This is a genomic window from Komagataeibacter nataicola (assembly GCF_003207795.1).
GTDB lineage: Bacteria > Pseudomonadota > Alphaproteobacteria > Acetobacterales > Acetobacteraceae > Komagataeibacter > Komagataeibacter nataicola.
This window is the reverse complement of sequence record NZ_NIRT01000012.1, coordinates 1-54695: the sequence shown is the minus strand read 5'-3', so window position 1 is coordinate 54695 and position 54695 is coordinate 1. Positions and strand designations below refer to the sequence as shown.

Sequence of the window (54695 nt, the reverse complement as noted above, 5' to 3'; positions counted from 1 at the left end):
AAAGCCGGTGCCACAGCCAATTTCCAGAATGCGGCGCGGGGCATGGGGCGCCATGCTGACTGCAATGCGCCGGGCCAGTTCAGTGGCGGCAATGCGCTGGATGCGGGCCGCCTGCTCGTAGTCCTGCGCCGTATCGAAACGGGCGGCAATGCTGTCCTTGCGCGTCATGATGACATCATCCGTCTGGCCATGGTAGTAATGGCATTGGCACAGGCCGTGGCATGCGTGAGCGGCAGCAGGTGCCCTCCTTCCACCCATTCAACTGGCCGGGCAGCAAAGCAGGCCTCGGTCAGTGCGGGGGGCGCAATGGCATCCTGCGTACCCGCCATGACGTGAACCGGGCATGTCGTGCGGTTCAGGTCGGCCCGGCAATCCATATCCATCAGGGCTTCGAGCCCGGTTTCCAGCCGGTCGCGCTGAATCGGTTCAGGAACCGGCGCATCAATGCCCGCGCGCAGGCGGAAGCTGTGCAGGAGTCCCTGTGGCGCACGCAGCAGCCCCTGGCGCATGCGTTCGATCACGCGCCGGCCGATCCCGGCTGTAAAGTCCGGCCCGGCCCCGAACCGGCTGAAACCGTTTATCAGGATCATGCCCCGGCACAATGGCCCATGGTGACGCAGAAGCCATAGCGTACCAAGTGAGTGCCCGACTCCGATATAGGGTTCCTGCGGCAGTTCCATATGGGCGTGGGGCGCAAAGAATCCAAAGTCGAGGCAACGCGTCCGTGCCCTGCCAAGGGCCGTGCGGGTCGCGCTCCAGAACGCGGGATCAAAGGCCCAGCCATGCACGAGGGCCAGCGGCAGGGTGGCGCTCATGACGCACTCTGGTGCAGGGCCAGCGGAATGGCTGTGGCAAGCTGGTCGATCATGCCGTCGGTATGAGCGGCACTCAGCGCAAGGCGGATGCGGCTGCCATTGGGCGGCACCGTAGGCGGGCGTATGGCGGCGGCAAGCAGGCCCTGCGCCTCGAGGCTTGCGGCAAAGCGCAGGGCGCGCGCGGCATCACCCAGCATGATCGGCACGATCTGCGTGGTCGATGGCTCGGGCGACAGGCCGCAGCCCCGCACCACGTCGCGGATATGCGCGGCGTTGCGGGCCAGCCGGGTGCGCTCTTCATCCAGATGGGGCACGCATTCAAGGGCCGCGTCCATCGCGCCGAGCATGGCAGGCGGCGGGGCGGTGGTGAACACGAAGCCCGAACAGGCATTGACCAGCCAGTCACACAGGGCGCGCGAGCCGGTTACAAACGCACCAAACCCGCCCAGCGCCTTGCTGAACGTGCCCATGACCAGATCGATTTCATGCCCCGCGCACAGGCCCCGCCCCTGCGGGCCGAGCACGCCGGTGGCATGGGCTTCATCCACGTAGGTGAAGGCGCCATGTTGCCGCGCCAGTGTGCTCAGCCGGGCGATGTCGGTGCGGTCGCCATCCATGCTGAACACGCTTTCCGTCACGATGATCCGCAGGCCCGGATCATCTGCGTGGCGGATCAGCAGGCTTTCCAGATGATTGAGGTCGTTGTGCCGGAAGCGGATCTGCCGCACGCCTGCCGCCATGCAGCCCTGGTGCAGGCTGGCATGGTTCAGGCGATCGGCAAAAACAAGCGGGGGCGCGCCCTGCTCGGTCGCCAGCCGCAATATGGCCGCCAGCACTGATGCATTGGCCTGCCACCCGCTGGCCAGCAACAGCGCCGCCTCGGCCCCCTTGAAGGCGGCGAGACGTGCTTCCACCGCCATATGCTTCGCACTGGTGCCGGTCACCAGCCGCGAGGCGCCAGCCCCTGTCCCGTCCTCATGCAGCCACTGCGCCGCGCGGGCGGCAAGGGCCGGGTGATGTGACAGGCCGAGGTAATCGTTGGATGAGAAATTGACCAGTTCGCGTCCGTCACGGATAACGGTTACCGGCCCGCTGTGGCGCACGGGGCGCAGCACGCGGCGGATATGGCGCTGCGCCATGTGGTCGAGCGCGGTCTGGAAAAGGGTGTCGAAACAGGCCATGAAGCGCATTCTCCTGCCGGAGCCTGCCGCCCCGGTCAATCCCGCCAATGCAATATCACGGAGACAGCGCATGTGTGGACCTGAATGGCTGGAGCGAGGCATGCAGCATGTCTGGCTACCTTACGCGCAGATGCAGACCGCCCTGCCCCCGCTCCCCGCCATGCGCACGCAGGGCTGCACCATCACGCTGGCCGATGGCACGGAACTGCTTGATGGCATCGCCTCGTGGTGGACCGCCTGCCACGGCTACAACCATCCCCATATCCGCGCTGCGGTGGCAGGTCAGCTCGAGCGCATGCCGCATGTCATGTTTGGCGGCCTGGTCAATGAACCCGCCCTGACGCTGGCCAGCCGCCTTGCTAGCCTGCTCCCCGGTGACCTGGAGCGGGTATTTTTTACGGATTCCGGCTCGGTCGCGGTCGAGGTGGCGATGAAGATGGCCATCCAGTACTGGCTCAACCAGGGCCAGACGGGGCGAACCAGGCTGCTGGCCTTCCGCGGTGGCTACCATGGTGACACGATGGCCACCATGGCCGTGTGCGACCCGGAGGAAGGGATGCACGGCCTGTATAACGGCGCGCTGCCCGAGCATTTCATTGCCGATCTGCCGGTCGATGCCGCCAGCACCGCAGCCCTTGATGCCCTGCTGGCACAACACGCAGGCAGCATTGCCGCCATCATTACCGAACCGCTGGTGCAGGGCGCGGGCGGCATGCTGTTTCATACGCCGCAGGTGCTACGCAACCTGCGCACCCTGGCCGACCGCCATGGCGTGCTGCTGATCCTTGATGAGATCTTTACCGGCTTTGGCCGCACCGGCACGATGTTCGCCTGCGAGCAGGCGAACATCGTGCCGGACATCATAACCCTTTCAAAGGCATTGACCGGAGGCACGATGGCGCTGGCGGCCACGGTGGCGCGCAGGCATGTGTTCGAGGCCTTCCTGTCCGATGATCCGCTGCATGCGCTCATGCATGGGCCGACCTTCATGGCCAATGCCATGGCATGCGCCTGCGCCAATGCCTCGCTCGACCTGTTTGCAACCGAACCCCGCCTGCAGCAGGTGGCCCGTATCGAAGCGCAGATGCGGACCGAACTCGAACCCTGCCGCGCCCTGCCCCATGTGGTTGATGTGCGTGTCATGGGGGCCATCGGCGTGGTGGAACTTGACCGCATACGTGACATGAATGCGCTCAAGACCGCCCTGATCGCACAGGGGGTATGGGTACGGCCCTTCCGTAATATCGTTTACCTGACGCCTGCTTTCACCATTACGCCAGTCGAACTCAGCCGCCTTGCCACCGCAATCCGCACGGTTCTGGGCGGTTTGCTCCCGGATCAGCGCTAGGCCATCAGGGACTGATCTGGTAAGGAAGCATATGACTTTTTTTCAGCACAGATCCTGGCGCATGACAAATCATGACAGCAAGCGGCAGATCGTACTGAAGATCCTGTCGGATGGTCAGGCGCGTTCCGTCAAGGAAATTGGTGACCTGTTTCCTGAACTCGGCACCTATCATGCCCGTCTGGCCCTGCAGGCACTGCGCAATCAGGGGCTGGTCACGGTAGAAGACGCGCCGGAAGCAAGCGATGGCCGCAAGCGCAAGGTCTGGCGGCTGGTCAAGCCGGCCACCTGAATGAAAGACCCCCCGCAGCAGGGCTGGCGGGGGTTGGCCCGTTTATCAGGACGGGGTGGATTCCAGTTCTTCCTTCTTGCCTGCGGCGGGCTTGGCGCGGCTGCTGCGGCGTGGCGCGCGGGGAGCACGTGGCGCGGGGGCCGGTGCGGCTTCCGGGGCGGCGTCAATCGTAGGCTGGGGGGCTGTTTCCGCAGGCTCGATCACGGCGGGCTGCTCGGCCGTCGGCTCGGCGGGTTCATCGGCAGTATTATCGCTGGGCTGGCGGTTCTCGACGGGGCGCGGCTGCCGGTTTGACATGCGCTCCTGGCGTTCCTGCTGGCTCTGCTGTGCCGCCTGCGTCATGGCGTTGAGAATGCGGAAATAATGTTCGGCATGCTGGAAATAGGCTTCCGCCATGACGCGGTCACCACTGCTGCTGGCATCACGGCCAAGCTGCAGATATTTTTCAAACAGCTGCTGTGCCGTGCCCCGCACGCGCAGGTCCGGGCCATTACTGTCAAATACATGGTTGCGGTTCAACGGGATCTGGCCATTATTATGGCGTACGGTTCCGCCACTGCTGCCGCCCGAACGATGGTGACGGCTCCGCATGCGTTTCATGTTCATAAGCTGTCGCAGCACTTTCCTGTTGCCGGTCGCTGGCGCTGCCCTGGACCGTGGGGCGGTCTCTGCCCGTCCCGTCTGTTGCCATGTTGGTTGTCCGGTACGACACCGGACACGGATCCCTGCGCGTGGCGGAACCTGTTGAAGGTTCGGGTCGCCTGTATTTGTGTTTTGCAATCGGGATCGCCCGCGGGGAATGGAACAGCAATCAACCCGCTTTTCGTTTTCCCTGCGTTTTGGCAATATAACCTGCGCTTTTCTTTCTGCCAAATTATTTTTTCACCACCAGCGCCCGCCCTATTCCGCCAAGATCGGGGCGTATTTCCACAACGTCCAGCCCCGCCGCGCGCATGAGGGCGGGCACGCTCCCGTCCTGGCCAATGCCCAGTTCCAGCACACCCAGGCCACCGGGGGCCAGAAGGCCCGGCAATGCGCGGGCCAGGGCGCGGTAGGCAATAAGCCCGTCCGGTCCGCCATCAAGCGCGCGCGCGGGTTCATGGGCCACCACGTCGGGCATGAGGGTAGCGAGGTCGGCATGTGGAATATAGGGCGGATTGCTCAGCACGAGATCGAACGGTCCCTCAACCCCATCGGCCCAGTTGCAGCACAGCATATTGCTGCGCGCGGCCAGTCCGTTACGCGTGGCATTGAGGCTGGCCAGTGCTGCCGCCTGCGGGTTGAGGTCTGTGCCAGTGCCATGGGCGTGCGGATATTCCGCCAGAATGGCCAGAAGCAGACAGCCCGTGCCGGTGCCGATATCAAGCACGCGTAACGCGGCGTTACGATCAGGCAGGTGGTCGAGCACGGCCTCGACAAGGGTTTCGGTGTCAGCACGGGGGATGAGGGTGGCAGGCGACACCACAAGGTCCAGCGACCAGAACCCGGTCTGCCCGATAATATAGGCCATGGGCTCATAACGCAGGCGACGGGCCAGCATATGGGCAAAGCGTGCATGGGCCGCGTCGGTCAGCGTATCGATGCGCAGCAGTCCGGCAAGGTCGGTGCGGGCCGCGTGGGCCACGAGCAGGCGGGCCTCGCGCTGGGGGGCCTCGATGCCTGCGGCATGCAACTGCTGCGTCGCGTCATGCAACAGATGACGTAAATTTATGGGCGCTGGTGTCGTGGCATCTTTCATCGCCGGTACTTTCCGTCATACTGGGCCATTATGTATCTGCCCGCCCTTTCATCGCATCTTGCGCGCCTGCTCCTTGCTGCCATGCTATGCACTGGCGCTTCCCCTGCCCTTGCCGGGTCGTTCGACGTGAGAGACAATTATGGCGAGGGAGAGATTTCGGAAGCCGAGCGGTTCTATGTCGATGAGCAGCTTGTCGCCACCTTTCGCCTTGATGCGGACCATACCAGCCAGACGGTCCATGTCGATACCGCGATGGGACGCCTCAACCACAGCTACGCCCTGTGCGGGGAAATTTACATCCGCCGCCCCAGTGGCAAGGTCGAGATCCATCAGGTAAGCGGCGAAGGCGTGCTGTATCATCCTGATGGACATCATTTTGAAGCCATTGCCTCGCGCAATTTCACCGAATTCTACCTTGTCGATAGAGATGAGCCCGAAAGCGTCGAACGCCACCCCGGCCATAGCAGCCTGTGTGCCGCCCCTACCTCCTGAACCGGCGGGTCAGCCCTCATCCGCCGCAAGCAGGGCGGCCTGTTCTTCCTGTGTCAGGGCATCGACGAACTCATCGAGTTCACCCGCCATCACGCGGTCGATCTTGTAAAGCGTAAGACCGATACGATGGTCGGTCACGCGGCCCTGCGGAAAATTGTAGGTACGGATGCGCTCGGAGCGGTCGCCTGTGCCCACCTGGGCGCGGCGGTCGGCGGCGCGGGTTTCGTGGGCCGCGGCACGATTGCGCTCATACAGCCGCGCGCGCAGGATCTTCATGGCCTTGGCGCGGTTTTTGTGCTGGCTTTTTTCTTCCTGCATCGCCACCACGATATTGGTGGGCAGATGGGTGATGCGCACGGCGCTTTCGGTCTTGTTGACGTGCTGCCCCCCCGCCCCTGATGCCCGGTAGACATCAATGCGCAGGTCGCCGTCATTGACCTCCACATCCACTTCTTCCGCCTCGGGCAGCACCGCCACGGTAACGGTGGAGGTATGGATGCGGCCCTGGCTCTCGGTCGCGGGCACGCGCTGCACGCGGTGCACGCCGGATTCATATTTCAGCCGGGCAAACACGCCACGCCCGGTAATGCTGGCAATACCTTCGCGCAGGCCACCGAGTTCGGACTGGTCATATTCCAGGACTTCGAAGCGCCAGCCACGCTGGTCGGCATAGCGCTGGTAGGCGCCAAACAGTTCGGCGGCGAACAGCCCGGCCTCGTCGCCACCCGCGGCAGGGCGGATTTCAAGGATGGCGCTGCGCTCATCCGCCTCGTCACGCGGCAGCATGGCCAGGCGGATGTCGTGGCGCAGGGTCGGGATCTGCGTGCGCAGTTCGTCGAGTTCGGCCTGGGCAAGTTCGCGCATTTCGGGGTCAGCGAGCATCTGGCTGGCGTCGCGCTCAGCCTCTTCCGCCCCGCGCAACGCGTTCACGCGCGCGACAATCGGCTCAAGCTCGGCATACTCGCGCGAGGCCTGCGTGAAGTCGCTGCCCGACAGGCCCTGCGCAAGCAGGGCCTGCAATTCCTCGCACCGGCCAACAATCCGGTCCAGGCGTTCGTCGAATTTTGACACGCTCAGCCCCCTGCGGCGGTTCCGGCCTGCAGGGCGGCGGCCACGCCATCAAGGGGCACCTCGGTCTGGTGCCCGCTATCGAGGTTCTTGAGCTGGACCACGCCGCGTGCAATCTCGTCGCTACCAATCACCACGACATGCGATGCCTTCATGCGGTTGGCACGCTCCATGCGGCGCTTCATGTTGCCGCGATAGGAGGTTTCAGCCCGGATGCCCGCAGCCCGCAGGCGCTGCAGCACGATCAGGGCCGCGGCCTGCGCATCCGCGCCCATCGGCACGACGGCAACCGGACGCGGCTCGGCCGGAACATCCTCAAGCAGCATGGACAGGCGCTCGATCCCGCCAGCCCAGCCAATGGCGGGCGTTGCTGGCCCACCCATCTCGGCAACAAGCCCGTCATACCGGCCACCAGCCAGCACGGTACCCTGCGCGCCAAGGCGCTCGGTCACGAACTCGAAGGCGGTGTGCCCGTAATAATCCAGGCCGCGAACAATGCGCGGATTTTCCCGAAAGCGCACGCCCATCGTGTCCAGCGTGCTGCGCAGCCCATCCCAGAAGGCCTGCGCCTCGGGCGTGAGATACTGGGCAATGGTGGGAGAATCCGCCACCAGCGCACGGTCCTGCGGGGCCTTGCTGTCAAGGATGCGCAGCGGGTTGCGCTCCAGCCGGGCCTGACTGTCGGCGGAGAGTTCGGCACGCCGTTCGCTGAAATAGGCGATCAGCGCCGTACGCCATGCATCGCGGCTGGCGCTGTCGCCCAATGTGTTGAGTTCCAGCACCACTTCATCGCCAATGCCAAGCGCGTGCAGCACGTCGCGGCCCATGGCGATGACCTCTGCATCGGCCAGCGGCTCGGCCGATCCCAGCAGTTCGGCGCCAATCTGGTGAAACTGGCGGTAGCGCCCCTTCTGCGGGCGTTCGTAGCGGAACATGGGCCCGGCGTAGAACACCTTCTGCGGCAGCGACTGGGTCAGCCCATTGGTGACCAGCGCGCGACAGATGGCTGCCGTGCCCTCGGGCCGCAGGGTCAGGGATTCACCGCCACGGTCCTCGAATGTGTACATCTCTTTCGAGACAACATCTGACGTATCGCCCAGCGAGCGCGAAAAGACCCGCGTATCCTCGAACACAGGGGTCGACCACTCATCAAACCCGTACAGGCCAACAATGCGGCGCGCGGTTTCCACTACATGGTTGAACCGCCTGCGTTCCTCACCAATCAGGTCATGGGTGCCACGAACGGGCTGTAAGCTGCTCACTACGCGATATTCCTGTCTTCATACCGGTGGCCCGCACGCAGGCCACCAGCCGGGCCGCGCGCCCTGCCGGGCGCGCGGCGTTTGATTCAGTCCGTGGTGGACATGCTGGCTTCGCGGGCCATTTCCTCGGCTGGGGTGTTGCTGGCATCCGCCTTTTCCAGCACGGCCACCTTCTTCTCCACCAGGTCCACGATGTGTTCGATCATGTCACCAGCAGGCATGGTGTGGTCCTGCTTGCCAGCGGAATAGACCATGTGGCGGCCTGAACCGCCGCCGGTCACGCCGATATCGGTCATCAGCGCCTCACCGGGGCCATTGACCACGCAGCCGATGATGGACAGCGTCATGGGCGTCTTGATATGGGCCAGGCGATCTTCCAGCGTCTGCACGGTTTCGATCACGTTGAAGCCCTGCCGCGCGCAGGACGGGCAGGAAATGATCTTCACACCACGGTGGCGCAGGCCGAGTGACTTCAGGATATCCCAGCCAACCAGCACTTCCTCTTCTGGCTCGGCCGAGAGCGAGACGCGCATCGTGTCACCCACGCCCGCCCACAAAAGGTTGCCCAGCCCGATGGAGGACTTGACCGTGCCTGCGCGCTTGCTGCCTGCCTCGGTAATGCCGATATGCAGCGGATGGTCGCACACATCGGCCAGTTGCTGGTAGGCCGCGACCGCCATGAACACGTCCGATGCCTTCACGCTGATCTTGAACTCATGGAAATCATGATCTTCAAGGATCTTGGCGTGTTCGAGCGCGCTTTCCACCAGGGCTTCGGGGTTGGGCTCGCCGTATTTTTCCAGCAGGTGCTTCTCAAGCGAACCGGCATTGACGCCGATGCGGATGGAGCAGTTGTGGTCCTTGGCTGCCTTCACCACCTCGCGCACGCGCTCGGCGCTGCCAATATTGCCGGGGTTGATGCGCAGGCACGCGGCCCCTGCCTGGGCGGCCTCGATGGCGCGCTTGTAGTGAAAGTGGATGTCAGCCACGATCGGCACGTTCACTTCGCGCACGATCTCGGCTAACGCCTTCGTGCTTTCCTCATCGGGACAGGACACGCGCACGATATCCACGCCCGCAAGCTCGGCGCGGCGGATCTGCGCGATCGTGGCCTCGGCATCGGTGGTCAGCGTGTTGGTCATGGTCTGCACCGAAACCGGGGCATCACCACCGACCGGCACGTTGCCGACATGGATCTGCCGCGACTTGCGGCGTTCGATGTGCTGATAGGGACGATAGCTGCTCATTTCTGTGCCCTCCACATAAGGCGGCGGTGTGTGCTCCGGCCCGCCGTAGCGGCGGCCTGGCACGGCCCGATAGTCTGTTACATGCCGGTTCCCGGCATGGCGATCACAATGTGGACCATGCCGTAGGAGACCCTTTTACTCTGGATTGATGTGCTGCGGGAGGGGCGGAGAGAGATTATTGCCGCTCCCTGTGGCGGTTGTGCCGCCTGGCTGCATGGGTGAAGGCATTGGCGGGTGGATATTTGCCACCGGTGCGGCATGCATCACCGAGCCATCAGCCACTGCAGCCGGGCTGAGCGGGATATTGTGCCGCACTTCTCCATTGCGACCGAGCGGCTGGGTCGTAACCCCGCCTGCGGCAAGCGTCAGGCCGCCTGCATTGCCCACGGTCAGTTCCAGCCCGGACTGCCCCTGCGGTGTCTGCCATGTCTCACCGGGCTGGAGCACATGGTCATACAGGACCGGACCACCATGCTTGCGCACCTGCACCCAGGTCGCGGCCGATGCGCTCAGGGTCACGCTGTCGGTAGCAGCAGCGGGGGCTGCCGTCGCCTGGGCCTGCTGGGCCAGCACGTTGCGATCCTCGCCCATTTTTTCGAGCGGCTGCGAGGGAGCCGCCGGCGCGGGCATGGGCGGGAGCGCTGCCGCTGGCGGCAGCATGGCGGGTGTGCCGGTCAGCGCCTCGCGCTCCTGCGGTGGCAGGGGCTGCGGCGCGGGCCGTTCATCGGCGGGCGGCAGCACCGAGGCCACCTGCGGCGACGCGGTCGTGCCCGATGACAGGCCAGGCAGCGTCAGCTTGGCCGGAAGGTCATGAATGCCCTGCGAGCCGGTCAGCTTGTACCACCCCGCATAGGCGCCCACCAGAATCACGAGGCCACACAGCAGAAGCACGCCGGTTGGCAGCCCCCGATCGGGCAGTGGCACGGGAAAGGACAGTTCGGCCTTGCGGGTAAAGGCGCCCCGGCTTTCTATCTTGAAACGTTCGACAAGCTGTTCGCCTTCCAGCCCCAGCGCATTGGCGTAGCTGCGCAGGAAGCCAATGGCATAGGCCGATCCGGGAAGCTCGCCGGGGCGTCCCTCCTCAAGGGCCTGCAGGTACGGCAGACGGATGCGCAGCCATGCCGCGACATCGGGCAGGTTCCAGCCCAGCTCCTCGCGGCGCGCACGCAGCATGTCGCCCACCGAGGCGATGGAAGAGGCGCCCGGTGCCGGCGCGGGCGTGCCCGGCGTTGCCTTGCCGCGAAAAATGCGCTTGCCGTCGGTCATCCGTAGCGGGCCCTCTCTTCCTGACGGATCAGGGCATCGATGGCCTGATCGACCAGCTGATTGATAATTTCGCTGACCGGCTGCTCGGCGGTGATCATGCCCACGGACTGCCCGGCCATGACCGATCCATTCTCCACATCGCCATCGATCACGGCGCGGCGCAGGGCGCCCGCCCAGAAATGCTCGATGTCGAGCTGGGCAGCTTCCCTGGTCAGTTCACCACCCTGAAAGCGGCGCAGCGTTTCCGCCTGGTGCTGCATGAAGCGCCGGGTGCCCGCATTGTTCAGCCCCCGCACCGGAATGACCGGAAAACGCTCGTCAAGCTGTACCGATGTCACGGCATCACGCGCATTGGCGCGGATGAAGGCCTTCTTGAAGTTTTCATGCGCGATGCTCTCGCGTGAGGCAGCGAAGCGCGTGCCAAGCTGCGCGCCTGACGCGCCCTGTTCGAGATAGGACAGGATCGCATCCCCTCGCCCCAGCCCGCCCGCCACAAACACCGGCACGTCATGGATATGGGGCAGGATTTCCTGCGCCAGCACCGTCAGCGACACGGGGCCGACATGCCCGCCCGCTTCCGATCCCTCGATCACCAGCGCATCGACACCCAGCCGCATCAGCCGCTTGGCCAGCACGAAGGCGGGCGCGAAGGCGATGACCTTTGCCCCCCCGTCCTTGATGGCGCGGATGACCGGGCCGGACGGAATGCCGCCCGCCAGCACCACATGGGTAATGCCCGCCCTGATGCAGACCTGCACCAGCTCATCAAGCCGGGGGTGCATGGTAATCAGGTTCACGCCAAAGGGCTTTTGGGTCAGAGCTTGCGTGCCCGCGATTTCCTCGGCCAGGCGCTCGGGTTCCATCGCGCCGCAGGCCAGAACCCCAAAGCCGCCCGCGTTGGAAATGGCCGAGACAAGATTGCGCTCGCTTACCCACGACATCGCACCTGCCAGCAGCGCGTATTCGCTACCCAGAAAGCGCGTGCCACGGCCCCACAGGTGGTCGAGGCGGGCACGGGCCTCCCTGCGGCGCGCGGGGTCGATCAGGGCGGACGGGGCATCAGCGGTGGCGGGCATGGTCGTGCTCACGCTGCATCCAGCCCGTAGGCGGTGTGGAGCGCGCGCACGGCCAGCTCGGTATATTCGGAGGCGATCAGCACCGAGACCTTGATCTCGCTCGTCGAGATGACCTGCACGTTGATGTTGCGCTCGGCCAGGGTGCGGAACATGGTGCTGGCCACACCGGCATGCGAGCGCATGCCCACGCCCACGACGCTGATCTTGACCACGCTGTCATCGGTCTGCAGTTCGGCATACCGGGTGGTGGCGTGCGTGCTTTCCAGCACCGCAATGGCGCGCGCGAGGTCGGCCTTGCCCACGGTGAAGGTCATGTTGGTCATGCCGTCATCGCCGGTGCTCTGCACGATCATGTCCACGTTCACGTTGGCGTCGGCCAGCGGGCCGAACACGGCGGCGGCAATACCCGGCCGATCGGGAAGCTGGCGGACGGAAACCTTTGCCTCGTCCCGGGAGTAGGCAATGCCGGCGACCTGTTCCTGTTCCACGATTTCGTCCTCATCCACGACTAATGAACCGGGCAGATGCCCTTCCGATGGTGCTGGCCCGTCATTGAAACTGGAGAGCACCTGCACGCGCACGCGCTCCTTCATGGCCAGTTCCACGCTCCGGGTCTGGAGTACCTTGGCGCCGACCGATGCCAGCTCCAGCATTTCCTCGTAGGTGATGCGGTCCAGCTTGCGTGCCTTGGTAACAATACGGGGATCTGTTGTATAGATTCCGTCCACATCCGTGTAGATGTCGCAGCGATCCGCCTTCAGCGCGGCGGCCAGCGCCACGGCCGAGGTATCGGAGCCGCCACGGCCGAGCGTGGTGATGCGCCCGTCTTCCCCAATGCCCTGAAAGCCCGCCACGACCGGCACCTGGCCTGCGCGCATGCTCTCGATCAGGGCGATGCCGTCGATTGATTCGATACGGGCCTTGCCATGGGCGTTATCGGTGCGCAGCGGGATCTGCCAGCCCAGCCAGGAGCGGGCGTTGATGCCCAGCTTCTGCAGCGCAATGGCCAGCAGGCCGCTGGTCACCTGCTCGCCAGTGGAAACGACAGCATCGTATTCACGTTCATCATGCGTGGCGGAAAGATCGCGGCAGTAACCGACAAGGCGGTTGGTCACGCCAGACATGGCGGAGACCACAACGGCCACCTCGCACCCGGCCTCGACCTGTTTCCGGACTTTTTCCGCCACGGCCCGAATCCGGTCAAGATCAGCGACGGAAGTGCCGCCGAATTTCATCACGATCCGCGGTACGGTAGGGGACATCGGAATAATGGCTCCATTATGGCTCGGGCTTCAGCATATCCGGAGTGGGGGCCTGTTGGCCAATCCGGGGCATTGCGTTATGCGCAAGCCGCGTCACATACATCTCCCCAGCTTCCGCGTCCAGCGGGAGAAAGCCAAATGAAAGGCGGTGCACCCATGCAGCATCACGATTCGACCGTTGTGTCGGCGGATTCCGTCGCCCCGGATGAAATCGCCCATTTTAGCGATCTCGCTGCCCGGTGGTGGGACCCCGCAGGCCCCATGCGCCCGCTCCACGCCATGAACGACCTGCGCACCGGCTGGGCCATGCGCCATCTGCCCGCTGCCCTGGCGGACGATGGCGCCCGGCGCACGCTGCTCGATATCGGCTGTGGCGCGGGGCTGGCCAGCGAGGCATTTGCCCGCGCGGGCTATGACGTGACCGGGCTTGATGCCTCGCAGGCGGCGATTACGGCAGGGCGGCTGCACCTGCGCCACCACCCCCTGCCCGCATCAGCCGGCCCTCTGGCCTATCGCTGCGGCAGTGCGGAGGAACTGGTGGCCCACCATGCCCGCTTCGATGCGATTTCCGCCCTTGAGGTGATCGAACATGTAACCGATCCCGCCGCCTTCCTGTGCATGCTGGGTAGCCTGCTCAAGCCGGGCGGGGTGATGGTGGTTTCGACCATGAACCGCACGTGGCGCTCCATGGCCATGGCCAAGATCGGGGCGGAATACGTGCTGCGCCTGCTGCCCGTGGGCACGCATGACTGGAAGAAGTTCATCACCCCTGCCGAGTTGGGCCAGTACGCCGCCCGCGCTGGCCTGCGCGTGACCGACGTGGCGGGCATGGTGCCTGGCCTGGGCGGCTGGCGCGAAAGCCGTGACATGTCGGTGAACTACATCGCGGCCCTCGTGCGCGACTAAGGGCCGCGCGCCCGTGGTCTGGCCACTCAGATCGTGTTCATGAACGCGAACGTGGTCGGGCTGCCCACGGGGGTGAAGTTCCATGTAAAGTCGAGCACGCCGGTCTGGGCATTGGCCTTGAACGACGTGACCGAATCACTGCGCTGGTTGGCGCAGAACAGGAAGGTGCCGCTGGGGTCGAACATCATGGCCCGCCCGTAATCGGCATGCATCCAGATTTCTTCCACCAGGTTGAGGGTGCCGTCATCGTTCACGTGGAAGCTGGCCAGCGAATCGCCCAGCCGGTTCGACACATACAGGTATTTGCCGTTGGGCGAGAGCAGGATGCCAGCAGCCAGCGTGCTGCCACGGAAATGCGGGGTGACGGTGCTGACGGTCTGCTGCGGCACGATCTCGCCGGTCTGCGGGTTGAAGGTGGCGGCGACCACTTTCGAATCCTGCTCGCCGAGGATGTAGATCATCGTCCCCTTTTCGTTGAAGGAGAAGTGACGCGGGGCGGAACCCGGCGTCATGGCGATGAAGGGTGTTTTGGCGGGCACGAGCCGGCCGGTATGCAGGTCGAGCGTCCAGACATACACCCGGTCCAGTCCGGCGTCACAGGCCAGCACATAGCGGCCCGAGGGGTCGGAGGCCACCATGTGCACATGCGCCATGGAATGGTCGCTGATGGCAAAGTTGCCCGGCGGATTGTCCGCCGCACGGTCGGGCATGCGCGGGCCGGTATTGTGCACCACATCGGTCGGATCGCCGAGGCTGCCATCGGGGTGGATGGGCAGCACGCCAACCGTGCCGCCCATGTAGTTGGCCACCAGCACGTATTTGCCTGAAGCATGGATGCTCAGATGCGCGGGCACGGCGCCGCCCGAGCGCATGACGTTGAGCTTGGTCAGTTCCCCGCTCGAGCGGTTGACCGAGAATGCGGTGACGCAGCCTTCCTTGTTGGCATTGAAGTCATCAATTTCGCTCAGGGCATAGAGATGCTTAAAATCGCTGGACATGGCCATGAAGGACGGGCTGGCGATATCCACATAGGTCATGAGCGGCGAAAGGCTGCTGGTATCGGGGTTCATCTCGAACACCGATATGCCCTGCCCGTTGCCCGCCCCGCCTGGCGGAGCATGTTGGGTGTAGCCGCCAATGTAGCAGATGGTGCGGGGCTTGCTCGGCGTGGCCTGGGCCATCGCGCGCCGCGACAGCGCAGGCACGGCGGCCGCCAGGGTGGTGGCGAAGGTACGTCGGGAGATATTGGTGCTCATGACAGAAAGGACGATCCCGGTCAGTTGGAACTGTTTTTCTTGCTTGCTACGGCAGTTTGCACGCAGGGCCGATATCCCCGGTATAGCGGGTCCAGGTTTCGGTTTCACCAAATAAAGGCACGGCCACGAAGCCACGCAGCTTCAGGTCCCCCGATTGCGAGACCCAGAGCTTGGCATGGTACACATGCCCGGTGTCCGGATCGGTAACATGGCCATTCCAGTGTCCCTTCGTTTCGGGGTCCGGGGTAAACCCGTTGAGCATGGGCAGGTTGCATTCGGGCTCGCCGCGCTTGTCGCGCGGCATGTCGGTGGTGTAGCGCAGCCCCGCCAGCTTGCCGCACACCTCCTGCCCGCACTGGCTGATCTCGAACACGCCGTCATGGTCCTTGGTCATCCACCGGCCAATAATGTCCGGCTCCCCGGCATGGGCGGTGGCGGGGGAGGCCAGCCCGACCGCCATGGCACATAACGCGGCCATGGCCGGCAGGGCAAACGCCGCGATGATGCGGCCACCCGCCTGGCGCAGGGTCGTGTTCCGTTTTGTGTCGTGCATCTTAAATCGTTCCCCCGACATGGCGCGCGTCCCGGTGAATGCCCCGGAGCACGCTTGCGTCTACCCTTTAACTGTCAGCGCGCCGAACCCATGGAATGGCGTGAACCTCCACGCCCGCCTCATCAAGTTCGGCATGCTCCTGTTCCGTCATGCTACCATAAATGCCCCGGGCCTCACGCTCGCCACGGTGCATGCCCAGGGCTTCCTCGGCAAAGCGGTCGCCCACGTCGTCACACTGTGCTTCAACCGTGTCGCGTATTTTCTGTAACAGGGCGACCATGGTGTCGGGCATGGCCTGTGGCGCATGGCCGGGTGGCGTGGGCGTGGCAGGCGTTGCGGTTTCCTTTACCTGCCGCGCGGGCATGCCCGTATGGACGGCGGGCGCCATGAGGGCACGCGTCACGTCGGGCGATCCGCAATGCGGGCAGGACAGCAGCCCGCCTGCGGCCTGCCGCTCGAACGCGGCGCTACCGGGGAACCACCCTTCAAACTCGTGCCCCGCGCCACAGCGCAACTGATACCGGATCATGCCGACCTGTCAGGCCTTGCCCAGCAGGCCATCGAGCCTGCCCGCACGCTCGAGCGCCATCATGTCATCACAACCGCCAATGGGCGTGCCGTCGATGAAGATCTGCGGCACCGTGCTGCGCCCGCCCGAGCGGCGGATGGACTCCGCGCGCTCGGGCGTGCCGTAAGGGGCATTGATTTCGTTGAAGGGAACCCCCTTCTGCTCGAGCAGCCGCACGGCGCGGATGCAGTAGGGGCAGCCGGGTTGGGTGTAGATATCGATCGTGGGCATTGAACCTTCACTTGGCTTGCGGGTTGATCCGCCACCCATGGTCTGGGGCGAATGCATGTGTTTTGGGCCATCCTATCCTATTGCTACGCCTGCTGGCCACAGGCACGCGCGGCGGCAAGCACATCAACCCGCCCTGCCCCAGCCGCAAGCAGGGGAACGGTGCAGGCGGCCAGCGTGGCGCCGGTGGTCATCACATCATCCACCACGATGACGTGCCGCCCCGCCAGCATGGGAATCCGCCCGGGGCGCACCGCAACCGCCCCGTGCATGAGGTGCTGGCGCTGGCTGCGGCCCAGCCCTTCAAGCGGGCGGGTGGCACGGATGCGCTCAAGCCCGTCACACAGGGCCACACCACCCGTCAGGCCTGCCAGCGCGCGGGCCAGAAGGGCGGCCTGGTTGTAGCGGCGGCCAAACAGCCGCAGGCGATGCAGGGGAACCGGCATGAAAAGGCTCTCCCCCGTCATGATGTCGCTACCTGCCATGGCCATGTAACGTGCCAGCAGCGATACGTTTTCCGTGCGGTCGGCATATTTCAGCGGCAGGATCAGGCTGCGCGCGGTCTCATCATACACCATGGCGGCACGGGCTTCGCGCCACGGCGGCGGGCTGTGCTGGCATGTGGTGCAGGTCATGTCCGGCCCCGCGGCGGCGCGGGAGGCGAATGGCAGGGCGCAGCAGCGGCAGAAAGGCGGCGTAATCAGGTGCAGACGACCCACGCACGCGCTGCACAGATGCCCCGCCTCCATCACCTCCGCCCCGCAGCCAAGGCAGCGGGGCGGAAACAGCAGGTCAAGCACCGGCGTTGCGGCCCTGCGCCACCATGCGGCGCGGTTCATGGGCTCACACGATCGTGGGCTTGGCACGGCGCGGGCATGAGTTCACACCATGGAGCATGAGCCCGGATGTGCCGCAGATATTCGACCGTCATGCCGTCAGGCTGCACCGTGACCGCGCCGCAAGTGAGGTGACGACGGTGCGCCCCGTTGTGGAGGAAGCCGCCACCCGCCTGCTCGACCGGCTTGATGATGTCACGCGCCCATTCGCCACGGCGCTCGATATTGGTGGCCGCGGTGTGGTGGCTCCACTCCTGCGCGCACGCGGCATCCATACCGTTGCCGCCGATCTCTCGCCACGCATGGCCGCCCTTGATGGCGGGCCATCCATCGCGATGGATGGTGAATGGCTGCCCTTTGCGCCGCACAGTTTCGATCTGGTGGTGGCGTGCCTTTCGCTGCACTGGGTCAATGACCTGCCGGGGCTGCTGGCGCAGGTGCGCAGCGTGCTGGCACCCGACGGGCTGTTCCTGGCCTGCATGCCCGTGCTGCCCACGCTGGGCGGCCTGCGCACGGCCCTGATGGAGGCCGAAATGGCGCGGCGCGGTGGTGTCTCGCCGCGCATCTCGCCCTTTCCCGGCCTGCGCGACTGCGCCGCCCTGCTGCAACGCGCGGGGTTCGCCCTGCCGGTGGCCGATGCGGATGTGATCGAACTGAGTTACGCCACCCCCATGGGCCTGCTCGCCGACCTGCGCCACGCGGGCGAGACCAACGCCCTGCGCCAGCGCGCGCGTGGCCTCACATCTCCTGCCCTGCTGGCCGAGGCGCTTGGCCGCCTGCCGCGTGATGCCGATGGCTCCGTGGCGCAGTCGCTGCACATCGCGGTCATGACCGGCTGGGCCCCTGCCCCCACGCAACCCCGCCCCCTCCGGCCCGGCCAGTTCAGCGTGAGCCTGGAGGAGGCGCTGCGCGGACCACGGTAACATTCAGCCGCCCGTGACGCTCATGTGACGCCGCACGCGGGCGGGATCATCGGCATCGCGCCCGATCAGGAAATCATGCCCCTTCGGCTTGCGCAGAATGGCGGCGCGGACATGGTCCATCATCGCCGCATCATCTTCGCCCGCACGCAGCGGCGCACGCAGGTCGGTCGAGCCTTCATGGCCAAGGCAGGTGTAAAGCCTGCCGGTGCATGACAGGCGCACGCGATTACAGCTTTCACAAAAATTATGGGTCATGGGCGTGATGAAGCCGATGCGCCGGCCTGTCTGGCCAATGCGAGCGTAACGCGCCGGGCCGCCGGTGCGGTAGGCCAGCGGCTCCAGCACCCAGTTCTGCTCAAGCCTGCGGCGCACGGTTGATAGCGGCAGGTAATGATCGGTGCGGTCCTCGCCGGTCTCGCCCATGGGCATGGTCTCGATCAGGCACAGATCGGCGCCAATCTCGCCACACCAGGCAATCAGGGTGTCAAATTCATCCTCATTCACGCCCGCCATGGCCACGGTGTTGATGCGCACCGCAAGCCCCGCCTCCCGTGCCGCGCGGACGCCATCAAGCGTGCGGGCGAGGTTGCCGCGCCGGGTGATACGGGCAAAGCGGACGGGATCAAGCGAATCAAGACTGACATTGACGCGGCGCACGCCCGCTGCCTGAAGACCATCGGCAAATTCGGCCAGCCTGCTGGCATTGGTGGTGAGTGTGAGTTCATCCAGCCCTGGCTGGCCCGTGTCGCGGTGCAGCCATTTGCCCATTTCGTGGAAGAAGGACATGACATCACGCCGCACCAGCGGCTCGCCACCGGTCACCCGCAGCCTGCGCACGCCGTGGCGGATAAACGCTGTGCACAGGCGCTCGAGTTCGGGCAGCGACAGGATTTCCGCCTTGGGCAGGAAGGTCATGTCCTCGGCCATGCAATAGATGCAGCGCATGTCGCACCGGTCGGTGACCGACACGCGCAGGTAGGTCAGCAGGCGGCCGTAGGAGTCGGGTAGCGGGGCATGGTTCATGCAGTCACAAGCCTCAGGACAACACGGTCAGCTGCACGACCATGGCATTGACCATCACCTTGCCTGCATGGGGAAACATGACCGTAACACGCTCGCCAATGGCCGACTGCACCGCGCCATCGCCCCATTCGGGATGGTCGGGGTGGCGGACCAGTTGTCCCGGAACAAGAAAGGACCGGAAAGGTGGAGGGGCCATGATGCTGCGCGGTTCCTGCATGGGGGTCACGACCGGCATATCGGACCGGTGCGGGCCTTATTAAACCCCATTGGCGGGTATTCAACAAAAAAACAGCCCGCTGCTGGCAAGATCGTGGTGGAATGGCCCAAGCCGCCGCGCCGGTCGGCATGCGCGCCATACCGCTAATGCACATTGGGATTCTTTTTGCAGATTTACATCTGTTTTATAACATTTAAATAAAAAATAAGATGTGTTTACTTGTTGTTATTGAAAATACACAACATTCACTACCACAACAAAGAGCTTTCTGATCCACCATCTCAATCAAAGCCCTCAGCACCTGCAAAAGAGAGAAAGCACACGCTGCGTAAGGCGATGAACGGGCGCGCCCGCCGCTCCGTCTTTTCCCCCATCACAAGGCATGTTACCGCAAGGGCATGCGCGCACCCCTTTCCCGATCAGTACAGGCATGAGCCACCGCCCCACCATAAGGGGCCGCCTGTGCGGAGCCATGCTGGGGGCGGGGTGGCATGGTCTGTCTACCCTGCTGGCCCCCATCCTGCGCGTGAACCTGCGTCGCAGGCTGGCACATGGCAAGGAAACCCCGGCCAGCCTGCCCCAGCGGCGCGGCCTCGCCAGCCGACCTCGCCCTCCGGGGTTGCTGGCATGGCTGCATGCCGCCAGCGTGGGCGAAACGGTTGCCCTCATGCCGGTAGTACAACACCTGCTTGATCTTGATCCCACGTTGCACGTGCTGATCACGACCGGCACAGTCACGGGAAACGCCATCCTGCATGACCGCCTGCCAGCCATGACGGGACAGGACCGGGTCATGACGCAATTCGCGCCGCTGGATGTACCATGCTGGGGGGCGCGGTTTCTCGATTACTGGCGGCCTGATGTGGGCGCACTGGTGGAAAGCGAACTCTGGCCCAACCTGATCGCAGCCTGCCACGCGCGGCATGTACCGCTCGCACTGCTCAATGGGCGCATGTCCGATCGCTCGCTGGCAAGCTGGCGCAGGGCAGCCTGCCTTCTGGCCCGCATGCTCTCGACCTTTGCATGGGTCATGGCCCGCAGCGCGGAAGATGCGGCCCGCCTGCAGCACGGCGGCGCAACCCGGATCGACCTGATTGCCGACCTCAAGGATGCAGCGCCCCCCCTGCCGCATGACCCGGCAGCGCTAGCCGAACTGCGGACCTGCCTGGCCGGTCGCCCGGTATGGGTCGCGGCCTCCACCCATCCGGGGGAGGACGCCACCATCATCGCCGCCAGCGCCCTTGTGCGGCAGGTGGTGCCCGATGCCCTGACCATTCTCATACCCCGCCACCCCGAACGCGGCACGGACATCGCCGCGCTCACCAGCCCTGCCCCTCCGCGCCGCGCACTGGGGCAGGCCCCTACGGCACAGGATGGGCTATGGATCTGCGATACGCTGGGCGAGATGGGGCTGTTCCTCGCCTTGGGCGCACCGGTTCTGATGGGCAACAGCCTGCCGGGCTGTGCGGGCGGTGGCCATAACCCGCTGGAACCCGCGCGCGCCGCATGCCCTGTGGCCAGCGGGCCACGGATCGGCAATTTCCGTCAGGCTTATGCCCGGATGGAGGACAGCGTGCGTTTTGTCGAAACCGCGCAGGATATTGCCCAATGGCTCATCCCGCTGCTCCAGAGTCCTGATGCCCGCCACAAGGCAGGCGAATGCGCCCGGCAGCACGCCCTGCCTGATCCTACGCTGGCCCGGAACATAGCCCATGCCCTGCTTGCACTGGGCCTGCGCTGATGCAGCCGCCCGCCTTCTGGTGGCGACCGGCCACCGATGCCGGACTGATGGCAGGCCTGCTCGCCCCCCTCGCCCACATTTATGCTGCCGCCACGGCACGCCGCCTGAACCGTACATCGTGGCATGCGCCGGTGCCCGTGCTGTGCTGCGGCAATATTGGCGTGGGAGGCGCGGGCAAGACGCCACTGGTAATGGATATGGCCCAGCGCGCCCTAAGCCGGGGGCGCAGGCCTGCTTTCCTCTCGCGCGGATATGGCGGCCGGGCACGTATGGGCACACGGGTTGACCCGAACCACCACACCGCCCGCGACGTGGGTGACGAACCCCTGCTGCTGGCACGCATCGCGCCGTGTTATGTCGGAACCGACCGTGCTGTATCGGCACGCCGCGCCCTGGCTGACGGAGCGGACTGCCTGCTGATGGATGACGGGTTCCAGAACCCCACCCTGCATCAGGATCTGGCGCTGGTGGTGGTGGATGGCGCGGTCGGGTTTGGCAATGGCCGGGTGCTGCCTGCAGGCCCGCTGCGTGAGCCGGTCGCCACCGCACTTGCCCGCGCCGGTGGTATGGTGGTCATGGGCCATGACCGGCAGGGCATCAAGGCCAGCCTGCCTGATGGACTGCCCTGTTTTGCGGCAACCCTGCAACCCGACACACAGGCCATCCCTCCTGACCGGCCCATCATCGCCTTTGCGGGAATCGGGCGGCCGGGAAAGTTTTTTGAAGGACTGGCGCAGTGCGGCATCCACCCCGCACGCTGCCTCGCCTTCCCCGATCATCATGCCTATACCGCTGCCGAACAGGCCCGGTTGCACAGGCTTGCAGTACAGGCCGGGGCCTGTCTTGTTACAACGCAAAAGGATGCCGTGCGCCTCGATGCCGCCCTGCGGGCGCAGGTGCGCACGGTCGGCCTGCAACTGGCATGGGCCACCCCCGCCATGCCCGAACGGATACTGGATCTATGGCTGGGCACGATACAGCAATGAAAGCAGGACAGCCCACGCGGCAGATGCGCCTTGAAGCCGCCCTTTTGCGCGGGCTTGTAGCCATCTTCCGCCGTATTGGCCCGGTGCGGGCCTCCAACCTTGGCGGTTGGCTGTGCCGCACGGTGGGGCCGCGCCTGCCCGTATCGAAAATAGCTGATGCCAACCTGCGTCTGGCCATGCCTGAACTTGATGGCGGAATGCGCAGCACCATCATTCGCGCCATGTGGGACAATATCGGCCGCAATGCTGGCGAACTCCCGCACCTTGCCACCCTGCCCCGCAACCCGGCTGACGGCAGCCCCGGCTGGGACGTGGTAGGCGGGGAACACCTCATCGCGCAGGCGGCAAGAGGCGGGCCGACCATTTTCGTATCCGGCCATATCGGCAACTGGGAGATGCTGCCCCCCGCCGTGGCGCGGTACGGGCTGCCATTCTCCTCGTTTTACCGCGCGCCCAACAACCCGCTTGTCGATCGCATCCTGTGCGATCTGCGCGATGACGCGATGGGGGAGCCCGTGCCCCTGTTTGCCAAGGGCGCGCGCGGCGCGCGCGGCGCGCTGGCCCACATACTGAGAGGCGGCCATCTGGGCATGCTTGTGGACCAGAAGATGAATGATGGAGTCGCCGCCCGCTTTTTCGGCCACCCCGCCATGACGGCGGGCGCCATGGCGCTCAAGCTGCGCTGCCCCGTCATACCCGGCTATATCGAGCGCCTGGGCCCGGCGCGGCTACGCATGCATGTTCACCCTCCCATCGACCTGCCCGATAGCGGCGACCGCGCGGCGGACCAGATGACACTGACACAGCAGGTGAATGACTGGATTGAAGGCACAATACGGCAGCAACCGGGCAGTTGGCTCTGGATTCATCGCCGATGGAATAGGCATATGCCCACTAAAGAGACTAAAAAATAGTCATGTATGCTACAAAATATTGCTTTTTTGCCACAGGGTGTCGTTTCTGCCTGTTTGTGCGGCTTTCTGCCTGAAATTCAGTTTGGCAAAGCTGCCATGCAGGAATAGCGTTGTTCCTATCTTGTCACGCCAAGACAGTCAGAGGGCCAACGGAATGCACATGATGAATCAGCAGGCTTCCGCCACCAATGTTGTTTCCCTGCGGCAGGGCTTCCTGCCCCGCCACCGCGAATACCTGATGCGCTGGCTTGAAGCCGGTGCGTGCATGGGCCTGTGTGATGCGGATATCACCGATCACAACGATGAAAACGAGCCCGATATCGAACATGTGCTGGTCTGGGTGCGCGAAAATGCCCGGCCGGCCTACATGGTCCGCCCCGAAGGCATGGGCTGGGTGCTTGTTGACCAGATCCGCGACCGCCAGCTTGCCACCTACAGCAGCTTTGAAGCCGCCCTTCACGCCATCCGCCCGGTGCTGGCGCATGGGGCCACCGTCGCCGCCTGAAAAAGGCCAGCGACGGTTAGAACACCCTACTCCGTTGCCCCCTAGTTGGCGCTGCGCCGCAGCCTGCCCGCAGGGGGAATGACGATCTTGCCGCCACCGGCTGGCAGGATCTGGAACACGGCCAGATCGCGCCGTGTCTTGCCATTATCCAGAAAACCGAATGCGCCATCTACCCCGCCAAACCCATCGGGGCGGGTCAGCGCCTGCACGGAGTAGCCATTGGCACTGCCGGCGGGGCGGTTCTGATCCAGTGCTTTCACCAGGGCCGCCGCATCATAGGTCAGGTCGGCCAGAGGGGTTGGCATATGGTGATAGCTGGCCATGAACTGCTGCACGAAGGTCTGCCGCGTTGCCGGATCGGGTGCGGCATACCACGCGCCCTGCAGCGCACCGAGCTTGTTGGCGAATGCCCCCCACAGCCCCGGCCCCATGATCTGCACATGCGTATTGTCCACATGCGCCTGGGCCAGCGCATTGATAATCATGCCCAGTTGCAGCCCGGTATCGCCCAGAAGCAGGGCATCAAACGGCGGGGCGGGAAAATCTGGCGTTGCGGCAGGCGCCGTGGCGGTTTCTGGCGCTGGCGTGGGGGCCTGCGGCGCGCCATCGGGGTTAGCCGGGTCCATAGCGGCGGAATCGGGTACGGCCCCGGGCGTGGAGGCCACCGGCGGCTGGGCCTCGGGGTCGGGCTGCGGCACGGCGGCGGCGCGACTGTCATAGGCTGACAGGGTTTTGAGGCTGGTGGTAATCGCCTCCTGCGTGCTGTCATGGAACATGATCTGCGGCGATTGCAGGCCATTTTCCTCACATACCTGCTGCAACGCCTGCCCAAGCGCATGACCCAGCCGGTTATCGGGCAGGAAAGCCGCGAAATGCTGCCGCCCCTGCTGGCGGGCGGCCAGCACCATGCGGCGCACCTGCTGCTCGGGCGCAATGCCAAGGGTCCAGACACCGGGCCGGGCTACCGACATATCGCTGGTAAAGGCCAGAACGGGCACCCCGGCCGCAGTGGTAACAGGCGCTGCCTGCACGGTCTCATCCATGGTGAGCGGGCCGAGGATCAGCCCATCGCCCGCCTTGATCGCCGCCTGCGCGGCGGTCGCGGCATTACTGCCGGGGGCGGCTGTATCATGCACATCAAGCGGCGGGGCCGTGGGCGTGTTCATGGCCATGCGCGTGGCGGTCAGCATTTCCTGGCCCAGCCGGGCGTTCGCCCCGCTCAGCGGCAGCAGCACGCCCACGTTACGCCCGGCATGGGGCGCATGATGGCCTCCGCCCCCACCGCTGGCACACGCGGTCAGCACTGACAGCGCCAGCCCCGCGAGCAATAAGCGCTTGCATGCAGGGCGCGCAGAGGCAGTATCAGCATCCTGTCCTTGCAGCTGGGTTCCGAATGTCTGACGCCTCATCTTCCTCGCCTTCAAAATCTCAACATGCCCCGGAACATCCGGCGGATATAAACCGTGACAGTGTTCATAGCGGAGAATCCGCTACCCGTCATGCCGGGAACGCCGATGAAACCGTTCCGGTTGTGCATCAGGGTGGAGAAGTTGTGCTTGTTTCCACCCCGATAGGCAACCTCGGCGACATGAGCCGCCGCGCGGTCGAGACGCTGGAGGCGTGCGACCTGATCCTGTGCGAGGACACGCGCACCAGTGCGCGGCTACTGCGTGAATACGGCATCCGCACCCGAACCCGCCCCCTGCATGACCATAACGAGGACCGGCAGATCCCTGCCCTGCTCGAGGCCCTTGCCACAGGGCAACGCATTGCCGTGATTTCGGATGCGGGCACGCCGCTGATGTCGGACCCCGGCTACCGGCTGGTGCGCGCGGTTGTTGCGGCGGGCGGCCACGTTACGGCAGTGCCGGGGCCGAATGCTGCGGTCATGGCGCTGACGCTGTCGGGCCTGCCACCGCACCCGTTCATGTTCTCGGGTTTTCTGCCTCCGCGCGAGGCGGCACGGCGCGAGGTGCTGGCACAACTGCACGCTGCCGAATGCGCGGGCCTGTCCGCCACCCTGATCTGGCACGAAGCCCCGCACCGCCTGGCGGAAATGCTGGCCACCCTGGCTGATGTCATGGGCGGCGCGCGGCCTGCCGCCGTGGCCCGCGAACTGACCAAGCGGTTTGAGGAAGTGCGCCGTGGCACGGTGGCGGAACTTGCCGCCCATTACAGTGAGCACCCGGCACGAGGCGAAATTACCGTGGTGCTCGGCCCACCCCTGCAGGAAGACAGCACGGCAACCGATCTCGACACCCAGTTGCACGAGGCCCTGCGCACGCTCTCGGTAAAGGATGCGGCAGCGCTTGTGGCCGGCATTACCAGCCTGCCCCGCCGCACGGTCTATGCCCGCGCGCTGGAACTGGCGCGGGACAGGAAATAGACCTTCAGGGCAGCATCTGTAGCGGCAGGCAGGCCGTTACTGCGCCCCGATATCGGTATTGAACAGCGAATCCGCTGGCATGGGGCCGCCGGTGGTGGCATCGAGCAGGTCAACACGGGTGGTTTCCTGCTGGGCATCCTGAATGATCCAGCCACGCAGCAGCAGCGGGCTGTCATGGAACAGCAGGGTCATGCTGCCATCGCCCGGCGTATCGGTGCGCACCACGGTAATGTCGAGCGCATTGCCATCATGCGACAGGCCAGTAACCGTTACATCACCCGAGAGTTGCAGATGCGGGCGCAGCAGCAGGCCGAGCGGGGTCTTTTCCATCGGCATGGTGGTGGTCTGGTCAAGCTGGCTGTCGTTGAACACCACCTGGTCATGATTGGCCACGAGCAGCAGCGGGCTGGGCGGGTCATACTGGAAGCGCATGCGGCGATTCGTGCGGTCAATCCACGCCGTGCCGGTGCTGACCTTGCCATCTGGCGCGGTCTGGCGGAAACGCGCCTTGAGCAGGCTGATCGCATCAAGGTGGTGCTCGACCCGCTCGAGCAGCGCATGGTCCTGGTCCGAAGCGCCCACGGCCATCTGCTCCTGTGCACGGGCAACAGGCGCAAGGGGGGCAGCGCCAAGCAGGCAGGCAACGCCACAGGCGGCAATGACAGGAAGAAATTTCATGATGCGGCGCAATCCGTGCAGATACTCTGTGCACAGTCGTGCCCCATCAGCCCCGCAATATCAAGCCAGCCCTCCGGCGCGTGCCCCTACGAGCTGCCAATCAGCACACCGGCCACGAACACCAGCAGCCCGCCAATGACAATCTGCACAATGGCCGAGCCAAACGGCGTGTCCTGATAGCGCCAGCGTATCCATGAGATGACGAACAGTTCGATCACCACCACGATGATGGCGGCAATCATGGCCGCCGAAAAATCATCGATCAGGAACGGCAGGGTATGCCCGATGCCGCCCGCCGTGGTCATGAGCCCGCACACCAGCCCGCGCAGCAGTGGCGCGCCCCGCCCCGAAAGTTTGCCATCATCGGACAGGGCCTCAGCAAAGCCCATGGAAATCCCCGCCCCCACCGATGCCGCCATGCCGACAAGAAAGGCGTTCCATGGCTGATGCGTGGCAAAGGCTGCGGCAAAGACCGGCGCGAGGGTCGAGACCGAACCATCCATCAGCCCCACAAGGCCGGGCTGGATGATCTGGAGCACGAAACGGCGGCGCGCATCCTCATCCTCGCTTTCGCGCTTGCTGGTGGGCAGGCGGTCGAGGGTAATGGCGTTGGCGGCCTGCTCGTGCTGGTCCTCGGCATGGGCGAGGTCACCAAGCAGCCGGCGGGTCGTGGCATCGGTGGTGCGCAGGGCGGCCTGACGGTAGAATCGCGCCGCATCCATTTCCATCTGCCGGGCATGGGCGCGCACGGCCTCGATGCCCTGCGTCTGCACCTGCCACGCGGGCTTGCGCACCATGAAATCGGCAATATCAGTCCTGCGGATCAGCGGAATATGCGGCCCGAAACGGCTGACATACAGGTCGATCAGGTCGCGGCGGTGCTCATCCTCCTCCATCGACATATCGGTAAAGATCTTGGACGTGTCGGGATATTTCTCGCGCAGGGTGTAGGCAAAATCGGAGTAGATACGCCCGTCTTCCTCCTCGTTGGAGATGGCAAGCGCGAGGATTTCCTGATCGGACAGGGAAGAGAATTTACGCATTACCCAGTCTATGCATAAATTCTCTTAATAGCTCAAGAATATTGTAAAGTTACAAATAATTCTCAATCAAAATACCCAAGTAAAACGATCGAAAATGATTATGCTTCTCGGTTACGTTTCTTGGTAAAATATCCCCGCCTGCGGCTCACACCACGGCCGCTTCGGTAAAGACATGGGTTACATCGCCCTGCCAGCGACCATGATAGGCGGCAAGAAAGGCCTCGGCCTGCGTGGGGCCGCCTGCTGCAATTTCATGCAGGGGCGCCAGATAACGGGTCTCGTCGTGCCCATTGCCATCACGCAGGGCGCGGGCGCGCAGGCCATCGGTGGCCAGGGCGATCATGCGGGCTGCGAGCGGGCGCAGCGTGCCCTGCCCCCACGGCGCATCCAGCCCCTGGCGCGGCACGGCGGCGCGCAGGGCAAGATAATCGTCCCACCCATGTTCGAGCACCAGCTTTTCGGCGGCATGCACGGTGGCGTCATCATAGAGCAGGCCGGTCCAGAGTGCTGACTGGGCCAGCATCATGGCGGGCGAGCCCGCATCGGCGCCGCGCATTTCAAGGAACTGCTTGAGGCGCACATCGGGGAAGGCCGTGGTCAGGTGGTCCTCGAAATCGCCGATGGTGGGGCGCTCGCCTTCCAGCCCCGGTGGGCAGCGCCCGTCAAGCCAGTCGCGGAAGGAATGGCCCGCCACATTAATCATGCGCCCGTGGCGCGTGACGAAATACATCGGCACATCGAGCAGCCACTGCACATAGACTGCGAAGCTGAAGCCATCTTCAAGGAACTGGCGCGGCATGCCCGCGCGCGCATTGTCGGTATCGGTCCAGACACGGGCGCGATTGGACAGGAAACCGTTGGGGCGGCCTTCGTAGAACGGCGAGCTGGCGAACAGCGCGGTCGCCACCGGCTGCAACGCCAGCGAGACACGCATCTTGCGCGCCATGTCGGCCTCCGAGCCGAAATCGAGGTTCACCTGCACGGTGCAGGTGCGCAGCATCATATCCAGCCCCAGCGTGCCCACACGCGGCATGTAGTCGCGCATGATGGCGTAGCGGCTCTTGGGCATCCATGGAATGTCAGAGCGCCTGGCCGTGGGGTGAAAGCCCAGCGGGGCGAAGCCCAGGCCGAGTTCGGCGCAGGCCGGACGGATGGCTTCGAAGTGATGCGCCATCTCGGCTGCCGTATCATGCAGCGAGACGAGCGGCGCGCCGGAAAGCTCGAACTGCCCGCCCGGCTCGAGCGAAATGGAACTGCCTTTCGCCTGTTCCTGCCCCTTGAGGCCGATCAGCGCGCCCTCATCAATAATGTCCTGCCACTGCGTCCCGCCGCCTTCGGCTGAAACGGCGTGCAGCAGGGCCTCGATTCCGCGCGGGGCATAGGGTGGCGCCGACCATCCCGCACGCCCCGGGCCTGCGGCATCGGGTTTTACAAAACCGAATTTCTCATGTTCCGTGCCAATCCGCCACTGCGCCCGCGGGCGTGCGCCCGCTGCGAGCAGGGCGACCATCTGGTCAAGGGATTCGATGACGTTTGCATTATGCGCGCCGGGATTCGACATGGCGGGGGCAATATCCTCATGACAGTCAGGGCAAGGCTGGCGACAGGCCGAAGGGAAAAAGAAGAATTGTCGTTACGAAGTCTTACCACATAAGGCCTTGAGGCCCGACCCGACAAGAGCCAGCGCCGCCGCCGCCGCCGTATCCGCCCGCAGCACCAGCGCGCCGAGCGAGAGCGGCCGCACGAAAGCCTGCCTGCACAGCATCTCATGCTCACGGGGCGAAAACCCGCCCTCCGGACCAATCAGCACGCCATCGCCTACATGGGGCGCGGGCGGGGCAGCCACCTTCGGCCTGCGCTCGAGAGCGGCAAAAAGAGCTGTATCATCAGGCCATTGCGACAGCACCGTTGGCAGTGGCGCCAGCGGGTCAATAGCGGGCACGTCAAGGCGCTCGCACTGCTCGGCGGCCTCGGTGGCGATGCTGTTCAGGCGATCGGCATTGATGCGGTGGGTATTGGTGCGCTCGGTCACCACGGGGCGAAACCGCGTGACCCCGAGTTCCGTGCCCATGCGGATGACCGTTTCGGTCGCATCGCGCTTGAGGGGCGCGAACACGAGGCACAGCCCCGGCGTGGCGACGGGTGCACGGGTCTGTTCCACCACGCGGATGCGGCAGCGGTCGCGGCGCAGGTGCTCGATCACGCCCCGCCAGGCGCCATCACGCGCATTGAATACCTCGACCACTGCCCCGGCCTGCTGGCGCATGACCGTGCCCAGGTAATGGGCCTGCCCCGGATCAAGATCGAACAGGACATCGACCGCCATGGGGGCGACATGGGCGGGTGATATGAACAGGCGCGGACAATCCCTCATGCCAGATGATAACCTTTCAGCGCGGGACAGGATACCGGGGCCGGTCTTGACCCCACGGGGCCTTCCGGCCCATCTGTGTGGCCATTAGCAGCCATGGGGCGCGCCGTCATCGGCAAACCCGCCCCCACCGGCAGCAGGCAAGCGGCAAGGAGTTGTAGCGTGGACCAGCCCATACCCCATACGGACATCAGGGTGGATGGCTGGATCGGCCGCCTGCCGCCCCGCCTGCGCCCCTACGCCCTGCTGATGCGGCTCGACCGGCCCATTGGCACGTGGCTCCTGTTCCTGCCCGGCGTGTGGGGCATCCTGCTGCCAGACCATGTGCCTGCAAAGCAGCGGCTTTTCCTGATCGTGCTCTTTGGCATCGGCAGCGTGGTCATGCGCGGCGCGGGCTGCGTGGTCAATGACATGTGGGACCGTGACATCGACCGCCAGGTGGCGCGCACGGCGGGCAGGCCGTTGGCCTCGGGGGCCCTGTCCATGCGTGAGGCGGCGCTGTTCCTCGCAGCCCTGCTGCTCATCGGCTTCAATATCCTGATGAACCTCAATGGGCTTTCGCAGGTTCTGGGTGCATCCTCGCTCATTCTGGTGGGGCTGTACCCGCTGGCCAAGCGGGTCACGTGGTGGCCGCAGCTTGTCATGGGTTTCACCTTCGGCTTTGGCGCGCCGCTGGGCTACGCGGCGGCGGCCAACCATGTCGATGCCGCACTGGGCACGCTCTATGCCGCCACCATCGTGTGGCAGCTTGGCTTCGATACGATCTACGGCTTTCAGGACATGGAGGACGATGCCCGCATCGGCGTGCGCTCCACCTCCCGCCTCATGGCGGGGCATGCGCGGCTGTTCGTGGGCGCGTGCTACGGGCTGACGCTGGCAGGGCTGGCCGGAGCAGGCTACCTGGCCCATGTGGGTCCGGGCTTCTGGCTGGTGCTGGCGCTGCCCGCAGTGCTGCTGGGCTGGCAGGTGTGGCGGCTGGATGAACGCAGCCCCGCCACCTGCCTGCGGCTGTTCCGCTTCAACCGCGAAACCGGGCTTGCCATTGCCCTGGCCGTGCTGGCGGGAACGCTTACGCGCTGACGTGCAGCGTGCGGCCCAGAAAATCACGCGCCATGCCCATGCACTGAAGGAACAGGGCCGCATCAAAGCGATGCCCCTCATCGCGCAGGAAGGCATGCTGGGCGTTGAACTCATGCCACTCGTAGCATGTGCCCGCCTTTTCCATCGCAGCACGGATCATCTGCCGTCCTTCAAAGGGCACATGCGGGTCCTGCCGTCCCCAGACCATCAGCGCCTCGCCACGCATCTCGCCTACGCGGGCCAGCGTATCATCGCATCTGCCCTGCCCCAGCGTGGCGGAGTGGATATCGGTGGCATAGAAACACACCGCTGCCCGCACCCGTGGGTCGAGGGCCGCGCGAAACGCCAGATGGCCGCCGAGGCATACGCCCATGGTGGCCAGGCTTTCGGTGCAGTGCGGGCAGGCAGCCAGCCAGTCAAGGGCAGCGCGGGCGTCCTGATCGTAGCCTGCGACCGGCTTTTCGAATTTGAGGAAATTGCCGCGATCCGTGCCCGGTTTATCATAGGCCAGCACGGTGCCAGCCGGTTCATATTCATGATAGACCTCGGGCACGGCCACGACGTAACCCTGCCCCGCCATCATGGCGGCCAGCCTGCGGATAGGGGCCGTAACCTGATAGATTTCGGAAAAAAGCACGATTCCGGGAAAGCGTCCTGCAATGGCGGGACGGAAAATATGCATCCGCATCATGCCTGAAGGCGTTGGAATATCTGCCGTCTCGTCGGAATGGATAATCATGATGACGCTCCTGTCGCTTGCACAAGGGGCCACGATAGCAGCATGCGGGCGACCAACCGAGAGGGGGCGGACTGATCATGCCTGTAATATCAGATCGTAAATTGACAGTTTTTTGTTCATATGTTGCGCGAAAATCGCTTAAAACATTGACTTTCCTTCCCCGCCCCGGCCTGTATGGGGCATGAATCCGTTACAGAAATCATGATGTCATCCCTGTTTGCCCTCTCGCTTGCCGTCTGCGCCATCGTATCCGTCGTGGTGCTGATTGCCCGGTTCCGGATCAATCCGTTCATCGTGCTGTTTGCCGTCTCGCTGGCGCTGGCGCTGTGCGCGGGCATGCCGCCACAAAAGGCCATCGCCTCGTTCGAGGCCGGCGCAGGACGGGTGCTGGGGCATGTAGCCACCGTTATCGCGCTGGGTACCATGCTGGGCAAGATGCTGGCGGAATCGGGCGGCGCTGACCGCATTGCCCTGACCATCACCCGCCTTGCGGGCGAGAAGCGCGTCAGCTGGGCGATGATGGTGATCGGGCTGCTGGTGGGGCTGCCGGTTTTCTTTGAAGTGGGGTTCGTGCTGCTGATCCCGCTGGCGTTCACACTGGCGCGGCGCACCAATACGCCACTTCTGCGCGTGGCCCTGCCCATGGGGGCGGCCCTTTCGGTCACGCACGCCATGATTCCGCCGCATCCGGCAACATTGCTCGCCCTTTCAGCCTATCATGCCGATATCGGGCGCACGATCCTGTGGGGCATCGTGATCGGAACACCTGCCGCAGCCCTTGCCGGGCCGGTCTATGCCCGTTTCATTGCCGGGCGCATCGGCCCCGTGCTGCCTTCCGCGCTGGAGGCGCAGTTCGTTAACCACGATGTGCCCAAGAGCATGCCCGGCTTTGGCATTACGGTCCTGACCATTCTCTCGCCCGTCGTGCTGATGCTGGTGGGGTCGACGGCGGATGTGGTGGCCAGCCCCCATACACCGCTCAACAATGCGCTGCACTTCATTGGCAATACGGATATTGCGCTGGCGCTGGCTACGTTGCTGTCCTTTCAGGTCTTTGGCACCGCGCGCGGCTTCAGCCGCGAGACGATCCTCAAATTCACCAATGACTGCCTGGCCCCCACGGCGCTGATCATGCTGCTGGTGGGCGCAGGTGGCGGCTTTGGGCAGGAACTGGTCGATAGCGGCGTTTCAACCGCCATTACCGACCTTGCGGTGGGTGCCCATGTGCCGCTTCTGGTGCTGGCCTGGCTGCTGGCTGTCGTAGTCAGGGTAGCCACGGGTTCGGCCACCGTGGCCATGAGCACGGCGGCGGGCATCGTGGGGCCGATCCTTGTGCACACGCATGGGGCATCGCCCGAGCTGATGGTGATCGTAACCGGCGCGGGCTCGGTGGCGCTGGGGCCGCTCAATGATGCGGGCTTCTGGCAGATCAAGGAATATCTTGGCCTGTCGGTGGGGCAGACCATAAAGACCTGGTCGGTCATCGAGACGCTGATTGCCGTGCTGGGACTGGTCTTCGCCCTGCTGCTGTCGCTGGTGGTGGGGTAGCAGGTATCAGACAGATCTGATCCGGTTGATGATGGCGTGGACGGCATCCCGGCCCAGTTCAAATTCCGGCCCGGCATCCATCACCGCCAGTTCCATCAGGGCATCCGATAATTCCCTGTGCCGGGGGCAATCATGGCTGTTATAAATCTCCAGCGCCTTGTCAGCGATGGCCTGCACATATGATTTCCGGGCAAGAAGGGAGTCCAGCACGTTGGCTATCTGCCGGGGTGTCCAGCCTCTGTCCATCAGGGCCAGTACATCCACCGCATGGGCTGTCTCGACACCTTCACTGACGAGCGCCGCCTGCTCCACAGCGGCAGACTGAGCCACACTGCGGCAGGCATCGGTCAGAACCACCGTGGCAAAACCGGCCCGGGCGGCATCGCGCGCGGTCGCCGCCACGCAGTAATCCAGCGCCACGCCTGCCACGAACACGCGGTTGATCCCCCTGCCCCGCAGCAGCCCGTCAAGCCCGGTACGGCTGGCGCGCGCGTTATCCTCAAAGGCGGAATAACTGTCGAGGTCAGGCTGCATGCCCTTGCGCAGCACCACGCCAATATGGGCCTGCGCCAGATCGGGCACGAGTGCCGCCCCTTTCGTGCCCGCAACGCAATGCATCGGCCACGGACCGCCACGCATGTCAAAGGACACATGATCCGCCGGGTGCCAGTCCTGTGTTGCTGCAATCAGGCCAAAGGGCAGTTCACACAGCCGGTTGATGAGCGGCACGATGCCATCCGCCCCTGCCACGCCCAAGGGGCCGCCGGGCATGAAATCGACCTGCATGTCGATAACAAGCAGCGCATCGGCGGGCTTGATGAACAATCCGGAATGCCCGTTCGCCACCATGCAGCCCCCTGCCTGGAAATGATTTTAAAATAAAATGATAGAAGTTTTCGGGTGCCGTTTTTTCCCGAAAAGACGGCACCGGACGAAGCTTTTTGTGAAAAAAGCTTCACCAAAAACTTTTATCCAACAACCTAGCTTCTGGCGTACGGATTGCTTGAGGCCCGCAGCAGCAGCCTTATGGGCGTGCCGGGCAGATCAAAGGTCTCGCGCATGCCGTTGACCAGATAGCGCTGATAGTCCTCGGGCAACTGGTCGGTGCGGGTACCGAACAGGATGAAGGTGGGCGGCCGCGCCTTGGCCTGCGTGATGTAGCGCAGCTTGAGCCTGCGCCCATCAACAAGCGGCGGCGGATGGCGCTCGACCATCATCTCGAACCAGCGGTTGAGCGCGCCGGTGGGCACGCGGCGGTTCCATACCTCATAAGCGCGGCGCACGGTAGGCAGCAGGCGGTTGATGCCTGCCCCGGTCATGGCCGAGAACGATACGACGGGAATGCCGCGCATCTGCGCAAGCGAGGTCTCGATCCGGTCCTTGATGGCCTGACGGGTCGCTGCCCTGTCCTCCACCGCATCCCACTTGTTCAGCGCCAGCACGCAGCACCGGCCCTCACGCTCGATCAGGCGGGCGATCTGCAGATCCTGTTCATGCACGCCCAGCGTCGCATCGAGCACGAGGATCACGACCTCCGCCATCTTCAGCGCCTCGATGGAGGCGGAGACGGACATCTTCTCCAGCGTCTCGTCAATCCGGGCCTTGCGGCGCAGGCCTGCCGTATCGACAAGCTGGATCGGGCCTTCATCATCATGCAGCATGACGGCAATGGAATCGCGCGTCAGCCCTGGCTCAGGACCGGTAATCATCCGCTCCTCGCCCAGCAGGCGGTTGAGCAGCGTGGACTTGCCCGCATTGGGGCGCCCCACGATGGCAAGGCGCAGCGGGCCGGGCGGGCGCACATCTTCTTCCTCGCCCTCGGCCTGCGCATCCTCGCGCCGGGAGCGGCGGGTGACCTTTTTCACTGGCGGCAGGTCGGTGGGCGGCAGGCGGTCCACGATCTCGCTCATGAGATCGGCCACGCCCTCACCATGTTCGGCCGACATGGCCAGCGGCGTGCCCAGCCCCAGCGAGAACGCTTCCATGGCAGCGGCGGCACCCTGCCGCCCCTCCGCCTTGTTGGCGATCAGCAGCACCGGACGGCCCTGGCGGCGCAGCCAGTTGGCAAAATGCTCATCGGCGGGCGTAATGCCGCTGCGCGCATCAATGCAGAACAGCACGAGATCGGCCTCGGCCACGGCGGATTCGGATGAAGCACGCATGCGGCCGTACAGCGTATCGGGTGCAGCCTCCTCCAGCCCTGCCGTGTCAATGATGCGGATGGCCCGGCCCCGCACGGTGGCCTGACCTTCCTTTCGGTCGCGGGTGACGCCGGGGGTGTCGGCCACGAGCGCCTGCCTGCGGCCAACCAGCCGGTTGAAAATGGTCGACTTGCCGACATTCGGCCTGCCCGCGATCACGACAACCGGCAGCGCATCCACTGGCGCGGATGGAAAAGATGAACTCACTGCGGCAACTTTCTTTTTAGGTATAGGCTATAAGGTAGCCGTTATTATCCATGAGCAACAGCGTATTATCGACCACGATCGGTGCGGTCGTCACTTCAGCTGGCAGCTCGTGCAGGGAGTCGATATGCCCCTGCGCGGGATCGATGATGACAACGCCGTTCTGCTTGAAATTCGAGATGAACACCAGCTTGCCGCCTGCCAGAATCGGGCCATTCCACACGATGCCGCGCTTCTGCTTGTCGGAATTCTCATACTGCCGCAACTGCGTGATCCAGCGCACATGGCCTGAAAGCCGGTCAAGGCAGGCCACCTGCTGGTCCATGGAGATGAGGAAGATCCAGTCCCCGATCACCAGCGGCGTGTTCTGCCCCGAAATGCCGCGCTCCCACAGCCTGCGGCCCGAGCGCATGTCGATGGCGACAAGAACGGCACCGGTGCTGATGGCATAGGCCGTGCCATCAGCAATGACCGGCATGCCATGCACGCACGAGAAATCGATCAGCGCCTGCTGGCCGTTGGTGCTGCCCAGGGTGTCGGCCCACACCACCTCGCCGCCTTCGGCACGCAGCGCCACAAGGTCGCCCGAGCCAAAGCCCGCCAGCACCACCCCATCGGCCACGGCAGGCGCGGGCTGGCCGTAAATCACGGTATCGGCGGCAGTTGCGGCATAGGTCCACAGCACGTTGCCGTTTTCCGCATCAAGGCAGTACAGGTGCTCGTCAATCGTGCCCAGGAACAGTCGCCCGTCGGCTATGGTGGGTGCTGAGCGGCCCGGCGCCTGAATGTTGACGCGCCATTTCAGCTTGCCGGTCGCCGCATCAAGCGCGAGCGCCTGGCCGATGCCATCGACGATGTACAACGTGCCCTTGTCCACACTGATGCCGCCGCCGAGATTGTTCGACATCATCTTGCGCGGCTTGGGGTTGTATTCCCACAGCCTGTGCATGCCGGGCCAGCGATAGGCACGGACCACGCCCTGCGCATCCGCCACGAACAGGCGGCCATCCTGCACGACCGGCGTGGCCTGAATGATACCGCGCCCGCTATCACCAAGCGCCACATAGGAAAGCCATTCCGGCTCGGAATTGCCTGCGCCGATATCATGCGTCCATTCATGGCGCATCTGGCGGCCCCAGGCGATATCGCGCCCCCCGTGGTCAGGGGTTACGCCCGATTGCGGCCATGCGTTCAGCGCCGTGGGGGCGGGAATGGTCACGGCCTGCGTTTCCTCGGGGTCCACCGTCAGGCCAGCGGCGGTGTGCAGCACGTCCGAACGGTGACCGATCAGCAGCGGGGCTTTTTTCTGCTCGCCGGAACAGGCGGCCAGCAGGGCCGCCCCCGTGCCCAGCAACACATGGCGGCGGCTCAGGGCTGATTTCATGGTCTTCCTGTCGGTCGGCGTGGGGGAAGCAGGGGTCGGGCTAGCCACCAGCGTCGCCCCCCAGCGTCTGGAGCATGGCCTCGGCACGGCTGCGCACGCCATCGGCAATGGTCATGTCCATCGCCAGACGCTCGAATCTGGCGCGTGCATCAGCAGGCTTGCCCGTGCGCAGGTCCAGCAGGGCCTCGGCCTCGATGGCCTGCCCGCGCCAGGGCTGGCCCGCGCCATCAAGCACCGCCAGACGCGAACGCAGGGTGGCGGGATCACCGCCGTCAATCTGGTGCTGCACCCACAGCAGGCTGGCGAGCGCTGCAATGGTGGGGTCAACCGCGTGTTCCTGGCTCACGCCATCCCACAGGGCCAGGGCGGCAGGCAGCCTGCCATCTGCGGCCAGCAGGGCCGCGCGCTCCATGCGCTCGAGCACGCGCAGCGGCGGACGGGCCTGCCCATCAAGCGCTTCAAGCTCCTGCAGGCCTTTTTTCTGCCGGGTTGTCAGGCTGGTATCCGCGCCCGTGGCGTCGGGTGCGCGGGTGGCATCCTGCATGGCGGTGAAATAGGCGGCCGAGACGGCGGCATCCGCCTTGTGGGCGCGCGAGACGGAATACTGCCACCCGCCCGCGCCAATGCACACGGCCGCCACCACGACACCGGCGACGACAAGATAGCGCCGCGCCAGTGCCCGGATGCGTTCGGCACGGATTTCCTCATCGACTTCCATGAAGATGTCGTCAGCCACGTTCGTGTCGTTCCCTGCTCGCTTGCGTGGCGCATCGCACCTTACGCGTCGTGATCTCCGGCCCAGCATACCCGGCCCGGCGCGGCACGGCAAACCGCCCGGCCAGCGCTGTGGCCCATTTCCGCCTGTTCGATCACATAGACCGGCCTGTTTTGCACCGCCAGCGATAAGCGGGCGGAAAATGCAAAAAATCAGGTTTTTTCACCGTTTCGCATGCGCCCGGTCACGCAGAAGTCCCTGCGCGGTCAGAACGACCTGCTTCACGCTCAGCCCCTCCATCGGTGCGTTGCCCACCGGACCGGGCGCCATTGCCACCCGTCCCCACGGGCCAGCGGGCGCGTATTCCATCGCCTTGCTGCGGCCAAACAGCCCCAGCGTGGGAATCCGGCTGGCGGCGGCCAGGTGCATGAGCCCCGAATCATTGCCAATGAACAGCGTGCACCGCGCAAGCAAAGCCGCCACCTGTGTCACCGTAAGACCACCCCCCGTGTCCAGCGCATCGGGCAGGCGTTGGATCACCGGCAGGGCACGGGCGCGCTCCGCCTCGCCAGGGCCATACAGAATAACCGGCCGCAGGTGCGGGTCATCGGCCTGCAGAGCTTTGAATACCGACACAAACCGCTCGGGCGGCCAGATCTTGCCATCCCAGTTGGCCGTGGGGCCAAGGGCGATCCAGCGCGTGCCATCATCGGGCAGCATGCGCGCGGCCTGCTCGCGCTCGGCTTCACTTGTCCATGTAACCGGCAGCGGTGCGGGATCAAGGTCCAGCAGGTTGCCGATATGCGTAATCCGTGGCCCCTTGCGGCGGCCGCCCTGCATGACGTGACGCTCGCCCACGCGCAGGAAATAGCTCACGATCGAACTGCGCAGGTCCACGCACAGATCCCATTTCTGCCCCCGGCACTGCCGCCACAGATCGACCCAGTGCATGTTGCGCGGGCGCTTGACCATCTCGATCGTGCGCACGCGGCGCGGCATGTGCGCGAACAGCCCCGCCGCCACCGGCCCGCACGCGATGGTGAAATCGGCCTCGGGGTAGCGCCGCAGCAACGTATCGAGCAGCCCGGTGGAGAGAATGGCATCCCCCAGCCGGGTGGATGTAATGAACAGGATGTGCATTTTCTGGTGCTAGTCAGGTTTTGCGTGCGTGCCAACCTCTCTTTGCCCTTGCCTGCGGGCACGGGCGTGGCCAGATTGCACCCATGGCCAGAATTGCTCACCTTTCCGACCGCAGCGTGCTCAGCGTATCAGGAGCTGATCGCGTCTCCTTCCTGCAGGGGCTTGTCTCCAACGACATGACCACCGTCGCCCCCGGCCAGGCGGTCTGGACCGCGTTTTTGTCCGCGCAGGGCAAGTGGCTGGCGGATTTCTTTGTCTTTGCCGACCCCGAGGGCGAGCGCCTGCTCCTCGATTGCAATGCCAGCCAGGCCGACATGCTGCGCCAGCGCCTGTCGCGCTATCGCCTGCGCGCGCAGGTTGAACTTGGCGAGACCGGCTATGCCGTGCACGCGGCCTGGGGCGAAGGCTTCACCGCGCCCGAAAGCTATCCCGCAGCGCCCGACCCGCGCGTGGCCGGGGCGGGCTGGCGCGTCCTGCTTGGCCACCCCACGCCCCACCCTACGGCGGATGAAGTGGATTACGACCGCCATCGCCTCGCCCTCGGCCTGCCCGACGGACCGCGTGACTGCGAAAGTGACAGGACCCTTCTGCTTGAAGCCAATTTCGACCAGCTCAATGGCATTTCATGGACCAAGGGCTGCTACATGGGCCAGGAACTGACCGCGCGCACGCGCTACCGGGGGCTGGTGCGCCGCCATCTCGTGCCCGTATTGGCCCGCCACGACCTGCCCGAACCCGGCACGCCGGTCATGGCGGGGGAAAAGACGGTGGGCGAGATGCGCTCCTCACGCGATGGCGCGGGGCTGGCCATGATCCGCAGCGAACATCTGCATGATACGGGCCTTGTGGCGGCCGGGCACGCGGTGCGGGTGCATCTGCCACAATGGTTCAGCCTGCCCGCCAAACCGCAATAGGGCATCCTGCCCGCCCCTGTTTTCACGTTTCAAGGTCAATATCCATGCCCTATACGCCGCCTGAACCGGCCACGCGCGCCGCCATGATCGAGCGCGTCAAATTCAATGCCGATGGCCTGATAACCGCCATCGCCCAGCAGCATGACGACGGCGAGGTGCTGATGCTGGCATGGATGAATGCAGAGGCGCTGGACGAAACCCTGCGCACGGGCCGCGTGTGCTACTTCTCGCGCAGCCGTAATGGCCTGTGGCGCAAGGGCGAGACATCAGGCCAGGTGCAGACCCTGGTGGATGCGCGGCTGGACTGCGATCGTGATGCGGTGCTGCTGCTTGTCGACCAGAAAGGGGTTGCCTGCCACACCGGGCGGCGCAGCTGCTTCTATAACGCGCTGCGCCCGGAAGGGATTGTTGAGATCACGCAACCCGAGGTTGCGACTGAAACACTTTATGGCAAGGGCTGAACGGATCATGCAGGAAAACGACGAAGAAAGACGCGAACAGATCAGCAAGCTGGTCTGGATCGGCATTACCGTGGTGGGCACGGTTCTCATGGGCTTTTTCATGCTGCGCAATGAAATGCATGCCCTGATCTCGGAAAACGAACCCGCAACTGCGCCTGTTACGCCCGGCCAGCCCGCGCCGCCTGCCCCGCCTCCAGCAGGTCAATAATCTCGTGGGCCGCCGCATGGGCCGGACTCTCGCCCGGGCCATGCAGGGCCGCACGAATATGGGCAAACCCCATGCGTTGCAGGTCGCGGCTGGCGGGGTCCGCCAGCAGGCGCTCGACGGTGGCGGCCAGCAGTTCGGGCGTGCAGCGCTCCTGCAATAGTTCGGGCACCAGCCTGTGGCCCGCCAGCAGGTTGACCATGGCCACATACGGCACCCGAATCAGCCGCCGCGCGATGGCTGCCGTCAGCGGATTGACACGATAGGTCACGGCCATGGGCACGTTGGCCATGGCCAGTTCCAGCGTGGAGGTGCCTGATTTGGTCAGGGCTGCGGAGGCGGCCGCAAAGGCATCATGCTTGTCGTGCATATCGGTCACGATCAGGGGCCGCACCGGCCACCGGGCCACGCCTGCGCGCACGATATCGGCAATAACGGGCGAGACCGGCACCACGGGCACGATATCGGGCCTGTTGCGCTGCACCAGGGCCAGCATGCGGCCAAATACCGGAAGCAGACGCGGCGCTTCGGAGCGGCGGCTGCCGGGCATGAGCACGAGGATGGGCGCATCAGGCGCAATCCCGTAACGCGCCCGGAATGCCTCAGCCGATCCCTCATCCGCCCCCGACTGCACCACCGGATGACCAACAAAACGCGCCTCGATGCCATGGCGGGCGAAAAATTCCGGCTCAAAGGGCAGCAGGCACAACATGCGCTCCCACAGACCGGGGAATTCGCGCACCCTGTGCTCGCGCCATGCCCAGACCTGCGGGGCCACGTAATGCAGGCGCGGAATGGAGAGCGGCGCGATACGGCGCAGCAGGCGGAGGGTAAAGCCAGGGCTGTCAATGGTAATGACCAGCGCGGGCCTGCGCGCGGTAATATCCCCCACGGCCTGATCGAGCCTGCGCGAGAGATGGCGGATGCGTGGCAGCACCTCAAGCAGGCCCATCACCGCAAGATCACGCAACGGAAAAAGCGATTGCAGCCCCTGCGCCTGCATGCGCTCCCCCCCGATGCCTGCAAAATGCAGGTCCGGCCGCAACTGGCGCAGCGCGATCATGAGGCGGCTGCCCAGCACGTCGCCACTGGCTTCCCCCGCCATGATCCATATGGTCGGGCCGGAGGGAGAAATGCCAGCAGGCACAGGGGAAGATGAAGGCTGGGTCATGCCTGACCGGCTTATCGTGTCAGAAGAAAAGGCGCAAATGGCAGCGACAAAAATATCTGCCCCTGCTTACAGGCCTGAAGCTTTTTTGAAAAACGCTTCACCAAAAACTTCTGTATGGTTTTTTGGCCCATTAATGCGCGTTGAGCAGGCTACTTATGCTGGCGCGGATGTCATCAGGCAGCGGCACGTAGTTCAGCGTTACCGCCGCCTCGCTGCCATGCGCCATGCTCCAGGTAAAGAATTCCCGTACTGCCTGCCCCTGTGGCGTATCGGTGCGGTCAGTCGGAATCAGCACATAGGTCGCGGCCATGATGGGCCATGCCCCCGCGCCATCGCCATCCAGCACATCGGCGGAATGGCTGGCATCGGTAGACCAGTGGGCAGTGGTCACGGCCTGACGGAAGCTTGCATCACCCGCCACCACCACATCACCATGGTGATTGCGCAACTGGGCTATGGGCATGTGATTGCCTGCCGCATAGGCATATTCAAGATAACCGATGCTGCCTTCGGTGTTGCGCACGGCGGCGGCGATGCCGTCATTGCCCCGCGCGCCCTCACCTACCGGCCATTCAATCGAGGTACCGCTACCCTGCTCATGCGCCCAGCGCTGCGAGACGCGGGCCAGATAGGACGTGAACACGAAGGTGGTGCCCGACCCGTCGGCCCGGCGCACCGGGGCCACGGGCATGGCTGGCAGGGTCAGGTCCGGGTTTTCCGCAGCAATACGCGGGTCGTTCCACATGCTGATCCCGCCGCCAAAGATATCGGCCAGCAGGGGGCCGGTCAGGCGCAGGTGGCTGCCATCAACGCCGGGCAGGTTCACCACCGGCACAATGGCGCCAAGCACGGTGGGGAACTGGACCAGCCCGTTCTGCTGGAGCTGGGCTGCGGTCATGGGCGCGTCAGATGCCCCGAAATCCACCGTCCGGGCCTTGACCTGGTTCTGTCCCGCTCCGGAGCCGATGGTCTGGTAATTAAGGCGGATATCGGTGGCCTTTGCAGCCCCAGCCCCCCACGCGCCATAAATCGGCGCGCCAAAGCTGGAGCCGGCACCTGTTATGTCAGTCGCAAAGGCGGGCGGGCTGGCCATGGCCAGCATTGCTACCAGCGCCACGCCCCCGGCGCGCCGCAGGCCCCGCGCCCACCGCCGCGACTCAGCCCCGCAGAACGGCATTGCAGCTTTTATGCGCGGCGGCCACCACCCGTTCACACACAGCCTCGATTTCCGCATCGGTCAGGGTTCCGTCCATCGGCTGCAGGGTTATCTCGATACCCAGCGACTTGTGGCCCGCCGGAATCTTGTCGCCCTCATACACATCAAACAGGCTGACGGCCACGATCAGGTTGCGTTCCGCACCCTTTACGGCCTTGAGCAGTTTTTCCGCTGGCACATCCGCGCTCACCACAAACGCAAAGTCACGCTTGAGTGGCTGGAAGGCCGAGAGCGCGGGCGGGCCCTTGCGCCGGCGCTTGGGTTCGGGCACCGCATCGGGGTACAGCGTAAACGCACATACGGGCACATCGATGCCGCGCGCGGCCAGCAGGGCGGGATGCAACTGCCCAAAATGGCCCAGCACCAGCTTTGGCCCCTGCCGGATCACGCCAGAGCGCCCCGGATGGTAATAAGCGGGCGCATCGGCGCTCAGGCTCAGCCCTTCCATGGCGGCACCCATGGTCGCGAGCGCCGCCAGCGCATCGGCCTTGACCTGCCACAGGTCAACCGGCCGGGCTGGCTGACCGGGCTGGCGGGCACCATGGCCACTGCGGATACCGGCTGCGACCTGCTTCTGGCCATCAGCATCGAAGCCGGGACCAACCTCGAACAGGCCGATATCAGGGTAGCCCCGCGCCGCGTTGGCCCTGATCGCGGCCAGCAGGTTGACCAGCGGGGTCGGGCGCATCTGGTCAAGATCGGCAGCGATGGGGTTGAGCAGGTGCAGGCTGGCGGGGGTTTCGCCAAACTGTGCAGCCTGTTCCTGCGCCACGAAGGAGAAGCCGACCGTTTCGAGCAATCCGCGCGCGGCAAGCGTGCGGCGCAGGCTGGCAATGCGGGCCTGCCGGGGCGTCAGGGCTGGTAGCGGCACGGCGCCATGCACCGGCAGCGACACGGCGGGCACGCTATCCAGCCCGCGCAGGCGCAGCACTTCCTCGATCAGGTCCACTTCCGGGTTGATCGCCACGGCCCCTTCCGCTGCGGCTCTGGCGCGGGCTTCGGGCAGGTCGGGCTGCTGGTCGAGCAGCATGGGCATTGCAATGTCGTTGCGCCACGAAGGCACATCCACCACCACATGGCGGGCATCGCATTCGCGCACCTCAAAGCCCAGCCCCTCAAGCAGGTGCACGGCGTGATCCGGCTCTTCCACCAGGCCGCCAAGGGTTTCAAGCCGGGCGAATTCCAGATGCGCCTGCCGCTGCCACGCGGGCTCGGCCCCGGCGGAGACCACGTTATCGGCAACACCACCGCACAGGTCGATGATCATGCGCGTCGCAGCCTCGAGGGCCACGGGCGGCAGGGCCTGGTCCACCCCGCGCTCAAAGCGCTGGCGGGCATCGGAATGCAGGTTGTGCCGCCGCCCGGCCAGTGCAATGGCCACGGGGTCGAACAGGGCGCATTCCACGAATACGGAGGTCGTCTCCTCGCTCACGCCACTTTCCGCCCCGCCCATGATGCCTGCAAGCGACAGCACGCCGCTGCTGTCGGCAATCACGCAGTCATCGGGGGTCATGACGTGCTCGCTGCCATCGAGCGCGGTAAAGGTCTCGCCAGCCCCCCGGCAGATGGTCAGTTCACCGCCACGGATCCTGTCGGCATCGAACACATGCAGCGGGCGGCCAAGGTCATGGGTGAAGAAATTGGTGATATCGACCAGCGCCGAGATCGGGCGCAGGCCGATCGATTCCAGCCTCCGGCGCAGCCATGCCGGGCTGGGGCCGTTTTTCACGCCACGGATGGTGCGGCCAAGCACCCACGGGCAGGCCTCGGGGTAGGTGATGCGCCAGTTGATGGCGCTCTCGCCCTGTCCTTCCACCGTCTCGACCAGCCAGGGCTTCAGCTTGCCAAGCCCGGCTGCCGCCAGGTCACGCGCAACACCGCGCACGGCCAGCGCATCGCCCCGGTTGGGGGTGATGGCGATGTCGATCACGGGATCGTCCAGCCTGGCGAAGAGCGGGTAGGACTGACCCGGCGCCGTGCCTTCGGGCAGTTCGGCAATGCCGTCACTCTCCTCGCCAAGGCCGAGTTCGCGCAGCGAGCACAGCATGCCGCCACTGGCCTCGCCGCGCAGCTTGCCGGCCTTGATGGTAATGCCCGAAGCAGGAATATGCGTGCCCGGCGGCGCGAAGATGACATGCAGCCCCGCACGCGCATTGGGCGCGCCGCACACGACCTGCACGCGCTCGAACCCCTCGCCTGCATCGACCTGGCATACGCGCAGGCGGTCGGCATTGGGGTGCTGCACGGCCTCGATGATGCGGGCGGTGCGGAACGACGCCAGCGCCGCACCGGGGTCTTCCACGCCTTCCACCTCAAGGCCGATGGTGTTCAGCGTGGCGGTGATCTCTTCCAGCGTCGCGGTGGTCTCAAGGTGTTCGCGCAGCCAGGACAGGGAGAACTTCATCGATCACAGACCTTCGTGCAGCAGGGCGGGAGACAGGGGGCTGGTGCCGTAATGGCGCAACCAGCGGACATCGCTTTCATAGAACGAGCGCAGATCGGGGATGCCGTGGCGCAGCATGGTCAGCCGCTCGATGCCCATGCCAAAGGCAAAGCCCTGCCACTGCCGCGCATCCAGCCCGCAATTGGCCAGCACGCGGGGATGGACCATGCCCGCACCCAGCACTTCCAGCCAGTCATCGCCCGCGCCGATCTGGCCGGTCCTGCGCGACCAGCCGATGTCGATTTCCATCGACGGCTCGGTGAACGGGAAGTAGGAGGCGCGGAAACGCACCGGCAGCTCTGGCATCTGGAAGAACGCGCGCAGGAAGTCGGACAGGCAGCCCTTGAGGTGGCCGAGCGTAATTCCCTTCTCGATCACCAGCCCCTCGCACTGGTGGAACATGGGGGAATGCGTGGCATCATGGTCGGCACGGTAGGTGCGGCCGGGGGCGATGATGCGGATGGGCGGTTCCTGGCCCAGCATGGTGCGGATCTGCACGCCCGATGTCTGGGTGCGCAGCACGCGCTCGGGCTGGCCTTCGGCCTCGGGCGGCAGATAGAACGTATCCTGATCGGTCCGCGCGGGATGATGGGCGGGCGTGTTGAGCGCCGAGAAGTTGTGCCAGTCGCTCTCGATATCCGGGCCTTCAGCAATCTGGAAGCCCATGGAGCCGAAGATGGCGGCCATCTCCTCGATGGTGCGGGTGATGGGGTGCAGCAAACCCTCGGCCTCGGGCGTGCAGGGCAGCGTTACATCCACGCGCTCGGCGGCGAGGCGGGCGTTGAGTGCCGCGGCCTCGAGCTCCTGGCCACGGGCCTCGATCAGGCGGGTCAGTTCATCACGCAGGCGGTTGAGTGCGGCGCCACGGGCGCGGCGCTCGTCGGGCGTCATGCGCCCGAGTTCCTTGAGCAGCGCGGTCAGCCTGCCCGACTTGCCCAGCGTGCCCACGCGCACGCTATCCCACGCGCGCTGGTCGGTCGCGGCAGCGAGTGCCTGAACTGTCTGTTCCCTCAGGGTTTCGAGATCGTCACTCATAGCACCTCGCACAGGCTCTCAATCGGGCGGGCTGGCAAGGGCATCAGTCTGGCCACCAGACCCGGCGCGTGTTTGCGCCCGCAACCGCCACGGCGGCAGGGTGCGGGCATCGTATAAAACAAAACGGGCCGCCCCTGCGGACGACCCGTTTCGTGGACCTGTCGCCACGCGGGCGGAAACAGGGATCAGGCCAGAGCGGCCTGCGCCTTCTTCACAATCTCGGCAAAGGTTGCCGCGTCGTCATAGGCGATGGCGGCGAGAACCTTGCGGTCGATCTCGATGCCAGCCTTGTCCAGGCCGTTGATGAAGCGGCTGTAGGTCAGGCCATGCTCGCGCACCGCAGCGTTGATACGCTGGATCCACAGGGCGCGGAACTCACGCTTCTTGTTGCGGCGATCGCGATACGCATACTGAAGCGACTTTTCCAGACGTTCCAGCGCGATGCGGTAATTGGTGGAGGAACGACCCCGGAAGCCCTTGGAAGCTGCCAGAACCTTCTTGTGACGGGCGAGCGTCGTTACGCCGCGTTTCACACGTGCCATATCTCAGGTGCTCCTTATGCCAGGCCGTAGGGGGCCCACTGCTTTACAGTGCGGCCATCCATTTCCGTCAGCACCTGCGAACCACGGTTCGTGCGCTTCATCTTCTGCGAGCGGTTGATCAGGCCGTGGCGCTTGTTGCCGGGCCCTGCCAGCACCTTGCCGGTGGCGGTGATCTTGAACCGCTTCTTGACCGAAGACTTGGTCTTCATCTTGGGCATTTGCTTCTCCTTAAGGTTTAAAGGCTGCGCCCCGCCCTGTTACAGGCAGGAACGCCATTGCGGCCGGGCATGCCCTACAGGCCCGGACGCGCGAACAGGCAGGCTATAGACAACCTGGCAGGCCCGATCAACCCCCTTGATGGCCTGAGCCGTCCTTTCCCCTGTCCGCTCCATGCTGTAGGAGGAAAAAGCACCATAATAACCGGGAGGAAAAACAAAATGACCCAACGCGTAGCCTACGTAACCGGCGGCAGCCGCGGCATTGGCGCGGGCATTGCCAGGGCTCTGGCAAAGGACGGGTATGACATTGCCATCTCCTACGCCCGCAACGAGAAGGCCGCCGAGGAAACCGTGGCCGAAATCCGCGCCCTGGGCCGCCGCGCCATGGCCATCTGCTGCGATGGCGAAGGCAATGGCAACCGCGCGGCCATACAGCGCGTGGTGCGCGACCTTGGCCGCATCGACGCGCTGGTGTGCAATGCGGGCGTCTACCCCCATGGTGACGTGAGCGAGATGACCGACGCGCAGGTCGATGCCGTGCTGGGCCTGAACGTGCGCGCCGTGATGATCGAGGCCATCGAGGCCTCGCGCCACATGACAAAGGGCGGCCGCATCATCCTGATCGGCTCGGCCTTTGCCGATCGCTCGCCCTTCCCCGGCATTTCGCTCTATTCGGCCTCCAAGGCGGCGCTGAACGGGTTCGCCCGCGGGGCGGCGCGTGACCTTGGCCCGCGCGGCATCACCATCAACGTGGTCCAGCCCGGCCCGATCGATACCGACATGAACCCCGCCACCGGGCCGGCTGCCGACCTGCTGCGCAGCTTCATGTGCCACAAGGAATACGGCCAGGTGAGCGACATCGCCACCGTGGTCTCGTTCCTTGCCAGCCCGCAGGCCAGCTTCATTACCGGCTCGGCGCTGACGACCGATGGCGGCATTACGGCCTGAACACCCCCTGAAGACCCGGGCGGCACCACGCCGCCCGGCCCCGACACGGATCACGCACGGCGACATCCTGCCGCCCCTATCCCCCATGAAGCCATTCCGTATGGAATGAGCAGCCATTCGCGGCGGCACCACCGCGAAACCGTATCCGGGCAGGATAAAACGTGGCATTGATGCCCGCCTGCGTCCGATCGAGAAATTCCATGCCAGACAGAACGCCCGCCCCTGCCCGCACGGCTCCCGCCATACGTATTTCATTCCGGAATGCCAACATAAGCCTGAAGTGGGGCTGCCTGCTTGCCCTCTCGGTTGCCTTTACCGTTCCGCTGCATGCCATGCACCTGCCCGCCGCCATCCTCATCGGTCCGATGTTCGCCGCCGTGGTGCTAGCGGTCAATGAGGCCCACCTCCCCATTCCTGGCCCCGCCTTCCTGCTGGCGCAGGGCATTGTGGGGTGCATGATCGCCCGCAGCCTGCGGATCAGCATTTTCTCCAAGGTGATTGGCGAGGGGCCTTTTTTCCTTGGCGGGGTCCTGTGCGTGATCGTTCTGTGCACCCTGATCGGCTTCTGCCTGGCGCGGTGGAAGGTTCTGCCCGGCAGCACGGCCCTGTGGGGCGCCTCGCCGGGCGCAGCCACAATCATGACCCTCATGTCGCAGGCCTATGGCGCGGATATGCGGCTCGTCGCCTTCATGCAGTATTTCCGTGCCGCCGCCGTTGCCATAGCGGCCACAACCATGGCGCGCGGCACAACCCCGGTCACGGCTGATGCAGCGAGCGCGTTCTGGACGATGCCCGCATCATGGAACGCCTTTGGCGAGACGATTGCCGTCATCGTGGCGGGCGTATGTCTCGCCCATATGCTGCGACTCTCAGCAGGCGCGCTCATGCTGCCACTTATATTTGCAACAGCGCTGCAGGATACGGGCCTGCTGTCGATCGACCTGCCGCCATGGTTTCTTGCCAGCGGTTACGCCGTGCTGGGCTGGGGCATCGGGCTGCGCTTTACGCGCGCCACGCTGCATTACGCCGCACGCGCGCTCCCTTATATATTCGTGGCCATCATGCTGATGATTGCAGGCTGCGGGGCAATGGCGCTCGCACTCGCCCGTTTCAAGCACGTCTCGCTGCTGACCGCCTATCTGGCCACCAGCCCGGGGGGCGAGGACACCGTGGCCATCATCGCGGCCACCACGCCCGGCGTTGACATGCCCTTCGTCATGGCCATGCAGACCGTGCGCTTTGTGCTCGTGCTGTTTACCGGCCCGTTTCTGGCCCGCACGCTCAGCCGGTGGGTTGAACGGTAGCCCAATCCATACGGACGCCGAGGCCTCTTCCCAACGTGTTGACACGCATGCCTCCGCACGCGCGGTCCGTGCAGGGCAACGCCAGACGTTACGGCCGGAATCACGCTTCACAGCCATGCCGGAAGCAGACTGTGACTGACAATCAATTTTTTAAGGAAATTATGGCTGGGGGACCTGGATTCGAACCAGGGCTGACCGGGTCAGAGCCGGTAGTTCTACCGCTAAACTATCCCCCAGCAAGGAGAGAGCGGCGCGATGCGCTGCGGTGATCAGGCATATACCCGCCTGCTCCGGGGGGTGCAACCCCCTGCTGCGCATTTTTATAAACTTTTCTCTTTTGTCTTGCGTTTTGTGCAGAACACTCAACACAATAGGTAATACCTTGGCCGTCAAACGGGTTTGGGATGAACATGGTCCAGCAGCCGCTTAGTGCAAAGATACGCCAGCCGGCCGGGATTGCGCCCCGCCCGCCCGCCATGCACCGCCGCTTCATGCGCGCGCCGCTTTATGCCGCCATTGACCTTGGCACCCATAACTGCCGCCTGCTCATTGCCCGCGCGGGCGAGCACGGCCTGCGCGTGATCGACAGTTTCAGCCGCGCCGTGCGCCTTGGCGAGGGGCTGCACCATTCCGGCCAACTGGCCGATGCCGCCATGGAGCGCACGCTTGCCGCCCTTCAGTCCTGCGTGGCGCGCATGGGGCTGTATGACCTGCACGGCCACCGCGCCATCGCCACCGAGGCATGCAGGCAAGCGGCCAATGGCATGGAATTCATAGGTCGCGTGCTGCATGAGACCGGGCTCGACATATCCGTCATTTCCGCGCGGGAGGAAGCCGAACTGGCGCTGGCGGCCTGCACCTCCCTGCTGCAGGGCGGCCGGGCGGGCACCAGTCGGGGGCTCTTGTTCGATATTGGCGGCGGCTCGACCGAGATCGCCTGGGCGCGCATCGACCGCGAGGCCAGGCGGCATGACCTGTCGGGCTATGTCAGCCTGCCGGTGGGAATCATGACCCTGGCCGAGCGCCATGGCGCCGATATCTTTACCGATCGAGGCTACCACGGCGTCGTATCCGAAATCAGCGACGTGCTGCGCGGCTTTGACGACGTGCACTGCATCGCACGTGAGATCGCGCGCCAGAATGTCATGCTGCTGGGCACCAGCGGCACCGTGACCACGCTGGCCAGCCTCGCCCTGGGCCAGGACCGTTATGACCGTAGCGGCATTGATGGCTCCGCCCTGTCCGTGCCCCGCGCCCTGAGCATGATCGACACCCTGCGCGCGGGCGGGCTCGAGGGGATGGTGCGCAACCCCGTCATCGGGGCGGAGCGCGCACGCTACATCCTGCCGGGCTGCGCCATATTCGAGGCCATCGTCACCACATGGCCCATGCCGGAAGTTACCGTGGCCGACCGGGGATTGCGCGACGGCCTGCTTTTACGCATGATTGGCGACCGCAGGCGACAGGCGGCCCCAGCCACCGCGCCGCCTTCCTTTTCCCTGTACAATCGTTTGGAGCACCAGGTCAGTTCCTGACCGCGTCCCGTCATGAAGCAGCGTTCCACCACCCGCATTCCCGGCAAGGCCCGTACCAGCAGTCTCACCCCCGGCACGGGCAACAGCGCGGCCGACGGGCAGGCCGCCCAGACCAACCGCACCAAGACCGTAACCGTAAAGAAGGCACGCGGGCGCACCACCGCCCAGCACCGCTGGCTCCAGCGCCAGCTCAACGACCCCTACGTGCAGGCCGCCCAGAAGCAGGGCTGGCGCTCGCGCGCCGCCTTCAAGCTGATCGAACTTGATGACCGTTTTCACCTCATCACGCCGGGCACGCGCATCGTTGATCTTGGCGCGGCGCCGGGCGGCTGGACGCAGGTCGCGGTCAAGCGGGGCGCTGCCGAGGTGGTGGGCGTGGACCTGCTGCCCGTCGATCCCGTGCCGGGCGCCACCATCATCGAAGGGGATTTCAACGACCCCGACATGCCAGACCGCCTGACGGAACTGCTGGGCGGGCGGGCCGACGTGGTCATGTCCGACATGGCGCCCAACACCACGGGTCATGCGCCGACCGATCACCTGCGCATCATCGGCCTGGCCGAACTGGCGCTGGATTTCGCAACGCGCATTCTCGCCCCCGGCGGCGCGTTCGTGGCCAAGGTGTTCCAGGGCGGGTCGGAAAAGCAGATGCTGGCTGAACTCAAGCGCCAGTTCACGCAGGTGCGCCACGCCAAGCCGCCGGCGAGCCGCAAGGAATCCAGCGAGCTTTACGTGGTGGCCACGGGCTTTCGTGGCCCTGATGGTGAAGGGGAAGACTGAAACCACCCTCCCCCTTCGGGCCGTCATGCCGCGTGGTGATCATCCCACAGCCATGCGGCGCCCCGCACGCCCGAGCTGTCGCCATGCTGGTTGCGCACGATTGGCGTGGTGCAGTTGGGGGTGATGACATAGCGGCGCATGAGGCGGGGCACGCGCTCATAGATCGAATCAAGGTTCGACACGCCGCCGCCAAGCACGATGATGTCGGGGTCCATGAAGTTGATGGCCATGGCGCAGGCGCGGGCCATGCGGTCCATGTAGCGGTCGAGCGCGCCGATGGCGGTCAGGTCGCCTGCCTCGGCTTCCTGCTCGATATGGGCGGCGCTGCGGTGGCCGGGACCTTTCCAGTCCTGCGCCAGCGCCGAGCCGCTGAGAAAGCGCTCCATGCACCCTTCATTGCCGCAGAAGCATTTGGGCATGGGAAATTCCTCAATGCGCGGCCACGGCAGCGGCACATGCCCCCATTCACCCGCAATGTGGTTATGGCCGATCAGCAGTTTCTGGTCGACCACGATGCCAGCGCCCATGCCGGTGCCAATAATTACGCCAAACACGCTGTGATGACCCGCCCCCGCGCCATCAATCGCCTCCGACAACGCGAAGCAGTTCGCATCGTTCTCGACGCGCACGTCACGCCCGAGGGCTGCCGTCATGTCCACGATCAGGGGCTGGTTATTGAGCCACGTGGCATTGGCGTTCTTGATTACGCCCGTATCGGGGCTGATGGAGCCGGGAATGCCGATTCCAACCGTGCCGGTCCCCCCGAGTTCCTGGTCAACGCCCCGGATCAGGTCGCACATGGCCTCGATGGCCGCAGGGTAGTTGCCAGGATTGGCAATGCGGCGGCGCAGCAGCTCGGCGCCATCCATGCCAAGGGCGGTTATTTCGATCTTGGTTCCACCAAAATCAATTCCAATACGATACTCGGCCATCCGGAGTCTTTCTTTCATCATGTTTTATCAGTGGCGCATTTGCTTTTATGATCGTACCTGCACGCAACATCAAACCCTGATGCAAGGGCATAGCTGCCAACCACCAAGGAGGCATGGCCACCCATGAGTGAAATCCTGCTAGACGCGCGCGGCCTCACCTGCCCCCTGCCCGTGCTCAAGGCCAACCGCATGCTGCGCGGCCTGCCCCCCGGCGCGCGGCTGCGCGTCATCGCGACCGACCGGGCCTCGGTTGCGGATTTCCAGGCTTTCTGCCGTGAAACGGGCCATGCCCTCATCGCTTTTGGCGAGGAAGGCGGCACGCTTTCCTTCGTCATCCGCCGCAGGCCCGACGCCACACCCGCTCCCGCCACGCCACCGGCCTCGGCATAGACTCCAAAATACCGTAAAACACGTTGTCCCCTTGGCAGGAGGGCCTTCAAGGATGTAATGCCTCCGCCAGCCCCGTTATTTCAGGAAGTGCCGCGCCCACATGACCGATGACCTGACCAACCTTTCCTTCGAGGAGGCTCTGGCCGAACTTGAAGCCATCGTGCGCCAGCTTGAGGTCGGCCAGCTGCGGCTGGAAGACGCGATCACCGCCTATGAGCGTGGCGCCGCCCTGCGACAGTACTGTCAGAAGAAACTGGACGAGGCCGAGGCCCGCGTTCAGGCGATTGTCCAGCGTGCCGATGGCGCGCTGGAAACGAAACCAATGGATTGATGCACCAGATGAGCCAAACAACAGCACCCTCGTCCCAAACAGACGGAACGGATCGCATGGTCCGTCTGCGTGCATCCATGTCCGCGCGCGCCAGCGCCATCGAGACGATGATCGACCGCCTCCTCCCGCGTGTGGAAGGCGGCGAGGCCCGCCTGATCGATGCCATGCGCTATGCCACCCTGGGCGGCGGCAAGCGCCTGCGCGGCTACCTGGTGGCCGAAGTGGCCAGTCTGTTCAAAACCGGCGCCGAGGCGGCAGACCGTGTCGCGGCCTCGGTCGAGATGCTGCATGCCTACTCCCTGGTGCATGACGACCTGCCCGCCATGGATGATGACGACCTGCGCCGGGGCCAGCCTTCCACCCACCGCAAGTTCGATGAGGCCACCGCCATCCTCGCCGGTGATGCGCTGCAGACCATGTCGTTCGACATACTGGCCAATCCGCTGACGCATGCCTCAGCCGAAGTGCGCATCAACCTCGTGCGCGCGCTGGCCGACGCCTCGGGCGCGGCCGGCATGGTGGGCGGCCAGATGATCGACATGGAAGGCGAAGGCCGCGCCCTTTCGCTTGAGGAAGTCGCGCGCCTGCATGCGCTGAAAACCGGCTGCCTGATCCGTTACGCCGCCGAGGCCGGGGCCATCCTTGGCCAGGCCAACGATGACGTGCGCAGGCGCATCTCGGCCTATGGCCGTGACCTTGGCGCCGCTTTCCAGATTGCCGATGACGTGCTCGACGCCACCGCCAGCGCCGAGGAACTCGGCAAGACCGCAGGCAAGGACGAAGCGGCTGGCAAGTCCACCTATGTCGCCCTGCTGGGCGTGGAGGGCGCCGCGCGTGAGGCGCGGCGCGTGGCCGAGCAGGCCGAATCCCATATCGACATCTTCGGGCCCGAGGCGGATCGCCTGCGCGACCTGGTGCATTACGTGGTCGAGCGCAGGAACTGATCGACATGAGCGAGAGCAACACGTCCTCCACCATCCCCACCCTTGGGCGCTACGCCCAGCTTGACCGGGTGCAGTGGCCGCACGACATGCGCAACCTCTCGGTCGAGCAGCTCAAGCAGCTTGCGGAGGAACTGCGG

General features: G+C 64.9%; 58 protein-coding genes and 1 tRNA gene (1 of these 59 running past the window's edge). 22 read left to right on the top strand and 37 right to left on the bottom strand.

Features of this window, described 5'->3' with window-relative positions; translation table 11 throughout:
• The 3 genes in view from bioD to CDI09_RS08750 are tightly spaced (each overlapping or abutting the next) and all read right to left on the bottom strand, a layout consistent with a single transcriptional unit that may run on beyond the window.
• On the bottom strand, window positions 1–168 hold the 5' portion of the coding sequence (gene bioD, locus CDI09_RS08760) for a dethiobiotin synthase (protein ID WP_078524073.1). The gene continues 1230 nt to the left of window position 1, outside the view; 168 of the gene's 1398 nt are visible here — the first part of the coding sequence; it begins with the start codon at window positions 166–168; its stop codon lies beyond the left edge, outside the window.
• Window positions 165–815 (bottom strand): alpha/beta fold hydrolase, encoded by a 651-nt coding sequence (locus CDI09_RS08755; RefSeq protein WP_078524075.1) that lies wholly within the window; start codon window positions 813–815, stop codon window positions 165–167. The genes bioD and CDI09_RS08755 overlap by 4 nt, the downstream gene beginning before the upstream one ends.
• Window positions 812–2005, bottom strand: a complete 1194-nt coding sequence (locus CDI09_RS08750; RefSeq protein WP_078524077.1) for an aminotransferase class I/II-fold pyridoxal phosphate-dependent enzyme — start codon at window positions 2003–2005, stop codon at window positions 812–814. The genes CDI09_RS08755 and CDI09_RS08750 overlap by 4 nt, the downstream gene beginning before the upstream one ends.
• A gap of 61 nt (window positions 2006–2066) precedes the next feature.
• Between CDI09_RS08750 and CDI09_RS08745 the strand changes: the two genes are divergently transcribed.
• Together CDI09_RS08745 and CDI09_RS08740 are read left to right on the top strand one after the other, a co-directional pair.
• Window positions 2067–3344 carry an adenosylmethionine--8-amino-7-oxononanoate transaminase gene (locus tag CDI09_RS08745; protein ID WP_078524078.1) on the top strand — a complete coding sequence of 426 codons (1278 nt, stop codon included), beginning with the start codon at window positions 2067–2069 and terminating at the stop codon, window positions 3342–3344.
• Between the two features lie 31 nt (window positions 3345–3375).
• Window positions 3376–3633, top strand: coding sequence for a hypothetical protein (locus CDI09_RS08740; protein ID WP_078524080.1), 258 nt, complete (start codon window positions 3376–3378; stop codon window positions 3631–3633).
• Window positions 3634–3678: 45 nt separating this feature from the next.
• Here CDI09_RS08740 and CDI09_RS08735 read toward each other — a convergent pair whose 3' ends face one another.
• Together CDI09_RS08735 and prmC are read right to left on the bottom strand one after the other, a co-directional pair.
• The gene (locus tag CDI09_RS08735; RefSeq protein WP_236944587.1) at window positions 3679–4224 is read right to left on the bottom strand and encodes a DUF4167 domain-containing protein; all 546 of its coding nucleotides are present in this window, start codon (window positions 4222–4224) and stop codon (window positions 3679–3681) included.
• A gap of 283 nt (window positions 4225–4507) precedes the next feature.
• Window positions 4508–5371 carry a peptide chain release factor N(5)-glutamine methyltransferase gene (gene prmC, locus CDI09_RS08730; RefSeq protein ID WP_078524084.1) on the bottom strand — a complete coding sequence of 288 codons (864 nt, stop codon included), beginning with the start codon at window positions 5369–5371 and terminating at the stop codon, window positions 4508–4510.
• A 30-nt stretch (window positions 5372–5401) separates the two neighbouring features.
• Here prmC and CDI09_RS08725 point away from each other — a divergent pair, with 30 nt between their 5' ends.
• Complete coding sequence (locus CDI09_RS08725; RefSeq protein ID WP_078524086.1) at window positions 5402–5863, top strand: hypothetical protein; 462 nt, start codon at window positions 5402–5404, stop codon at window positions 5861–5863.
• A 9-nt stretch (window positions 5864–5872) separates the two neighbouring features.
• On the opposite strand, the gene prfA is transcribed toward CDI09_RS08725, so the two are convergent.
• The 6 genes from prfA to CDI09_RS08695 form a co-directional block, all read right to left on the bottom strand.
• Window positions 5873–6934, bottom strand: coding sequence for a peptide chain release factor 1 (gene prfA / locus CDI09_RS08720; protein WP_078524088.1), 1062 nt, complete (start codon window positions 6932–6934; stop codon window positions 5873–5875).
• A 2-nt stretch (window positions 6935–6936) separates the two neighbouring features.
• A complete protein-coding gene (gene hisS / locus CDI09_RS08715; RefSeq protein WP_078524090.1) occupies window positions 6937–8193 on the bottom strand; it encodes a histidine--tRNA ligase in 1257 nt (418 codons plus the stop codon).
• A gap of 86 nt (window positions 8194–8279) precedes the next feature.
• Entirely contained in the window at window positions 8280–9440 is a 1161-nt protein-coding gene (gene ispG, locus CDI09_RS08710) for a flavodoxin-dependent (E)-4-hydroxy-3-methylbut-2-enyl-diphosphate synthase (RefSeq protein ID WP_078524091.1), read from the bottom strand.
• A 135-nt stretch (window positions 9441–9575) separates the two neighbouring features.
• Complete coding sequence (locus CDI09_RS08705; RefSeq protein ID WP_078524092.1) at window positions 9576–10706, bottom strand: helix-turn-helix domain-containing protein; 1131 nt, start codon at window positions 10704–10706, stop codon at window positions 9576–9578.
• On the bottom strand, window positions 10703–11782 hold the full coding sequence (locus CDI09_RS08700) for an NAD(P)H-dependent flavin oxidoreductase (RefSeq protein WP_078527628.1): 1080 nt from the start codon (window positions 11780–11782) through the stop codon (window positions 10703–10705). Before CDI09_RS08700 ends, CDI09_RS08705 begins: the two co-directional genes overlap by 4 nt.
• Before the next feature lie 8 nt (window positions 11783–11790).
• Complete coding sequence (locus CDI09_RS08695) at window positions 11791–13044, bottom strand: aspartate kinase (RefSeq protein ID WP_078524094.1); 1254 nt, start codon at window positions 13042–13044, stop codon at window positions 11791–11793.
• Between the two features lie 156 nt (window positions 13045–13200).
• On the opposite strand from CDI09_RS08695, the gene ubiG reads away from it, so the two are divergent.
• On the top strand, window positions 13201–13950 hold the full coding sequence (gene ubiG / locus CDI09_RS08690; protein WP_078524096.1) for a bifunctional 2-polyprenyl-6-hydroxyphenol methylase/3-demethylubiquinol 3-O-methyltransferase UbiG: 750 nt from the start codon (window positions 13201–13203) through the stop codon (window positions 13948–13950).
• A 26-nt stretch (window positions 13951–13976) separates the two neighbouring features.
• Here the strand turns inward: ubiG and CDI09_RS08685 are convergent, their stop codons facing one another.
• The 5 genes from CDI09_RS08685 to CDI09_RS08665 all read right to left on the bottom strand — a co-directional run bounded on the left by CDI09_RS08685 (window position 13977) and on the right by CDI09_RS08665 (window position 17394).
• Complete coding sequence (locus CDI09_RS08685; protein ID WP_078524098.1) at window positions 13977–15206, bottom strand: lactonase family protein; 1230 nt, start codon at window positions 15204–15206, stop codon at window positions 13977–13979.
• A gap of 46 nt (window positions 15207–15252) precedes the next feature.
• Window positions 15253–15759 carry a DUF2147 domain-containing protein gene (locus tag CDI09_RS08680; RefSeq protein ID WP_078524100.1) on the bottom strand — a complete coding sequence of 169 codons (507 nt, stop codon included), beginning with the start codon at window positions 15757–15759 and terminating at the stop codon, window positions 15253–15255.
• Window positions 15760–15826: 67 nt separating this feature from the next.
• Window positions 15827–16288: a DUF1178 family protein gene (locus tag CDI09_RS08675; protein ID WP_078524102.1), complete on the bottom strand. Its 462-nt coding sequence runs from the start codon at window positions 16286–16288 to the stop codon at window positions 15827–15829.
• Between the two features lie 9 nt (window positions 16289–16297).
• A complete protein-coding gene (gene grxC / locus CDI09_RS08670; RefSeq protein WP_078527630.1) occupies window positions 16298–16558 on the bottom strand; it encodes a glutaredoxin 3 in 261 nt (86 codons plus the stop codon).
• An 83-nt stretch (window positions 16559–16641) separates the two neighbouring features.
• The gene (locus CDI09_RS08665; protein WP_078524103.1) at window positions 16642–17394 is read right to left on the bottom strand and encodes a ComF family protein; all 753 of its coding nucleotides are present in this window, start codon (window positions 17392–17394) and stop codon (window positions 16642–16644) included.
• A gap of 56 nt (window positions 17395–17450) precedes the next feature.
• Between CDI09_RS08665 and CDI09_RS08660 the strand changes: the two genes are divergently transcribed.
• Window positions 17451–18314, top strand: coding sequence for a methyltransferase domain-containing protein (locus tag CDI09_RS08660; protein ID WP_078524104.1), 864 nt, complete (start codon window positions 17451–17453; stop codon window positions 18312–18314).
• A gap of 3 nt (window positions 18315–18317) precedes the next feature.
• Here CDI09_RS08660 and moaA read toward each other — a convergent pair whose 3' ends face one another.
• Window positions 18318–19337, bottom strand: a complete 1020-nt coding sequence (gene moaA, locus CDI09_RS08655; protein WP_110571258.1) for a GTP 3',8-cyclase MoaA — start codon at window positions 19335–19337, stop codon at window positions 18318–18320.
• A 13-nt stretch (window positions 19338–19350) separates the two neighbouring features.
• Window positions 19351–19572, bottom strand: a complete 222-nt coding sequence (locus tag CDI09_RS08650) for a DUF3553 domain-containing protein (RefSeq protein ID WP_078524108.1) — start codon at window positions 19570–19572, stop codon at window positions 19351–19353.
• A gap of 412 nt (window positions 19573–19984) precedes the next feature.
• Here CDI09_RS08650 and CDI09_RS08645 point away from each other — a divergent pair, with 412 nt between their 5' ends.
• From CDI09_RS08645 to CDI09_RS08630, 4 genes are all read left to right on the top strand, one after another.
• On the top strand, window positions 19985–21295 hold the full coding sequence (locus tag CDI09_RS08645; protein WP_078524109.1) for a 3-deoxy-D-manno-octulosonic acid transferase: 1311 nt from the start codon (window positions 19985–19987) through the stop codon (window positions 21293–21295).
• The gene (gene lpxK, locus CDI09_RS08640; protein ID WP_078524111.1) at window positions 21295–22281 is read left to right on the top strand and encodes a tetraacyldisaccharide 4'-kinase; all 987 of its coding nucleotides are present in this window, start codon (window positions 21295–21297) and stop codon (window positions 22279–22281) included. Before CDI09_RS08645 ends, lpxK begins: the two co-directional genes overlap by 1 nt.
• Window positions 22278–23195 carry a lysophospholipid acyltransferase family protein gene (locus CDI09_RS08635; protein WP_110571257.1) on the top strand — a complete coding sequence of 306 codons (918 nt, stop codon included), beginning with the start codon at window positions 22278–22280 and terminating at the stop codon, window positions 23193–23195. Before lpxK ends, CDI09_RS08635 begins: the two co-directional genes overlap by 4 nt.
• A gap of 160 nt (window positions 23196–23355) precedes the next feature.
• Entirely contained in the window at window positions 23356–23700 is a 345-nt protein-coding gene (locus CDI09_RS08630) for a hypothetical protein (RefSeq protein WP_078524115.1), read from the top strand.
• A gap of 41 nt (window positions 23701–23741) precedes the next feature.
• Here the strand turns inward: CDI09_RS08630 and CDI09_RS08625 are convergent, their stop codons facing one another.
• Window positions 23742–25109 (bottom strand): penicillin-binding protein activator, encoded by a 1368-nt coding sequence (locus CDI09_RS08625; protein ID WP_078524116.1) that lies wholly within the window; start codon window positions 25107–25109, stop codon window positions 23742–23744.
• On the opposite strand from CDI09_RS08625, the gene rsmI reads away from it, so the two are divergent.
• Window positions 25094–26086: a 16S rRNA (cytidine(1402)-2'-O)-methyltransferase gene (gene rsmI, locus CDI09_RS08620; protein ID WP_167370163.1), complete on the top strand. Its 993-nt coding sequence runs from the start codon at window positions 25094–25096 to the stop codon at window positions 26084–26086. The genes CDI09_RS08625 and rsmI overlap by 16 nt on opposite strands.
• 36 nt (window positions 26087–26122) lie before the next feature.
• Here rsmI and CDI09_RS08615 read toward each other — a convergent pair whose 3' ends face one another.
• From CDI09_RS08615 to CDI09_RS08600, 4 genes are all read right to left on the bottom strand, one after another.
• Window positions 26123–26764: a LolA family protein gene (locus CDI09_RS08615; protein ID WP_078524119.1), complete on the bottom strand. Its 642-nt coding sequence runs from the start codon at window positions 26762–26764 to the stop codon at window positions 26123–26125.
• Window positions 26765–26850: 86 nt separating this feature from the next.
• On the bottom strand, window positions 26851–27807 hold the full coding sequence (gene mbfA, locus CDI09_RS08610; RefSeq protein ID WP_078524121.1) for an iron exporter MbfA: 957 nt from the start codon (window positions 27805–27807) through the stop codon (window positions 26851–26853).
• 145 nt (window positions 27808–27952) lie between these two features.
• Window positions 27953–29368 carry a glutamate--cysteine ligase gene (locus CDI09_RS08605; protein WP_078524123.1) on the bottom strand — a complete coding sequence of 472 codons (1416 nt, stop codon included), beginning with the start codon at window positions 29366–29368 and terminating at the stop codon, window positions 27953–27955.
• A gap of 72 nt (window positions 29369–29440) precedes the next feature.
• A complete protein-coding gene (locus tag CDI09_RS08600; RefSeq protein ID WP_078524125.1) occupies window positions 29441–30181 on the bottom strand; it encodes a 16S rRNA (uracil(1498)-N(3))-methyltransferase in 741 nt (246 codons plus the stop codon).
• A gap of 159 nt (window positions 30182–30340) precedes the next feature.
• Here CDI09_RS08600 and ubiA point away from each other — a divergent pair, with 159 nt between their 5' ends.
• Entirely contained in the window at window positions 30341–31258 is a 918-nt protein-coding gene (gene ubiA / locus CDI09_RS08595) for a 4-hydroxybenzoate octaprenyltransferase (RefSeq protein ID WP_078524126.1), read from the top strand.
• On the opposite strand, the gene CDI09_RS08590 is transcribed toward ubiA, so the two are convergent.
• Window positions 31248–31997 carry a dienelactone hydrolase family protein gene (locus CDI09_RS08590; RefSeq protein ID WP_078524128.1) on the bottom strand — a complete coding sequence of 250 codons (750 nt, stop codon included), beginning with the start codon at window positions 31995–31997 and terminating at the stop codon, window positions 31248–31250. The genes ubiA and CDI09_RS08590 overlap by 11 nt on opposite strands.
• 204 nt (window positions 31998–32201) lie before the next feature.
• On the opposite strand from CDI09_RS08590, the gene CDI09_RS08585 reads away from it, so the two are divergent.
• Entirely contained in the window at window positions 32202–33545 is a 1344-nt protein-coding gene (locus CDI09_RS08585; protein WP_078527632.1) for a GntT/GntP/DsdX family permease, read from the top strand.
• A gap of 6 nt (window positions 33546–33551) precedes the next feature.
• Here CDI09_RS08585 and CDI09_RS08580 read toward each other — a convergent pair whose 3' ends face one another.
• The 5 genes from CDI09_RS08580 to CDI09_RS08560 all read right to left on the bottom strand — a co-directional run bounded on the left by CDI09_RS08580 (window position 33552) and on the right by CDI09_RS08560 (window position 39189).
• A complete protein-coding gene (locus tag CDI09_RS08580) occupies window positions 33552–34394 on the bottom strand; it encodes an isochorismatase family protein (protein ID WP_078524129.1) in 843 nt (280 codons plus the stop codon).
• A gap of 131 nt (window positions 34395–34525) precedes the next feature.
• Window positions 34526–35953, bottom strand: coding sequence for a ribosome biogenesis GTPase Der (gene der / locus CDI09_RS08575; RefSeq protein WP_078524131.1), 1428 nt, complete (start codon window positions 35951–35953; stop codon window positions 34526–34528).
• Window positions 35954–35969: 16 nt separating this feature from the next.
• Complete coding sequence (locus CDI09_RS08570) at window positions 35970–37334, bottom strand: PQQ-like beta-propeller repeat protein (protein ID WP_110571256.1); 1365 nt, start codon at window positions 37332–37334, stop codon at window positions 35970–35972.
• A 40-nt stretch (window positions 37335–37374) separates the two neighbouring features.
• Window positions 37375–38070, bottom strand: a complete 696-nt coding sequence (locus CDI09_RS08565; RefSeq protein ID WP_078524135.1) for a hypothetical protein — start codon at window positions 38068–38070, stop codon at window positions 37375–37377.
• Window positions 38071–38271: 201 nt separating this feature from the next.
• Window positions 38272–39189, bottom strand: a complete 918-nt coding sequence (locus tag CDI09_RS08560; RefSeq protein ID WP_078524137.1) for a glycosyltransferase family 9 protein — start codon at window positions 39187–39189, stop codon at window positions 38272–38274.
• Between the two features lie 83 nt (window positions 39190–39272).
• On the opposite strand from CDI09_RS08560, the gene ygfZ reads away from it, so the two are divergent.
• Genes ygfZ through CDI09_RS08545 form a run of 3 tightly spaced genes read left to right on the top strand, consistent with a single transcriptional unit; the run spans window position 39273 to window position 40772 of the window.
• Entirely contained in the window at window positions 39273–40103 is an 831-nt protein-coding gene (ygfZ, locus tag CDI09_RS08555; RefSeq protein WP_078524139.1) for a CAF17-like 4Fe-4S cluster assembly/insertion protein YgfZ, read from the top strand.
• 44 nt (window positions 40104–40147) lie between these two features.
• A complete protein-coding gene (gene hisI, locus CDI09_RS08550) occupies window positions 40148–40564 on the top strand; it encodes a phosphoribosyl-AMP cyclohydrolase (RefSeq protein WP_078524140.1) in 417 nt (138 codons plus the stop codon).
• Window positions 40565–40571: 7 nt separating this feature from the next.
• Window positions 40572–40772, top strand: a complete 201-nt coding sequence (locus tag CDI09_RS08545) for a hypothetical protein (protein WP_236944589.1) — start codon at window positions 40572–40574, stop codon at window positions 40770–40772.
• On the opposite strand, the gene lpxB is transcribed toward CDI09_RS08545, so the two are convergent.
• From lpxB to rpmI, 6 genes are all read right to left on the bottom strand, one after another.
• Window positions 40723–41940, bottom strand: coding sequence for a lipid-A-disaccharide synthase (gene lpxB / locus CDI09_RS08540; protein ID WP_078524143.1), 1218 nt, complete (start codon window positions 41938–41940; stop codon window positions 40723–40725). The genes CDI09_RS08545 and lpxB overlap by 50 nt on opposite strands.
• Window positions 41941–42070: 130 nt before the next feature.
• On the bottom strand, window positions 42071–43117 hold the full coding sequence (gene pstS, locus CDI09_RS08535; protein WP_078524145.1) for a phosphate ABC transporter substrate-binding protein PstS: 1047 nt from the start codon (window positions 43115–43117) through the stop codon (window positions 42071–42073).
• A complete protein-coding gene (pheT, locus tag CDI09_RS08530) occupies window positions 43098–45560 on the bottom strand; it encodes a phenylalanine--tRNA ligase subunit beta (protein WP_078524147.1) in 2463 nt (820 codons plus the stop codon). Before pheT ends, pstS begins: the two co-directional genes overlap by 20 nt.
• Before the next feature lie 3 nt (window positions 45561–45563).
• Window positions 45564–46634, bottom strand: coding sequence for a phenylalanine--tRNA ligase subunit alpha (gene pheS / locus CDI09_RS08525; RefSeq protein WP_078524149.1), 1071 nt, complete (start codon window positions 46632–46634; stop codon window positions 45564–45566).
• A gap of 185 nt (window positions 46635–46819) precedes the next feature.
• Complete coding sequence (gene rplT / locus CDI09_RS08520) at window positions 46820–47176, bottom strand: 50S ribosomal protein L20 (protein ID WP_014104634.1); 357 nt, start codon at window positions 47174–47176, stop codon at window positions 46820–46822.
• A 14-nt stretch (window positions 47177–47190) separates the two neighbouring features.
• On the bottom strand, window positions 47191–47394 hold the full coding sequence (gene rpmI / locus CDI09_RS08515; protein ID WP_007400447.1) for a 50S ribosomal protein L35: 204 nt from the start codon (window positions 47392–47394) through the stop codon (window positions 47191–47193).
• A gap of 219 nt (window positions 47395–47613) precedes the next feature.
• Here rpmI and CDI09_RS08510 point away from each other — a divergent pair, with 219 nt between their 5' ends.
• Together CDI09_RS08510 and CDI09_RS08505 are read left to right on the top strand one after the other, a co-directional pair.
• Complete coding sequence (locus CDI09_RS08510) at window positions 47614–48342, top strand: SDR family NAD(P)-dependent oxidoreductase (RefSeq protein ID WP_078524151.1); 729 nt, start codon at window positions 47614–47616, stop codon at window positions 48340–48342.
• A gap of 200 nt (window positions 48343–48542) precedes the next feature.
• Window positions 48543–49646: an AbrB family transcriptional regulator gene (locus tag CDI09_RS08505; protein ID WP_078524152.1), complete on the top strand. Its 1104-nt coding sequence runs from the start codon at window positions 48543–48545 to the stop codon at window positions 49644–49646.
• Between the two features lie 162 nt (window positions 49647–49808).
• Here the strand turns inward: CDI09_RS08505 and CDI09_RS08500 are convergent.
• Window positions 49809–49882 (bottom strand) — tRNA-Gln (locus tag CDI09_RS08500).
• Window positions 49883–50050: 168 nt separating this feature from the next.
• Here CDI09_RS08500 and CDI09_RS08495 point away from each other — a divergent pair.
• Both CDI09_RS08495 and CDI09_RS08490 read left to right on the top strand, forming a co-directional pair.
• Window positions 50051–51181: a Ppx/GppA phosphatase family protein gene (locus CDI09_RS08495; protein WP_078524153.1), complete on the top strand. Its 1131-nt coding sequence runs from the start codon at window positions 50051–50053 to the stop codon at window positions 51179–51181.
• Window positions 51182–51193: 12 nt separating this feature from the next.
• On the top strand, window positions 51194–51961 hold the full coding sequence (locus CDI09_RS08490; RefSeq protein WP_078524155.1) for an RlmE family RNA methyltransferase: 768 nt from the start codon (window positions 51194–51196) through the stop codon (window positions 51959–51961).
• Window positions 51962–51984: 23 nt separating this feature from the next.
• Here CDI09_RS08490 and CDI09_RS08485 read toward each other — a convergent pair whose 3' ends face one another.
• Complete coding sequence (locus CDI09_RS08485) at window positions 51985–52893, bottom strand: ROK family protein (protein ID WP_078524157.1); 909 nt, start codon at window positions 52891–52893, stop codon at window positions 51985–51987.
• Between the two features lie 123 nt (window positions 52894–53016).
• Here CDI09_RS08485 and CDI09_RS08480 point away from each other — a divergent pair, with 123 nt between their 5' ends.
• The 3 genes from CDI09_RS08480 to CDI09_RS08470 all read left to right on the top strand — a co-directional run bounded on the left by CDI09_RS08480 (window position 53017) and on the right by CDI09_RS08470 (window position 54558).
• Window positions 53017–53283 carry a sulfurtransferase TusA family protein gene (locus tag CDI09_RS08480; RefSeq protein WP_078524159.1) on the top strand — a complete coding sequence of 89 codons (267 nt, stop codon included), beginning with the start codon at window positions 53017–53019 and terminating at the stop codon, window positions 53281–53283.
• A gap of 100 nt (window positions 53284–53383) precedes the next feature.
• Entirely contained in the window at window positions 53384–53614 is a 231-nt protein-coding gene (locus CDI09_RS08475; protein WP_078524161.1) for an exodeoxyribonuclease VII small subunit, read from the top strand.
• A 56-nt stretch (window positions 53615–53670) separates the two neighbouring features.
• Window positions 53671–54558, top strand: coding sequence for a polyprenyl synthetase family protein (locus CDI09_RS08470; RefSeq protein WP_078524162.1), 888 nt, complete (start codon window positions 53671–53673; stop codon window positions 54556–54558).
• Window positions 54559–54695: the final 137 nt, after the last annotated feature.

Excerpts from the sequence above, each read along its gene's own strand:
- CDI09_RS08545 (WP_236944589.1), top strand. The coding sequence starts at position 40,572 with ATGCAGGAAAACGACGAAGAAAGACGCGAACAGATCAGCAAGCTGGTC.
- moaA (WP_110571258.1), bottom strand. The coding sequence starts at position 19,337 with ATGAACCATGCCCCGCTACCCGACTCCTACGGCCGCCTGCTGACCTAC.
- rpmI (WP_007400447.1), bottom strand. The coding sequence starts at position 47,394 with ATGCCCAAGATGAAGACCAAGTCTTCGGTCAAGAAGCGGTTCAAGATC.
- CDI09_RS08625 (WP_078524116.1), bottom strand. The coding sequence starts at position 25,109 with ATGAGGCGTCAGACATTCGGAACCCAGCTGCAAGGACAGGATGCTGAT.
- CDI09_RS08680 (WP_078524100.1), bottom strand. The coding sequence starts at position 15,759 with ATGCACGACACAAAACGGAACACGACCCTGCGCCAGGCGGGTGGCCGC.
- CDI09_RS08755 (WP_078524075.1), bottom strand. The coding sequence starts at position 815 with ATGAGCGCCACCCTGCCGCTGGCCCTCGTGCATGGCTGGGCCTTTGAT.
- CDI09_RS08495 (WP_078524153.1), top strand. The coding sequence starts at position 50,051 with ATGAACATGGTCCAGCAGCCGCTTAGTGCAAAGATACGCCAGCCGGCC.
- CDI09_RS08510 (WP_078524151.1), top strand. The coding sequence starts at position 47,614 with ATGACCCAACGCGTAGCCTACGTAACCGGCGGCAGCCGCGGCATTGGC.
- CDI09_RS08740 (WP_078524080.1), top strand. The coding sequence starts at position 3,376 with ATGACTTTTTTTCAGCACAGATCCTGGCGCATGACAAATCATGACAGC.
- pheT (WP_078524147.1), bottom strand. The coding sequence starts at position 45,560 with ATGAAGTTCTCCCTGTCCTGGCTGCGCGAACACCTTGAGACCACCGCG.
- CDI09_RS08505 (WP_078524152.1), top strand. The coding sequence starts at position 48,543 with ATGCCAGACAGAACGCCCGCCCCTGCCCGCACGGCTCCCGCCATACGT.
- CDI09_RS08725 (WP_078524086.1), top strand. The coding sequence starts at position 5,402 with ATGTATCTGCCCGCCCTTTCATCGCATCTTGCGCGCCTGCTCCTTGCT.
- CDI09_RS08645 (WP_078524109.1), top strand. The coding sequence starts at position 19,985 with ATGAGCCACCGCCCCACCATAAGGGGCCGCCTGTGCGGAGCCATGCTG.
- grxC (WP_078527630.1), bottom strand. The coding sequence starts at position 16,558 with ATGCCCACGATCGATATCTACACCCAACCCGGCTGCCCCTACTGCATC.
- CDI09_RS08480 (WP_078524159.1), top strand. The coding sequence starts at position 53,017 with ATGAGTGAAATCCTGCTAGACGCGCGCGGCCTCACCTGCCCCCTGCCC.
- CDI09_RS08600 (WP_078524125.1), bottom strand. The coding sequence starts at position 30,181 with ATGAGGGATTGTCCGCGCCTGTTCATATCACCCGCCCATGTCGCCCCC.
- ubiG (WP_078524096.1), top strand. The coding sequence starts at position 13,201 with ATGCAGCATCACGATTCGACCGTTGTGTCGGCGGATTCCGTCGCCCCG.
- CDI09_RS08745 (WP_078524078.1), top strand. The coding sequence starts at position 2,067 with ATGTGTGGACCTGAATGGCTGGAGCGAGGCATGCAGCATGTCTGGCTA.
- CDI09_RS08735 (WP_236944587.1), bottom strand. The coding sequence starts at position 4,224 with ATGCGGAGCCGTCACCATCGTTCGGGCGGCAGCAGTGGCGGAACCGTA.
- CDI09_RS08580 (WP_078524129.1), bottom strand. The coding sequence starts at position 34,394 with ATGGTGGCGAACGGGCATTCCGGATTGTTCATCAAGCCCGCCGATGCG.
- rsmI (WP_167370163.1), top strand. The coding sequence starts at position 25,094 with ATGTCTGACGCCTCATCTTCCTCGCCTTCAAAATCTCAACATGCCCCG.
- CDI09_RS08705 (WP_078524092.1), bottom strand. The coding sequence starts at position 10,706 with ATGACCGACGGCAAGCGCATTTTTCGCGGCAAGGCAACGCCGGGCACG.
- CDI09_RS08630 (WP_078524115.1), top strand. The coding sequence starts at position 23,356 with ATGATGAATCAGCAGGCTTCCGCCACCAATGTTGTTTCCCTGCGGCAG.
- CDI09_RS08665 (WP_078524103.1), bottom strand. The coding sequence starts at position 17,394 with ATGAACCGCGCCGCATGGTGGCGCAGGGCCGCAACGCCGGTGCTTGAC.
- CDI09_RS08490 (WP_078524155.1), top strand. The coding sequence starts at position 51,194 with ATGAAGCAGCGTTCCACCACCCGCATTCCCGGCAAGGCCCGTACCAGC.
- lpxK (WP_078524111.1), top strand. The coding sequence starts at position 21,295 with ATGCAGCCGCCCGCCTTCTGGTGGCGACCGGCCACCGATGCCGGACTG.
- prmC (WP_078524084.1), bottom strand. The coding sequence starts at position 5,371 with ATGAAAGATGCCACGACACCAGCGCCCATAAATTTACGTCATCTGTTG.
- CDI09_RS08560 (WP_078524137.1), bottom strand. The coding sequence starts at position 39,189 with ATGCACATCCTGTTCATTACATCCACCCGGCTGGGGGATGCCATTCTC.
- CDI09_RS08650 (WP_078524108.1), bottom strand. The coding sequence starts at position 19,572 with ATGCCGGTCGTGACCCCCATGCAGGAACCGCGCAGCATCATGGCCCCT.
- CDI09_RS08660 (WP_078524104.1), top strand. The coding sequence starts at position 17,451 with ATGAGCCCGGATGTGCCGCAGATATTCGACCGTCATGCCGTCAGGCTG.
- CDI09_RS08585 (WP_078527632.1), top strand. The coding sequence starts at position 32,202 with ATGTCATCCCTGTTTGCCCTCTCGCTTGCCGTCTGCGCCATCGTATCC.
- ygfZ (WP_078524139.1), top strand. The coding sequence starts at position 39,273 with ATGGCCAGAATTGCTCACCTTTCCGACCGCAGCGTGCTCAGCGTATCA.
- mbfA (WP_078524121.1), bottom strand. The coding sequence starts at position 27,807 with ATGCGTAAATTCTCTTCCCTGTCCGATCAGGAAATCCTCGCGCTTGCC.
- CDI09_RS08615 (WP_078524119.1), bottom strand. The coding sequence starts at position 26,764 with ATGAAATTTCTTCCTGTCATTGCCGCCTGTGGCGTTGCCTGCCTGCTT.
- CDI09_RS08700 (WP_078527628.1), bottom strand. The coding sequence starts at position 11,782 with ATGCCCGCCACCGCTGATGCCCCGTCCGCCCTGATCGACCCCGCGCGC.
- hisI (WP_078524140.1), top strand. The coding sequence starts at position 40,148 with ATGCCCTATACGCCGCCTGAACCGGCCACGCGCGCCGCCATGATCGAG.
- CDI09_RS08570 (WP_110571256.1), bottom strand. The coding sequence starts at position 37,334 with ATGAAATCAGCCCTGAGCCGCCGCCATGTGTTGCTGGGCACGGGGGCG.
- CDI09_RS08675 (WP_078524102.1), bottom strand. The coding sequence starts at position 16,288 with ATGATCCGGTATCAGTTGCGCTGTGGCGCGGGGCACGAGTTTGAAGGG.
- CDI09_RS08750 (WP_078524077.1), bottom strand. The coding sequence starts at position 2,005 with ATGCGCTTCATGGCCTGTTTCGACACCCTTTTCCAGACCGCGCTCGAC.
- CDI09_RS08635 (WP_110571257.1), top strand. The coding sequence starts at position 22,278 with ATGAAAGCAGGACAGCCCACGCGGCAGATGCGCCTTGAAGCCGCCCTT.
- CDI09_RS08685 (WP_078524098.1), bottom strand. The coding sequence starts at position 15,206 with ATGAGCACCAATATCTCCCGACGTACCTTCGCCACCACCCTGGCGGCC.
- pheS (WP_078524149.1), bottom strand. The coding sequence starts at position 46,634 with ATGAGTGACGATCTCGAAACCCTGAGGGAACAGACAGTTCAGGCACTC.
- CDI09_RS08475 (WP_078524161.1), top strand. The coding sequence starts at position 53,384 with ATGACCGATGACCTGACCAACCTTTCCTTCGAGGAGGCTCTGGCCGAA.
- CDI09_RS08485 (WP_078524157.1), bottom strand. The coding sequence starts at position 52,893 with ATGGCCGAGTATCGTATTGGAATTGATTTTGGTGGAACCAAGATCGAA.
- CDI09_RS08605 (WP_078524123.1), bottom strand. The coding sequence starts at position 29,368 with ATGTCGAATCCCGGCGCGCATAATGCAAACGTCATCGAATCCCTTGAC.
- lpxB (WP_078524143.1), bottom strand. The coding sequence starts at position 41,940 with ATGACCCAGCCTTCATCTTCCCCTGTGCCTGCTGGCATTTCTCCCTCC.
- ispG (WP_078524091.1), bottom strand. The coding sequence starts at position 9,440 with ATGAGCAGCTATCGTCCCTATCAGCACATCGAACGCCGCAAGTCGCGG.
- rplT (WP_014104634.1), bottom strand. The coding sequence starts at position 47,176 with ATGGCACGTGTGAAACGCGGCGTAACGACGCTCGCCCGTCACAAGAAG.
- CDI09_RS08470 (WP_078524162.1), top strand. The coding sequence starts at position 53,671 with ATGGTCCGTCTGCGTGCATCCATGTCCGCGCGCGCCAGCGCCATCGAG.
- CDI09_RS08590 (WP_078524128.1), bottom strand. The coding sequence starts at position 31,997 with ATGATTATCCATTCCGACGAGACGGCAGATATTCCAACGCCTTCAGGC.
- pstS (WP_078524145.1), bottom strand. The coding sequence starts at position 43,117 with ATGCCGTTCTGCGGGGCTGAGTCGCGGCGGTGGGCGCGGGGCCTGCGG.
- CDI09_RS08695 (WP_078524094.1), bottom strand. The coding sequence starts at position 13,044 with ATGTCCCCTACCGTACCGCGGATCGTGATGAAATTCGGCGGCACTTCC.